At 63.7% G+C, this 48,787-nt stretch carries 44 protein-coding genes (1 of these 44 running past the window's edge); 23 read left to right on the top strand and 21 right to left on the bottom strand.

Annotation, left to right across the window (positions count from 1 at the left end):
* Positions 1 to 308: 308 nt before the first annotated feature.
* Both D7S86_RS17405 and D7S86_RS17400 read left to right on the top strand, forming a co-directional pair.
* Entirely contained in the window at positions 309 to 1,349 is a 1,041-nt protein-coding gene (locus tag D7S86_RS17405) for an NAD(P)-dependent alcohol dehydrogenase (protein WP_121088107.1), read from the top strand.
* Positions 1,350 to 1,402: 53 nt separating this feature from the next.
* Positions 1,403 to 2,425, top strand: coding sequence for an AraC family transcriptional regulator (locus D7S86_RS17400; RefSeq protein WP_121088106.1), 1,023 nt, complete (start codon positions 1,403 to 1,405; stop codon positions 2,423 to 2,425).
* Between the two features lie 29 nt (positions 2,426 to 2,454).
* Here the strand turns inward: D7S86_RS17400 and D7S86_RS17395 are convergent, their stop codons facing one another.
* Positions 2,455 to 2,748, bottom strand: a complete 294-nt coding sequence (locus D7S86_RS17395; protein WP_121088105.1) for a DUF1330 domain-containing protein — start codon at positions 2,746 to 2,748, stop codon at positions 2,455 to 2,457.
* Positions 2,749 to 3,002: 254 nt separating this feature from the next.
* On the opposite strand from D7S86_RS17395, the gene D7S86_RS17390 reads away from it, so the two are divergent.
* Positions 3,003 to 3,395, top strand: a complete 393-nt coding sequence (locus D7S86_RS17390) for a tautomerase family protein (protein ID WP_121088104.1) — start codon at positions 3,003 to 3,005, stop codon at positions 3,393 to 3,395.
* Positions 3,396 to 3,695: 300 nt separating this feature from the next.
* Complete coding sequence (hppD, locus tag D7S86_RS17385) at positions 3,696 to 4,769, top strand: 4-hydroxyphenylpyruvate dioxygenase (protein ID WP_121088103.1); 1,074 nt, start codon at positions 3,696 to 3,698, stop codon at positions 4,767 to 4,769.
* Between the two features lie 47 nt (positions 4,770 to 4,816).
* On the opposite strand, the gene D7S86_RS17380 is transcribed toward hppD, so the two are convergent.
* From D7S86_RS17380 to D7S86_RS17360, 5 genes are all read right to left on the bottom strand, one after another.
* Positions 4,817 to 5,455, bottom strand: a complete 639-nt coding sequence (locus D7S86_RS17380; protein WP_121088102.1) for a trimeric intracellular cation channel family protein — start codon at positions 5,453 to 5,455, stop codon at positions 4,817 to 4,819.
* Positions 5,456 to 5,458: 3 nt separating this feature from the next.
* Complete coding sequence (locus tag D7S86_RS17375) at positions 5,459 to 6,205, bottom strand: FadR/GntR family transcriptional regulator (RefSeq protein WP_121088101.1); 747 nt, start codon at positions 6,203 to 6,205, stop codon at positions 5,459 to 5,461.
* A 221-nt stretch (positions 6,206 to 6,426) separates the two neighbouring features.
* Positions 6,427 to 7,764, bottom strand: a complete 1,338-nt coding sequence (locus D7S86_RS17370) for an MFS transporter (RefSeq protein WP_121088100.1) — start codon at positions 7,762 to 7,764, stop codon at positions 6,427 to 6,429.
* A gap of 263 nt (positions 7,765 to 8,027) precedes the next feature.
* Entirely contained in the window at positions 8,028 to 8,387 is a 360-nt protein-coding gene (locus tag D7S86_RS17365) for a protocatechuate 3,4-dioxygenase (RefSeq protein ID WP_121088099.1), read from the bottom strand.
* A complete protein-coding gene (locus D7S86_RS17360) occupies positions 8,384 to 9,265 on the bottom strand; it encodes a gallate dioxygenase (protein WP_121088098.1) in 882 nt (293 codons plus the stop codon). The genes D7S86_RS17365 and D7S86_RS17360 overlap by 4 nt, the downstream gene beginning before the upstream one ends.
* Positions 9,266 to 9,929: 664 nt before the next feature.
* Here D7S86_RS17360 and D7S86_RS17355 point away from each other — a divergent pair.
* From D7S86_RS17355 to D7S86_RS17340, 4 genes are all read left to right on the top strand, one after another.
* Positions 9,930 to 11,210 (top strand): LysR family transcriptional regulator, encoded by a 1,281-nt coding sequence (locus D7S86_RS17355; RefSeq protein WP_121088097.1) that lies wholly within the window; start codon positions 9,930 to 9,932, stop codon positions 11,208 to 11,210.
* Between the two features lie 250 nt (positions 11,211 to 11,460).
* Complete coding sequence (locus D7S86_RS17350; protein ID WP_121088096.1) at positions 11,461 to 12,192, top strand: PIG-L deacetylase family protein; 732 nt, start codon at positions 11,461 to 11,463, stop codon at positions 12,190 to 12,192.
* Positions 12,189 to 12,884, top strand: a complete 696-nt coding sequence (locus D7S86_RS17345) for a 4-carboxy-4-hydroxy-2-oxoadipate aldolase/oxaloacetate decarboxylase (RefSeq protein ID WP_121088095.1) — start codon at positions 12,189 to 12,191, stop codon at positions 12,882 to 12,884. The genes D7S86_RS17350 and D7S86_RS17345 overlap by 4 nt, the downstream gene beginning before the upstream one ends.
* 14 nt (positions 12,885 to 12,898) lie before the next feature.
* Positions 12,899 to 14,068: a 4-oxalomesaconate tautomerase gene (locus D7S86_RS17340; RefSeq protein ID WP_121088094.1), complete on the top strand. Its 1,170-nt coding sequence runs from the start codon at positions 12,899 to 12,901 to the stop codon at positions 14,066 to 14,068.
* Between the two features lie 131 nt (positions 14,069 to 14,199).
* Here the strand turns inward: D7S86_RS17340 and D7S86_RS17335 are convergent, their stop codons facing one another.
* Positions 14,200 to 15,315 carry an NAD(P)/FAD-dependent oxidoreductase gene (locus tag D7S86_RS17335; protein WP_121088093.1) on the bottom strand — a complete coding sequence of 372 codons (1,116 nt, stop codon included), beginning with the start codon at positions 15,313 to 15,315 and terminating at the stop codon, positions 14,200 to 14,202.
* A gap of 329 nt (positions 15,316 to 15,644) precedes the next feature.
* Here D7S86_RS17335 and D7S86_RS17330 point away from each other — a divergent pair, with 329 nt between their 5' ends.
* Positions 15,645 to 17,204 carry a methyl-accepting chemotaxis protein gene (locus tag D7S86_RS17330; protein ID WP_121088092.1) on the top strand — a complete coding sequence of 520 codons (1,560 nt, stop codon included), beginning with the start codon at positions 15,645 to 15,647 and terminating at the stop codon, positions 17,202 to 17,204.
* 10 nt (positions 17,205 to 17,214) lie between these two features.
* Here D7S86_RS17330 and D7S86_RS17325 read toward each other — a convergent pair whose 3' ends face one another.
* From D7S86_RS17325 to D7S86_RS17315, 3 genes are all read right to left on the bottom strand, one after another.
* A complete protein-coding gene (locus tag D7S86_RS17325) occupies positions 17,215 to 18,423 on the bottom strand; it encodes an MFS transporter (protein ID WP_240648239.1) in 1,209 nt (402 codons plus the stop codon).
* 132 nt (positions 18,424 to 18,555) lie between these two features.
* On the bottom strand, positions 18,556 to 18,963 hold the full coding sequence (locus tag D7S86_RS17320; protein ID WP_121088090.1) for a GFA family protein: 408 nt from the start codon (positions 18,961 to 18,963) through the stop codon (positions 18,556 to 18,558).
* 30 nt (positions 18,964 to 18,993) lie between these two features.
* Entirely contained in the window at positions 18,994 to 19,614 is a 621-nt protein-coding gene (locus D7S86_RS17315; protein ID WP_121088089.1) for a hypothetical protein, read from the bottom strand.
* Positions 19,615 to 20,109: 495 nt separating this feature from the next.
* Between D7S86_RS17315 and D7S86_RS17310 the strand changes: the two genes are divergently transcribed.
* The gene (locus D7S86_RS17310) at positions 20,110 to 20,727 is read left to right on the top strand and encodes an O-methyltransferase (protein WP_121088088.1); all 618 of its coding nucleotides are present in this window, start codon (positions 20,110 to 20,112) and stop codon (positions 20,725 to 20,727) included.
* Here D7S86_RS17310 and D7S86_RS17305 read toward each other — a convergent pair.
* The gene (locus D7S86_RS17305) at positions 20,715 to 23,807 is read right to left on the bottom strand and encodes a transglycosylase domain-containing protein (protein WP_121088087.1); all 3,093 of its coding nucleotides are present in this window, start codon (positions 23,805 to 23,807) and stop codon (positions 20,715 to 20,717) included. The two genes, D7S86_RS17310 and D7S86_RS17305, sit on opposite strands and share 13 nt — an antisense overlap.
* 557 nt (positions 23,808 to 24,364) lie before the next feature.
* Between D7S86_RS17305 and D7S86_RS17300 the strand changes: the two genes are divergently transcribed.
* The gene (locus D7S86_RS17300; RefSeq protein WP_121088086.1) at positions 24,365 to 25,705 is read left to right on the top strand and encodes an SGNH/GDSL hydrolase family protein; all 1,341 of its coding nucleotides are present in this window, start codon (positions 24,365 to 24,367) and stop codon (positions 25,703 to 25,705) included.
* Between the two features lie 29 nt (positions 25,706 to 25,734).
* On the opposite strand, the gene D7S86_RS17295 is transcribed toward D7S86_RS17300, so the two are convergent.
* A complete protein-coding gene (locus D7S86_RS17295; RefSeq protein ID WP_121088085.1) occupies positions 25,735 to 26,376 on the bottom strand; it encodes a glutathione S-transferase C-terminal domain-containing protein in 642 nt (213 codons plus the stop codon).
* A gap of 78 nt (positions 26,377 to 26,454) precedes the next feature.
* Between D7S86_RS17295 and D7S86_RS17290 the strand changes: the two genes are divergently transcribed.
* Positions 26,455 to 27,234, top strand: a complete 780-nt coding sequence (locus D7S86_RS17290) for a TetR/AcrR family transcriptional regulator (RefSeq protein ID WP_240648238.1) — start codon at positions 26,455 to 26,457, stop codon at positions 27,232 to 27,234.
* A gap of 65 nt (positions 27,235 to 27,299) precedes the next feature.
* On the opposite strand, the gene D7S86_RS17285 is transcribed toward D7S86_RS17290, so the two are convergent.
* Complete coding sequence (locus D7S86_RS17285) at positions 27,300 to 27,611, bottom strand: hypothetical protein (protein ID WP_121088083.1); 312 nt, start codon at positions 27,609 to 27,611, stop codon at positions 27,300 to 27,302.
* An 847-nt stretch (positions 27,612 to 28,458) separates the two neighbouring features.
* Between D7S86_RS17285 and D7S86_RS17280 the strand changes: the two genes are divergently transcribed.
* Positions 28,459 to 29,607, top strand: a complete 1,149-nt coding sequence (locus tag D7S86_RS17280) for a porin (protein ID WP_121088082.1) — start codon at positions 28,459 to 28,461, stop codon at positions 29,605 to 29,607.
* A 315-nt stretch (positions 29,608 to 29,922) separates the two neighbouring features.
* On the opposite strand, the gene D7S86_RS17275 is transcribed toward D7S86_RS17280, so the two are convergent.
* Positions 29,923 to 31,239: a chloride channel protein gene (locus D7S86_RS17275; protein WP_121088144.1), complete on the bottom strand. Its 1,317-nt coding sequence runs from the start codon at positions 31,237 to 31,239 to the stop codon at positions 29,923 to 29,925.
* Between the two features lie 328 nt (positions 31,240 to 31,567).
* On the opposite strand from D7S86_RS17275, the gene D7S86_RS17270 reads away from it, so the two are divergent.
* The gene (locus D7S86_RS17270; RefSeq protein WP_158602007.1) at positions 31,568 to 32,158 is read left to right on the top strand and encodes a DUF3455 domain-containing protein; all 591 of its coding nucleotides are present in this window, start codon (positions 31,568 to 31,570) and stop codon (positions 32,156 to 32,158) included.
* Between the two features lie 217 nt (positions 32,159 to 32,375).
* On the opposite strand, the gene D7S86_RS17265 is transcribed toward D7S86_RS17270, so the two are convergent.
* Positions 32,376 to 32,729 carry a BON domain-containing protein gene (locus D7S86_RS17265; protein WP_121088080.1) on the bottom strand — a complete coding sequence of 118 codons (354 nt, stop codon included), beginning with the start codon at positions 32,727 to 32,729 and terminating at the stop codon, positions 32,376 to 32,378.
* A gap of 534 nt (positions 32,730 to 33,263) precedes the next feature.
* Here D7S86_RS17265 and D7S86_RS17260 point away from each other — a divergent pair.
* The 5 genes from D7S86_RS17260 (at position 33,264) to D7S86_RS17240 (ending at position 37,959) form a co-directional block, all read left to right on the top strand.
* On the top strand, positions 33,264 to 33,971 hold the full coding sequence (locus D7S86_RS17260) for a dienelactone hydrolase family protein (RefSeq protein WP_121088079.1): 708 nt from the start codon (positions 33,264 to 33,266) through the stop codon (positions 33,969 to 33,971).
* Between the two features lie 401 nt (positions 33,972 to 34,372).
* A complete protein-coding gene (locus D7S86_RS17255; protein WP_121088078.1) occupies positions 34,373 to 34,576 on the top strand; it encodes a cold-shock protein in 204 nt (67 codons plus the stop codon).
* Positions 34,577 to 34,715: 139 nt separating this feature from the next.
* Positions 34,716 to 35,114, top strand: a complete 399-nt coding sequence (locus tag D7S86_RS17250) for a DUF2471 family protein (protein ID WP_240648237.1) — start codon at positions 34,716 to 34,718, stop codon at positions 35,112 to 35,114.
* Positions 35,098 to 35,697 carry an alpha-ketoglutarate-dependent dioxygenase AlkB family protein gene (locus D7S86_RS17245; protein WP_121088076.1) on the top strand — a complete coding sequence of 200 codons (600 nt, stop codon included), beginning with the start codon at positions 35,098 to 35,100 and terminating at the stop codon, positions 35,695 to 35,697. Before D7S86_RS17250 ends, D7S86_RS17245 begins: the two co-directional genes overlap by 17 nt.
* Before the next feature lie 150 nt (positions 35,698 to 35,847).
* On the top strand, positions 35,848 to 37,959 hold the full coding sequence (locus D7S86_RS17240; RefSeq protein ID WP_158602006.1) for an FUSC family protein: 2,112 nt from the start codon (positions 35,848 to 35,850) through the stop codon (positions 37,957 to 37,959).
* A 116-nt stretch (positions 37,960 to 38,075) separates the two neighbouring features.
* Here the strand turns inward: D7S86_RS17240 and D7S86_RS17235 are convergent, their stop codons facing one another.
* Entirely contained in the window at positions 38,076 to 38,585 is a 510-nt protein-coding gene (locus tag D7S86_RS17235; protein WP_121088074.1) for a Dps family protein, read from the bottom strand.
* Between the two features lie 358 nt (positions 38,586 to 38,943).
* On the opposite strand from D7S86_RS17235, the gene D7S86_RS17230 reads away from it, so the two are divergent.
* The 3 genes from D7S86_RS17230 to D7S86_RS17220 all read left to right on the top strand — a co-directional run bounded on the left by D7S86_RS17230 (position 38,944) and on the right by D7S86_RS17220 (position 41,541).
* Positions 38,944 to 39,933 carry a zinc-dependent alcohol dehydrogenase family protein gene (locus D7S86_RS17230; RefSeq protein ID WP_121088073.1) on the top strand — a complete coding sequence of 330 codons (990 nt, stop codon included), beginning with the start codon at positions 38,944 to 38,946 and terminating at the stop codon, positions 39,931 to 39,933.
* Between the two features lie 125 nt (positions 39,934 to 40,058).
* Positions 40,059 to 41,036 carry a LysR family transcriptional regulator gene (locus tag D7S86_RS17225; RefSeq protein ID WP_121088072.1) on the top strand — a complete coding sequence of 326 codons (978 nt, stop codon included), beginning with the start codon at positions 40,059 to 40,061 and terminating at the stop codon, positions 41,034 to 41,036.
* Between the two features lie 307 nt (positions 41,037 to 41,343).
* Entirely contained in the window at positions 41,344 to 41,541 is a 198-nt protein-coding gene (locus D7S86_RS17220) for a DUF3562 domain-containing protein (RefSeq protein ID WP_121088071.1), read from the top strand.
* Between the two features lie 379 nt (positions 41,542 to 41,920).
* Here the strand turns inward: D7S86_RS17220 and D7S86_RS17215 are convergent, their stop codons facing one another.
* Positions 41,921 to 42,223, bottom strand: a complete 303-nt coding sequence (locus D7S86_RS17215; protein ID WP_121088070.1) for an addiction module antidote protein — start codon at positions 42,221 to 42,223, stop codon at positions 41,921 to 41,923.
* Positions 42,220 to 42,714 (bottom strand): type II toxin-antitoxin system RelE/ParE family toxin, encoded by a 495-nt coding sequence (locus D7S86_RS17210; protein WP_338069181.1) that lies wholly within the window; start codon positions 42,712 to 42,714, stop codon positions 42,220 to 42,222. The genes D7S86_RS17215 and D7S86_RS17210 overlap by 4 nt, the downstream gene beginning before the upstream one ends.
* Here D7S86_RS17210 and D7S86_RS17205 point away from each other — a divergent pair.
* On the top strand, positions 42,622 to 43,122 hold the full coding sequence (locus D7S86_RS17205) for a Dabb family protein (RefSeq protein ID WP_338069180.1): 501 nt from the start codon (positions 42,622 to 42,624) through the stop codon (positions 43,120 to 43,122). The genes D7S86_RS17210 and D7S86_RS17205 overlap by 93 nt on opposite strands.
* Before the next feature lie 136 nt (positions 43,123 to 43,258).
* Here D7S86_RS17205 and D7S86_RS17200 read toward each other — a convergent pair whose 3' ends face one another.
* The 3 genes in view from D7S86_RS17200 to D7S86_RS17190 are tightly spaced (at most 37 nt apart) and all read right to left on the bottom strand, a layout consistent with a single transcriptional unit that may run on beyond the window.
* On the bottom strand, positions 43,259 to 44,173 hold the full coding sequence (locus D7S86_RS17200) for a transglutaminase family protein (protein WP_240648235.1): 915 nt from the start codon (positions 44,171 to 44,173) through the stop codon (positions 43,259 to 43,261).
* A gap of 31 nt (positions 44,174 to 44,204) precedes the next feature.
* Complete coding sequence (locus D7S86_RS17195) at positions 44,205 to 46,778, bottom strand: circularly permuted type 2 ATP-grasp protein (protein ID WP_121088068.1); 2,574 nt, start codon at positions 46,776 to 46,778, stop codon at positions 44,205 to 44,207.
* A 37-nt stretch (positions 46,779 to 46,815) separates the two neighbouring features.
* Positions 46,816 to 48,787, bottom strand: partial view of a transglutaminase family protein gene (locus D7S86_RS17190; protein ID WP_121088067.1) — the 3' portion only. The gene runs 1,553 nt beyond the window's last position; the window shows 1,972 of its 3,525 coding nt (coding positions 1,554-3,525); its start codon lies off the right edge, out of view; its stop codon occupies positions 46,816 to 46,818.

Genomic DNA, 48,787 nt, shown 5'->3' with positions numbered 1-48,787 from the left:
CCCCGAGCCCCAAGCCCCAAGCCCCAAGCCCCAAGCCCCAAGCCCCAAGCCCCAAGCCCCAAGCCCCAAGCCCCAAGCCCCAAGCCCCAAGCCCCAAGCCCCAGGCCCCAGGCCCCAGGCCCCAGGCCCTTAAGCTTTCGCCGGAGTGGAATCGGTTCCATTTTGCGCATTTCGCACAGCGGCTCCATAAAAACGAGCAAAAAGTATCAGTCGATTCGCGGATTTTGACGTTGTGGGCCGCTCCGTCCGGGCGCTACATTGCCGTATCGTCGAGTAAAAGGCCGCGAAGGCCGAACAAGGAGACTCCGGTGAAAGCACTCGTCCTCGAAGAGGCCCATCGCCTCGCATTGCGCGATATCGAACTGCCGCTTGCGGTGGGGCCGCGCGAAGTCAAGATCAAGATCCATACCGTCGGCGTCTGCGGCAGCGACGTCCACTATTACCAGCACGGACGCATCGGGCCGTTCAAGGTCGAGGAGCCGATGGTGCTCGGCCACGAGGCATCGGGCACGGTCGTTGAAATCGGCAATGAAGTCACGCATCTGCGCGTGGGCGATCGCGTCTGCATGGAGCCCGGCATTCCGCAGTTCGACTCGCCCGCGACGATGCGCGGCCTTTACAATCTCGATCCGGCCGTGCGTTTCTGGGCGACGCCGCCGATCCACGGTTGCCTCACGCCGTATGTCGTGCATCCGGCCGCCTTCACGTTTCGCCTGCCCGACAATGTGTCGTTCGCCGAAGGCGCGATTGTCGAGCCCCTGTCGATCGGTTTGCAGGCCGCGAAAAAAGCGGCCATGAAACCCGGCGACGTGGCGGTCGTGATCGGAGCCGGCACGATCGGCGCCATGACGGCGCTTGCGGCGCTCGCCGGCGGTGCGTCGCGCGTGATTCTGGCGGACGTCGTCAAGGAGAAGCTCGCCTTGTTCGCGAACAACCCCGCGGTCACGACCGTGGCCGTGCGCGAGCAATCGCTTGTCGACGTCGTCAAGCAGGTGACGGACGGCTGGGGCGCGGACGTCGTGTTCGAAGCGTCGGGCAGCGCGAAAGCCTATGAGAATCTGCTCGATCTCGTGTGTCCGGGCGGCTGCGCGGTGCTCGTCGGCATGCCGCCCGAGCCCGTTGCGCTCGACGTCGTCTCGATGCAGGCGAAGGAAGTCCGCTTCGAATCGGTCTTCCGATATGCGAATATCTTCCCGCGCGCGCTCGCGCTGATCAGTTCGGGCATGATCGACGTCAAGCCGTTTATCTCGCGCAAGTTTTCGTTCGCCGACGGCATCAAGGCATTCGAGGAAGCGGCAGCCGCGCGGCCTCAGGACGTCAAGATCCAGATCGAAATGGAAGTTGACTGAGACTGAGCCGCGCATCGGACGGGTTCGCTGCCGGGTCATGCAGGAGACAGGGTATGAACCCGGACCTCGAACTCGTACAAACGCGCAAGGACGAGTCGTTTCGCGCATGGATGCACGACTATCCGCATACGGTCGCGAAATGGCATTTCCACCCCGAATACGAGGTGCACGTGATTCGCGCGTCGACGGGCAAGTGCTTCGTCGGCGACTACATTGGCGATTTCGCGCCAGGCAATCTCGTCATCACGGGACCGAATCTGCCGCATAACTGGATTTGCGACGGCGATGCCGACGCGAGCTCGGGGGTGGGCGTGGCGGCGGATGCAGATACGAAGCCGCGGATAGGCTCGATTGCAAGTGCAGATGCAAGTGCAGATGCAAGTGCGGGCAGTGCGGTCGTGGTCCCGTCCCGTGACTGCGTGCTGCAATTTACGCGCGAAACGGCCGAGCGGATGGTGTTCGCGTTTTCCGAACTCCAGCCCCTGCTCGGTCTGCTCGACGACGCTTCGCGCGGCGTTCAGTTTCCCGATGCGCTCGGTATCGAACTCATGCCGATGATGATCGAACTCGCGACCGCGCAAGGCCCGCGCCGCGTCGTTCTGCTGATGGCGCTGTTCGAGCGGCTCATCGCGTGCACGGAGCGCAGATTGCTCGCGGGCCCGGTCTACGACGTCTCGGCGCAGCCCCATACGACCTCGACGATCAATCAGGTGCTCACCTACATCCAGCAGCATGTGTCGGGCGCCGTGCGCGAGAGCGATGTCGCCGAACTCGCGGGCATGAGCGTCAGCACGTTCACGCGATTTTTCCGCAAGCAGACGGGCTGCACGTTCACGCAATTCCTGCAGCGGTTGCGGATCAACGAGGCGTGCGAGTCGCTCATGTGCTCGAATCTGAGCATCACCGATATCTGTTATCGCGTCGGTTTCAATAACCTGTCGAATTTCAATCGGCAATTCCTGGCGGCGAAGGGTATGCCGCCGTCGCGCTTTCGTTCATTGCATCAGCTCAATGAAGTCGGATTGCGGGAGCGCGGCGGCATCGCGAAGGTGACCGAAGACTCGGCGCAAGCCTGAGCGGTCGCATCCGTCTCGCGCGTCGGGACTCAGTCGGCTCCGCCGACGATCCGGAAGTCGCGGTCGGCCGCGCCGTCGAAGACCCGCAGCGCTTCCTTGTACGCGGGGCTTTCATAGGCGGCGACCGCGAGTTCGACGCTGTCGAATTCGGCGATGACGACGCGTTCGGTCACGCCGAATTCATACGTCGTCGACGGCAGCCCGCGCACGATGAACGTGCCGCCGGCCTCGCGGATCACGGGGCCCGCGAGCTTCGCGTACTCGGCGAGTTTGTCCGGCGCATTGATCTTGCGGTACGTCACCACCCAATAGCCCTTGGCCATCGTGAATCTCCTTATGTGTCACGGTCGATCGTCGATATTCGACGACGCGCCGGTCAAACGTCGCGGCGCGTCGATCAGGATGCGGTATCTGCAGCGATACGCGCCGCGAGCATAGCAAGAACGCGCAATGCGCGTGCGGTCTCGCGACATCGCATCAAAACGCGGCGTATCCTTGGCGGACTCGCGGGTTGGAATGACTTGGCGGATGCTTGGCCAGGGCGACTCGCCTCACCACGGAGCAAGGAGCATACGGCATGCCTTTAGTTCGAATCGACCTCAGCGACACGATCGCGCCGCAGACGGTGCAAACGATCAGCGACGTGATCTATGACGCGATGCGTGAAGTCGCGAACGTGCCCGAGAACGACCGATACCACATCATTACGCGCCATCGCCGCGACGAACTCGTCTACCCGGCGGCGGGCTATATGGGCGTGACCTACACGCCCGACATCATATTCATCCAAGTGACCTGGAGCCGAGGCCGCACGGTCGACGTCAAGAAGGCGTTTTATCGGCTCGTCGCCGAGAACATTCATCAGAAGACCGGCCTGCGAAAAGAGGATATCTGGATCAATCTCGTGAGCGTCGAGCGCGAGGACTGGTCGTTCGGCAACGGGATCATGCAATACGCCGACTCGCTGTAGACCGCTGTGGATTGCCGTGGGCCGGCACGTGAACGCTCGCGTGGCGTGCGGTGTTCCAACGGTGCGCGTGTCGCCTACGATGCGAACGACGACGGCGCTCGTGCACGCGCATCGACCCGGTCGCGAGCAAGGATCGGCGTCGGATCGTCGCATAGGAGAAAATTCGACGCGTTTGCCGGTGTTTTTCAGGCCTAGAACGAAATCATTTTTCCCGACATTGTCTCTAGACTTGCGCTCATACCCCGCGCCGCGCGGATACACATCCTTGCGGCGCTTCCCCCCTCGCGCGAGACACGCACCATGGCGGATCTGTTCGACAACCCGATGCAACTCTGCGGATTCGAATTCGTCGAATTCGCGTCGCCCGAGCCGAACGTGCTCGAACCGCTGTTCGAAAGCATGGGCTTTACGCTCGTCGCGCGACATCGTTCCAAAGACGTCCTGTTGTATCGCCAGGGCGAAGTCAATTTCGTCATCGACCGCGAACCCCATGGCCGCGCCGCCTATTTCGCGGCCGAGCACGGTCCGAGCGCGTGCGGCATGGCGTTCCGCGTCAAGGATTCGCATGCCGCCTATGGCCGCGCCCTGATGCTCGGCGCCGAGCCGATCGATATCCCGACAGGGCCGATGGAGCTCAAACTGCCCGCGATCAAGGGCATCGGCGGCGCGCCGATCTATCTGATCGATCGCTTCGAAGACGGCAAATCGATCTACGACATCGACTTCAATTATCTCGACGGCGTCGACCGTCATCCGGTCGGCCATGGACTGCGCGTCATCGATCATCTGACGCACAACGTCTATCGCGGCCGTATGACGCATTGGGCGAGGTTCTACGAGAAGCTCTTCAATTTCCGTGAAATCCGATACTTCGATATTTCAGGCGAGTACACGGGGCTGACCTCGCGCGCGATGACCGCACCCGACGGCCGCATCCGCATTCCGCTCAATGAGGAATCGACGCGCGGCGGCGGACAGATCGAAGAATTCCTGATGGCGTTCAACGGCGAGGGCATTCAGCACATCGCGCTGTTGTCCGATGACTTGATCGACGTCATCGATCGCTTGCGCGCGGCGGGCGTGCCGCTGATGGCCGCGCCGAACGCGTACTACTACGCGGCGCTCGATACGCGCGTGCCGGGCCACGGACAACGCGTCGCCGACCTCCAGGCGCGCGGCATCCTGCTCGACGGCACCGTCGAAAACGGTGCGCCGCGGCTGCTGCTGCAGATCTTTTCGAAAACCGTCCTCGGTCCCGTGTTCTTCGAATTCATTCAGCGCAAGGGCGACGAGGGCTTCGGCGAAGGCAATTTCCGCGCACTGTTCGAGTCGATCGAGCGCGACCAGGTCGAGCGCGGCGTGATCAAGGTCTGAGGCGCCTGTTCAGGAATCGGCCGCGCCGCGCGCGCGACGCGGCGATCCTAGTTGCCCGAGTTCGTCGGATGTTTGTTCACATAGACGGGCAGCTTCCATCCATGCCGCAACGAGAGCAGCCGCACGCCGACGCAGGCGATCGTCGCGACCCACGGCGTCCACGGGCCGTCGATCCCCGCGCGTTGCGCGCCGACGAGAATCGCCGCGCCGAGCAGCGCGGCCGACGCATAGATCTCGCGCTGGAGGATCGCGGGGATCCGCGAGAGCAACACGTCGCGCATGACCCCGCCGCCGACCGCGCTGACCATGCCGAGCAGGATCGCGAGTTCGGCGCTGTTCCCGTAGATCAACGATTTCTGCGCGCCCGCGACCGCGAAGAGACCCAGTCCGATCGCATCGAACACGAGCACGGGCGAGCGCATGCGGCGCACGCGCGGATATGCGCCGATCGTGATCAGCGACGCGACGACCGAAACGCCGAGATAGCGCCAGTCCGAGAGACCCACGGGCGGAACGGCGCCGATGCAGACGTCGCGGACGATGCCGCCGCCGCACGCGACCATGAAGGTGACCGACAGAATGCCGAACAGATCGAGCCGGCGCTGACGCGCGGCGACCGCGCCGCTGATCGCGAACACGAACGTGCCGACGAGATCGAGCACGCTATAGGCGAAATGCGCGTTCATGCGTCAGCGCTTGACCGTTTTTGCGCGATCGGCGGCCTTGCGCAGGCGCTCGCGGCTGTTCGACAGGTGCATGCGCATCGCCGCGCGCGCGGCATCGGCCTCGTTGCGCGCGATCGCGTCGAGAATGCTTTCATGCTCCTGATTGACGAGCGCGACATAGACTTTCGGATCCGACTTCGCGATGCCCGCCGAATCGATCCGGTTACGCGGAATCAGCGCGCTGCCCATCTGCGTGAGGATGTCGACGAAATACCGATTGCCCGTCGCGCGCGCGATCGACACATGAAACTCGAGATCGGCCGCGGCGCTGTCGCCGCCGTTGCGCGACGCGGTCTCGATTGCGTTGAGCGCCGCGCGGATCCGCGTGATGTCCTTCGGCTGGGCGCGCTGCGCGGCCAGCCCCGCGCTTTCGGTTTCCAGGCTGATCCGGAGTTCGAGAATCGCGAGCAGGTCCTCGACTGTCGTCGCGGGCACCATCTCGACATCGAGCCGCTCGCGGCGCGGTTCGAGCACGAAGCTGCCGATGCCATGCCGCGTTTCGATGACTTCGCCCGCCTGGAGCCGCGAGATGCCTTCGCGGACGACCGTGCGGCTCACGCCGAGCTCGCGCATGAGCTCGGACTCGGTCGGCAGCTTGTCGCCGGGCGCGAGCTTATTGGCCGCTACCTGTTCCTTCACGTAGGCGACGACGGTTTGCGCGAGATTGCGCGCGCGGCCCGTCGTGGGTCCGGAGGGCGGTGTCGCAGGCATCGGAAAGGCTCCTGTCAGAGGTCGTACCGGTCGTCGGTGCGATGGGCGTCATTATAGTGGTTGTCTGACGACTGACCGGTAGGGACGACCCGATGCGGCGCGCGCTCGACCGGTCAAGCGAAATCGGCCCGTCGCGCGCCGCGCGATGGGCCGATTTCAAGGGGCGCCGGCCGCCGCTCGGGACCGGTTCGCGATGCGCGTACGCGCATCGGCCCGCCGCCTCAGAAGTTCACTTCATACCGGATGAAACGCACGGCAAACCGGTTCAGCACGATTGCGGCCGCGGCGAGCACGGCCGGCACCGCGAGAATCGAGAACACGACGCTGAACGGAAAGCCCATCGACAGCAGCACGCCGCCGAACAGCGAACCGACGATGCCGCCGCAACGGCCGATGCCGAGCATCCAGCTCACGCCGGTCGCGCGCGCGCCCGTCGGGTAGTAGGTCGGCGCGAGCGCGTTGAGGCCTGTTTGCGCGCCGCTCATGAAGAAACCCGCGGTCGTCACGAGCAGAGGCAGCCAGTCCGAACTCAGCGTGCCCGCGCCGAGCGCGAAGATGAAGATGCCGCCGAGCAGATAGGCGATGCCGATGACGGCGTTGCGATCCATGCGGTCCATCGCGAAGCCGACGAGAATCGCGCCGACCGTGCCGCCGATCTGGAACATCGCCGTGATCGAGGCGGCCTTTTCGATCGGATAGCCCGCATCCTTGATCAGCGTCGGCAGCCAGCCCGTCAGCAGATAGATGATCAGCAGGCCCATGAAATACGTGACCCAGAGCATCAACGTACCGAATGCATACCCGTCGCTGAACAACACGCGCACGGGTGCTTTGCGGCCCGTGTCGGGTTCGGTCGTCGTGAACGTCGTGTCGCTGCCGAACGTGCTCGCGCAGACGCGGTTCAACAGCTTCGAGACCTGCTCGGCCGGGCGGCGGCGCGCGACGAGGAAGCGCGCCGACTCGGGCAGCAGCCAGATCAGCAGCGGCACGCCGATCAACGGCAGGATGCCGCCGACGAACAGCACGCCGCGCCAGCCGTGCGAGGTGATGATCATCGACGCGATAAAGCCCGAGAGACCCGAACCCAGATTGAAGCCCGTGAACATGATCGTCACGAGCAGCGAGCGCACGCGCGTCGGAATGTATTCCGAAAGCAGCGTCGTCGAGTTCGGCATTGCGGCGCCGAGGCCGAGGCCCGTCAGAAAGCGCAGCACCATGAGTTGCGTCGGGCTCTGCGCGAACGAGCAGCCGATGCTGAACACGCCGAACAGGAACACCGAGCCGATCAGCACGCGCTTGCGGCCGATCTTGTCCGCATACGGGCCCGCGACGAGCGCGCCGACCGCGAGGCCGAACATCGCCGCGCTCATGACGGGGCCGAACGCGGCGCGGCTGATCTGCCATTCATGCATGAGCGTCGGCGCGACGAAACCCATGATCGCCGTGTCGATGCCGTCGAGCATCACGATAAAGAAGCACAGCACGAGGACGAGCCATTGATAGCCCGAGACCGGGCGCTCGTCGATATACGACTTGATGTTGATGGACGGGGAAGTCATGGTTGTCTCCTGAAGCCTGTCTGCAGCCCGGATGCCGGGCGTCCTGCGTCGTGAAGCGTGTCGGACGCGGACACGGATGCATGGCGCTTCCGTGTCCGCGTCGTGTTCACTTCGTTTTTGCGATACGCGCACGCGCACGCACGCGCGGACACGTGCCGGTCTATGCCGGATTCGTGCCCGCGGGTGAGGCGGGTCGGGCGGATCGGTGGGCGGCGCCGCGTGACGGCGGGCCGCGTCGAAGCGGATCGGGTCCGGTTCGGCCGTCAGGCCGCGGCGGGAACCCGGCGCGTTTTCAGAAACGCTTCGAGCGTTTCGCCGCGCATCGAGGCATACATGCCCAGATTCGTGATGCCGACGATGCGCGCGTACTTTTCGAGCACGAAGAAGCACACGCCGTATTGAATCAATCCGAGCCAGTCCACGCGGTCGACGAGATCGCGCTCGACGTCGGTCAGCTTGGCTTCGTCGTAGGCGGCCTGACGGTTCGTCGTGAACAGGTCACGCCATGCCTTTTCGCGCATGCGCCAGAAAAAGCGATTGATCCGGATACATTTGATGCTTTGGGCCACGTCGAACGGGTAGGTGCCCGTCAGATCCTCGATGCCCTCAAGTTGCGGGTTCATGCTGCGTGCTCCGGTGTGGCGATGGCCGATTCCTGCGTCGAGTCGACCGTCTCGTAGATCGTGACACCCATCGCGGTGCTTGTCGCGAGGTAGTAATTCCGGTGCTTCTCTTGAATCTTGTCGCCGAGCGCGCCGCGCATCGCGAGCCACATGATGACTTCGACGCCTTCGGCGCCGCCGCGCCGGACGTAGTCGGCGTGCTTCATGTCGGCCAGCTTGTCGGGATCGTTGACGATGAGATCGAGGAACGTCATGTCCCAGTCCTCATCGTTGAAGCCCGAACGCTCGCCGTGCACCTGGTGCGAGAGGCCGCCCGTGCCGACGACGACGACGCTCAGATCCTCGGGGTAGCTTTCGATTGCGCGGCGAATCGCGTGGCCGAGCTTGAGGCAGCGGCGCGCGGTCGGCAGCGGGTACTGGAGCACGTTGATCTCGAACGGGACGAGCGCGCCGGGCCAGCCGCCTTCATGCGGCCACATGAGCCCGAGCGGCGAGTTGATGCCGTGATCGAGCGGACGCTCCTGAAACACCGTGAGGTCGAACTCCTCGTTGACGAGGCTATCGACGAGATGCGTCGCGAGTCCCGGGTGGCCCGCGATCGACGGCAGCGGGCGCGGGCCTGCGCCTTCGTCGGCGAATTCGTGCGTGGGGCTCACGCCGAGCGCGAAGGTCGGATAGCAGTCGAAGAAGAAGCTGTTCGCATGGTCGTTGTAGAACATCAGCAATACGTCGGGCTTTTTCTGAGCCAGCCACTCCGCGACCGGCTTGTACCCGTCGAACAGCGGCTTCCAGGCCGGATCCGTTTGCCTTCCCTTGTCGTACGCCAAGCCAATCGTCGGCACGTGCGAGGTGCCGATCCCACCGATGATTCTTGCCATTGCTGCGTTCCTTGATGCCCTTCAGATAACGACCATGCCGTCTTGCGCCGCCGGATCCGATCGAAATCGCGAATGCCGCTGATCCGGATGATCCCGACGGCGCGACGTATTGCGTCGCGTCGGTGCCGGCGACGCGGCATCGGCATGCGCCGTGGCGCCGCACGGGTCTCGATATACGGACTATAGAGCGCTTGACCGTCGCCCGGTAGGGGGTTGCCGACGCGTTGCGTCGGACCGATCAGCAAAACGGCTAGGCCAAGGCGAGGGTTAACGCCCTGTTGCGGTTTCCATTTCGGCGCGCATCATTACGCTATATTTCAAGCGAAACAGGCCTATAAACAAGGCGGTGGCAGGTTTTTCCTTGTCACGATCCTTTCGAATTTCTTTCTGATTCGACGGTCTGGCGAAGGAGCGGGCAGGGCTCTTGAGTGCGACAATCGATAAAAAAAACAGAAGGGCGTTGAACGAGTTGGCAAGGCGTGTTGCATGGCATCGATCGCATGATGCGGCGACGTTCGATGACGCATGTCATGACGCATGTAATGGCGCACATGTCGGCATGTGTGCTTGCCTCAAACAAAGCGGCCGTGGATGATGCGGCCGCACGGCGCGCGCGGCATGCCGCGCGATGCCGATTCATGAATTGACCTGGCGATCGAGTCCAATGAACGAACGAGACACGCAGCGTGCCGGTTTGCTGAGCCTCGCGCACCTCAAGGTGTTTCTGCACGTCGTCGAGACGGGCAGTGCCTCGCTTGCCGCGAAACAAGTCTTCAAGGCGCAATCGGCCGTGAGCCGCGCGCTCAACGAACTCGAGCAGACGCTCGGCGCGCCGCTGTTCGAGCGCACGCCGTCGGGCATGCTGCCGACCGCGAGCGGACGCTGCGTCGCACAACGCGCCGAGCGTGTATTCGGCGAACTCCAGACGCTGACGCGGCTGCTGATTCCGAAGGCGCATGCGAGCCCCGCGCAGGCCTCGCTGGGTGTCGCATCGTGTCTGCTCAACACGCGCCGGCTCGAGATTTTCGCCGGGCTCGCGCGCGACCGGCATATGCCGACGACCGCGCGGGCCTTCGCCGTGAGTCAGCCCGCGATCAGCATCGCGATCAAGGCGCTCGAATCGGGCTCGGGCTCCGCATTGTTCTATCGCAGCGGGCGCGGTCTGCTGCTGACGGCCGACGGCGAGACCTGCGCGCTCTACGTGCAGCGCGCGCTCAACGAACTGCGGCGCATTCCCGAGGATCTTGCTGCGCTGCAAGGCACCGTGCGCGGCGTCGTGCACGTCGGTGCGCTGCCGCTCGGGCGCTCGTATGCGCTGCCCGAAGCCATCGCGCGGCTCAGCGGCGCGCATCCGGGCATCACGGTCATCACTGACGAAAGCGCCTATGAACTGTTGTGCGCGAAGCTGCGCTCGGGCGACATCGACTTCATTCTCGGCGCGTTGCGCGAACCCGCGGCCGACAGCGGGTTCGTCGTCGAAACGTTGTGGGCCGAGGAAATGGTCGTGCTCGCGCGCAAAGGCCATCCGCTCGCGGACAAGACGTCGCTCAAGCTCGCGCAGATGACCGGCGAACAGTGGATTCTGCCGCGAAGCCATGCGCCCGCGCGGCAGATCCTCGAGCGGCTGTTCGCGGCCAAGGGCCTCGACATCCCGCCCGCGACGGTCGAATCGGCCGATCTCGCGATCATTCGCGGCGTGCTCACGCGCTCGAACATGATCGCGGCGCTGTCCGCGCACCAGCTCATGCATGAGATCGATTCGGGCGAGATCGTGCGTCTCGCGCTGCATCTGCCGAAGACGGAGCGCGATATCGGCTTTACCTTGCGCGCGGATTCCGTGCCCGCGCCCGCGGCGCGCCTGCTGCTCGAGACGATCCGCGCGGTGGCGGCCGATATGGCGGCCAACGAGATGACGCTCGAACGGTCCGTCGCGCATGCGCAGTGATGCGTTTTTCACATATCGGGATCGCTGTGCAGGGCGTCGCGCGCATGGGGGCTCATAAGAGCAATGCGTGGGCCCGCGCCGGCCGGTGCCGCGCACGGGCGAGCCTTGACGCGCGTCGGCGCATGAGGGTTTCCCTTAGTCCGATAAATAAAATGGAACCCAATCCGGCATAGATTGCGTATCCCGGTCGAACGGCGGCGCACCTAGAATCGCTTGTGTTTTCACGTCAATCGAACCGGACAGAATCGGAATGGCAACACCACAGTCAATGCTGGTCGTCAGCGCGCATAGCGCTGACTTTGTATGGCGCGCGGGCGGCGCGATTGCGCTGCACAGCAAGAACGGATATCGCTGCAAGGTCGTGTGCCTGTCGTTCGGCGAGCGCGGCGAATCCGCGAAGCTCTGGCGCAAGGGCGACATGACGATCGAGAAGGTCAAGAGCGCGCGCCGCGAGGAAGCGCAGCGCGCCGCCGATATTCTGGGCACCGAAGTCGAGTTCTTCGATTTGAGCGACTACCCGCTGCGCGTGTCGGATGAAGCATTGATGAAGCTCGTCGACGTCTATCGCGAGCTCCAGCCTGCGTTCGTGCTGAGCCATTCGCTCAAGGATCCGTACAACTTCGATCACCCGCTCGCCATGCACGTCGCGCAGGAAGCGCGGATCATCGCGCAGGCCGAAGGCCATCTGCCCGGACAGACCGTCGTCGGCGCGCCGCCCGTCTATGCGTTCGAACCGCATCAGACCGAGCAATGCGAATGGACGCCGAATACCTTCCTCGACATCACCGAAGTGTGGGACGTCAAGCGTCGCGCGATCGAGTGCATGGCCGGGCAAGAGCATCTCTGGGAGTACTACACGCGCGTTGCGCTGCAACGCGGTGTGCAGGCCAAGCGCAATATCGGCATCACGGCCAAGCGCAATATCGAATACGCCGAAGGCTATCAGCGCATCACGCCGTCGGTCGTCGGAGACCTGTCATGACCCGCGGCGTCGTCGTCACGAATATTCAGCGCGCCGATCCCGCGATCGTCGACGTGCTCCAGCAAGCCGGCACCGCGACCGTTCATGAAGCGCAGCAGCGACTCGGCCTGCTTGCCTCGTATATGCGCCCGATCTACGGCGGCGCCGCGATCGCGGGTTCGGCGGTGACCGTGCTCGTGCCGCCGTCGGACAATTGGATGCTGCATGTCGCGGTCGAACAATGCCAGGCCGGCGACGTGCTCGTCGTCGCGCCGACCTCGCCGAACGAAGACGGCTATTTCGGCGAATTGCTCGCGACCTCGCTCGCGGCGCGCGGCGTCAAGGGCTTGATCATCGACGCGGGTTGCCGCGATGTGCGCGCGCTCGAACAGATGCGTTTTCCGGTTTGGTCGAAGGCGGTCTCGGCGCAGGGCTGCGTCAAGGAGACGCTCGGCTCGGTCAATATCCCCGTGTCCTGCGCGCGGCAAATCGTGCATCCGGGCGATGTCGTCGTCGCCGACGATGACGGCGTGGTCATCGTGCCGCTCGCCAACGCGAGCGCCGTCGCCGATGCGGCGCGCCAGCGTCTCGCGAAAGAAGAGAAGACGCGTTCGGTGCTGTCGACCGGCGTGCTCGGTCTCGACTACTACGCGATGCGCGAGAAGCTCAAGGAAAAGGGCTTGCGCTACGTGAGCAGCGCGGACGAAATCTGAAGAGGTCTGTGACGATGTCCGATACGATTGCCCGGCGCCAGACGCGCATCCGCAGCATGATGATGCGCGGGGGCACCTCGAAGGGCGCGATGTTCCTCGCGTCCGACCTGCCCGACGATGCGTCGCTGCGCGACCGTGTGCTGCTGGCGGTCATGGGCTCGCCCGATCCGCGCCAGATCGACGGCCTCGGCGGCGCGGATCCGCTGACGAGCAAGGTCGCGATCGTATCGCCGTCGTCGCGCGCCGACGCCGACGTCGACTATCTGTTCGCACAGGTCGTGGTCAACGAGGCGCGCGTCGATTACGGCCAGAACTGCGGCAATATCCTCGCGGCCGTCGGTCCGTTCGCGATCGAGCGCGGGCTGGTTCAGGCCGCGGACGGGCATACGCGCGTGGCGATCCACATGGTCAACACCGGCCAGATCGCCGTCGCGACCGTCGCCACGCCCGAGGGTGTCGTCGATTACGAGGGCGATGCGCGCATCGACGGCGTGCCGGGTACGGCCGCCGCGATTCCGTTGAGCTTTCGCGATACGGCCGGTTCGACGTGCGGTGCGTTGCTGCCGACCGGCTCGCGCGTCGACGTGATCGACGGCGTACGTGTCACGTGCATCGACAACGGCATGCCGCTCGTGCTCATGCGCGCGGCGGATCTCGACCGGACCGGCTACGAAACGCGCGAACAGCTCGATGCGGACGATGCGCTCAAGGCACGGATCGAAGCGATCCGGCTCAAGGTCGGGCCGTTGATGAATCTCGGCGACGTCAGCGCGCGAACCGTGCCGAAGATGTGCCTTGTCGCGGAGCCTCGCGATATCGAGGCGGGTGGCACGATCCACACGCGCACGTTCATTCCGCATCGCTGTCATGCGTCGATCGGCGTGCTCGGCGCAGTGAGCGTCGCGACAGCCGCGGTGATGCCGGGGACCGTATGTGACGGCGTGGCGCGCGTGCCCGACGGCTTGACCAAGCGCGTCAGCGTCGAGCATCCGACCGGCGAATTCTCGGTCGAACTCACCTTGCGCAACGGCGCCGACGGCGAACTCGAAGTCGTCGACGCGGCGTTGCTCAGAACGGCGCGCTGGCTGTTCGACGGCGAAGTCGGCATTCCGGCGTCGCTCTGGTCGAATGCTTCGCGCACGTCGCATGTTGCGGCGGGCGTCGTGCACGACGCCCACGTTTAGTCGTCGAATCGGTCGTTTCTACCGTCTCATGCATCCCCGATGTGTGTCATCGGCGGATGCCTATTCGATCGCATGATGCGGGGCGACGCGGCATGACGTCGACGTTACGACATCACGCGGCACGGTCCGCATCAAAGCCTTTCGACCACGGCGTCGGCGATCGCGAGCGATGCCGTGAGGCCGGGCGATTCGATTCCGTATAGATTCACGAGCCCCGACACGCCGTGTTCGGCGGCGCTCTGGATCACGAAGTCGGCGGCGGTATCGCCCGCGACCCGGATCTTCGGACGGATGCCCGCATAGGCGGGCTGCAGCGCGCCGTCGGGCAGGGCGGGCCAGTACGCGCGGATCGCGTCGTAGAAGCGTTCCGCGCGCGCGGGATCGACGCGATAGTCGATCGTGTCGACCCATTCGACGTCGGGACCGAAGCGCGCCTGATGACCGAGATCGAGCGTCAGATGCACGCCGAGTCCGCCGCGCTCGGGCACCGGATAGATGAGCTTCGAAAACGGCGCGCGGCCTGCGAGGCTGTAGTAATTGCCCTTTGCATACGCGCCTTGCGGAATCGATGCGGGATCGAGTCCATGCAAGGATGCCGCGATCGCTTGCGCATGCAGGCCCGCGCTATTGACGACGCGCCGCGCGTGCAGTTCCATCGGCTCCGCGCCGCCGATATCGAGCCGGATCAGCGCGCCGTTCGTGCCATCGTGTTCGATCCGTCCGCCGACGACGGGCGACTGGAACGCGAGCATGCCCCCGGCCGATTCGATATCGCCTTGCAATGCGAGCATGAGGCCATGGCTGTCGACGATGCCCGTCGACGGCGATTCGAGCGCGGCGACACAGGCCAGCGCGGGTTCGAGCGCGCGGGCTTCGTCGGCGCTCAGCCAGCGCAGATCGTCGACGCCGTTCGCGTTGGCCGCGGCGCGGATCGTGTGCAGCGTGTCGATCTGATCGTCGCGTGTCGCGACGATGAGCTTGCCGCACCGCTCGTGCGCGATCTGTTTTTCCTCGCAGTACGCATAGAGCCGATGCTTGCCTTCGACGCACAGGCGCGCCTTGAGCGAGCCTTGCGGATAGTAGATGCCGGCGTGGATCACTTCGCTGTTGCGCGAGCTCGTGGCGGTGCCGATCGCGTGTTCGGCTTCGACGACGACCGTTTCCCAGCCGCGCTGGGCGCATGCACGTGCGATCGCGAGGCCGACCACGCCCGCGCCGATGACGACGCAATCGATGGTGTCCGTCATATGACGTCTCGTGTTTGAAACGCGCATGATAAACGACGCATGAGGCGCATGCGCGAGGTCGGGATCCGGCCGCTCCAAGCCGACGTCCGAATAGTGGGATCCGTGATGCGTCGCCGCACACCCTATTTTTAGGGCGTCACCCGCACGCGTAGGCATGAGACGGCTCGCGCGCATCGCTCGCCGCACGAGCCGGGCGGACCGCTCAATCGTGCATCTTCAGTGCACGTTTCATTGCGGGTTTACGCTGCTCAATATTCCGTGGACATGGACGAAATACTTCAGAGCTGTGCGATTTTCGCGCGCGGCCCGTGCTTCTTTGGAGATTGTCGATGAACCGTCTTGCTCGCCTGCGCATCGGCCAGCGATTGGCCGTGGGCTTTGGGCTCGTGCTGGTACTGCTGGTCTGTACCGCGCTGTTCGCCGTGTTCCAGGTGCGTCAGATGGGCGCGACCGCACGGCACATCGTCGACGCCGATTACAAACACATTGCGCTCGCGAACCAGATCGACCGTGATATCAATCTGCAGGCCAACAATCTGCGCAGCGCGGTGCTGTCCGCGGGCGACGATCAGGCGGCCAAGGCATACCTCGCGGACGTGAGTCGCGCGACACGAGATCTCGGCACGACGATGGAGAAGCTCTCCGGCCTGGCGTCCACGGACCAGGAACGCACGTTGATGGCGCAGTTGCACGACGCAAGCGAAAACTACGTGCGACTGCGCGGGCGTGTCGTGACGCTTGTGCAGGCCCACTTGCCCGATGTCGCGCGCAACTATCTGCTGAAGGATTTGAAGGCCCCGCAGGAGGCCTTTTTGGCCGCCTCGCGCAATCTCGTCGATCACTACGAAGACGCGATGCAAGCCACGACGGCGGAAACCTCCGACCTCACGCGCCGCGCGATCACCATTACGTTGGGCCTTGCCGGCGCCGCGCTCGCGACCGGCGTCGCCGTCAGCGTGTTCATCTCGCGGTCGATCACGGGCGGGCTGCAATCCGCGGTCAAGATCGCCGAAACCGTGGCGCAGGGCGATCTGACCTCGCGCATCGAAGCGTACGGCAAGGACGAGGTCGGTCAGCTTCTGCAGGCGCTCGGGGTCATGAACGACAATCTCGTCGCGCTTGTGGGGACCGTGCGCGAAACGTCGGAGAGCCTCGAAAACGGGTCGAGCGAGATCGCGAACGGGAATTTCGACTTGTCGCGTCGTACCGAGTCGCAGGCCACCAGCTTGCGGCAAACCGGCGCCTCGATGGATGAGCTCACGGCCACCGTGCGGCAGAGCGCCGAGCACGCGCAGCAGGCGAGCGGTCTCGCGGACACGGCGAGCGGCGTGGCGCAGCGCGGCGGCGAGGCTGTGCACCGTGTCGTCGAGACCATGGGCCATATCGCCGAAAGTTCGCGCAAGGTCGTCGACATCATCAGCGTGATCGACGGCATCGCGTTTCAGACCAATATCCTCGCGCTCAATGCCGCCGTCGAGGCCGCGCGGGCCGGCGAGCAGGGACGAGGCTTCGCGGTCGTGGCGAGCGAGGTGCGCAGCTTGGCCAACCGTTCCGCGCAAGCGGCGAAGGAGATCAAGAGCCTGATCGCGCAGAGCGTCGAAAGCGTCGAATCGGGCAGCCGGCTCGTGGCCGACGCGGGCGAAACGATGCAGACGCTGCTCGAGCGCATGCGCGGCGTGACGACGCTCGTCGATCAGATCAGCGTGGCGACGCGCGAACAATCGGCGGGTCTCGTCGTCATCAACGACTCGGTGAGCGAGATCGATCAGATGACGCAGCAGAATTCCGCGCTCGTCGAGCAGTCGGCCGCCGCGGCCGAGACCTTGCGCGAGCAAGCGTCGAAGCTCGTGCGTGCGGTCAGCGCGTTCAAGCTGCGCGAGGACGCCTGACAATCCGCGGTCACGTCGTTCTCGCCGCGAAGCCGTGGGTCTTCGCGCGCCACGCGACGACGAGGCCGATCAGCGCCATGCCCAAGATGACCCAGGGCATCACACCGATTCCGGCGGTGGCGAGCAGGATCCCGCCCAGCGCGCCGCTGCCCGCGTAGCTCAGATTGAACACGGTGACGAGCATGGCTTGCGCGACATCGGCCGAGTCTCCCGCGGCGTCCGCCAGCGCCGTCTGCATCAGCGTCGGCTGACCGCCGAAGCAAAGTCCCCAGGCTGCGATGGCAATGCCGATCGCGACGGTGGAATGGCCGCACAGACCCAATGTGAGCGCGACAGCGGCAAAGGTGCCGAGCCCGACGAGCACGAGCGCGCGCAGCCAGCGATCGACGAGCGCGCCCACCATCCCGATGCCGATCAAGGACGCGATGCCGAACACGAGCAGCATCGTATCCAGTCGCCCGGCGAGTTCGTGAGCGGCGAGGAACGGCGCGATATAGGTGAACAGGATGTAGTGGGCCAATATCCACGCCATCAGCACGAACAGCACGGGACGAACGCCGGGGAGGTTGAGCGTTCGGCGAAGCTGCAGAGGCCGTCGATCGTCCTGCCCCGGAAAGTCCGGCAACGTTCGGCGCGCCCATACGATCAGCAGCAGGCTCGCGGCTGCCATTGCGGCGAAGATCCAGCGCCAGCCGACGCGCGGCCCCAAGAATGCGCTCAGCGGCACACCCAGCGACAACGCGAGCGGAATCCCCATCATGGCGATCGCGAGCGCACGCCCTTGCTGGCTCGATGCGACCATGCGTCGCGCATAGCTTGCCAGCAGGCTCCAGACGAGACCGGTGGCAAGCCCGACGGCCAAGCGCGCGACTAACGTCAAGGAAAACGACGACGAGACGGTCGTGATTGCGTTGCAGACGAAGAACGCGGCCAGCACGAGCATCAACACGCGCCGGCGTGGCCAACCGCGCAAGGCGGCACTGAGCGGGATCGCGGCGAGGGCGGAGCCGAGCGCGCAGGCGGTCACGAGTTGCCCGGCCCAAGCCTCGGTAACGCCAAAACCGGTTGCAAGTTGAGGGAGCAGGCCGGCCGGCACACTTTCATTGGCGGTGGCGATCGCGCTGCATGCGGTGAGCGCGAGCAAGCCGGTCAGTGGCAGATTTCCGGTCGATGTGCGGCGCGCATCGGCCGCGGTCGTTCGTGCATTGAGAGAGGTCACGGGTCGCTCGAATGGAAACTTCAGAGGCATCGAGCATGCTGAATTCGGCTGGATCTGATAATTGGTTTTGTTTTTGAAACATATTCAAATCTAAATGAAATATGGCAAGTGATCGACTCGGTGACGTGCGAGTCAGGGCGACTGAGGATAGTGAGGAATGGCCTCACTCAGGCATACCCAGGGTTGCGCGCTCGATGTCCAGATATCGAGCATCGGCGCAAATGCCGATGGATCGTCGAGCGTGGGAAAACGGATGGACATGACTTCCGGTGCGGCTTCGCCCTGCGTGAACAGCGGCGAGCCGCAATCGCCGCAAAAGCTGCGCGTCGCGCGCTTGCCGCTGCCTGCGCGTACCGAATACGTCTTCGGCGTCCCTGTCATCGTTACGTCGGACACGCGGACGATGAAGCCCGAAGCGAAAGCCGCACCGCTTGCGCGCTGACAGTCGAGGCAGTGGCAGTTCAATGTCGCGAGGGGCGCATGTGCGCATTGATAGCGGATCGATCCGCATGCGCATCCGCCGGAAAATGGGCCTGTCATCGTGCTGTTTCCTCTTGCGTCTGAAAGCGCTTATTCGAACGGGTAGACGTCATCCTGCCTGATCCAACCGGACGTCGTCGCGTGCTCGCCGAGGAAGTCCACTTGCAGCCAGCCCGGCTTCACCGCGCGCACACCGACGCCGTCACCGGCCACGATGTACGCCTTGCGATGCTGCGCGCTCGCGGGTGTGTCGAAGAAGTACGCGCGTTCGCTCTTGATCACGGCAATCGATAACCACGGGTACTGCTTGACCAAGGTAAATTCGGCGGGGTATGCGTCGTCGGCAAAATGCATCACGTTCCAGCAACCGCCGTGTTCGCTCGACAAGCGGATCTTGAATTGACCGGGAGCTTCCAGGAACAACGTGCCCTTGATCTTTTCATCGGGCGTGTCCGGGAAATAGGTTGTAACGGGGATCGGAGCGGGGCCCGTCTTAGCGACCAGATAGAAAATGCAGCTGAACTGTCCGTTGATGTTGTTTTGCGAGAAATAGCCCGTGACGGCATGGGTCGCCGGATCCGCGGCAAGCAGCATCCCGTCGCCGTAGTCGCCGCTAACGACGGTCGATAGTGTGGCGGCCGCTTTGGCCGATCCCGAATTCTGCGCACTTGCCGTCATCGCGAGGCTCATGCCCACGATGCAAAGCGTCATCCGTAACGCACGTCGAATCATTTCCTGCCGACCTTTTTCTCAATAGGGATTCGCGACGCGGCTTAGATTTGCGTCGCCGCTCGCACTTTAGCTGAATTGTGCGCGGCTTAGAGGCATGGAGGCTCGGCACATGTGCGGCTTAGCGGGTATAGCACGAACACCATTTCGGACACGCGGTCGATCGTATCCGGAATCGGCTCCCGATCCTCGGCAATGTCGCGATTGTTCATCTCGTCAGCGTCCATAAGACGCATCCGTCAGTCGATACGGCGTAGCGTGAAGCGACGGCGATGCGCAATGGGCGTAGGGGCGCACTGCGCGAATTCGGGCGGCCTGAGCATCCAAGCTCGACGGCGCGCCCCACCGGACCCTGTAACACGCTGTGATGCATGAACTGCGTTTCTAATGCGAGGATAGCGGCCACGCGCGCGTCAAGCGATCCTGCGGATGATCCGCCGCGCGCGATTGGATGGCCTCACTTATTCGGAGCACGTCATGGACGATACCGTCGCCGCGGTTCTCGCGACCTATCACGAACGCATCGAGCACGAACGCGCGCTGCGCCGCGAAAACCCGATCAAAAGCCCGCTCCCGAATGGGCAGGATCCGTGGATGCGCGCCGTCGGACCCGCGACCGGGCAATTGCTCAACATCCTCGCCCGAAGTCTCGAACGTCCGCATATCCTCGAGATCGGCACGTCGTACGGATACTCGGGCATTTGGCTCGCCGAGGCCGCGCGTGCGCGCGAGGGGCGCGTCACGACGATGGAAATGTACGACTACAAGTCCGCCCACGCGAAGGATATGGCGACGCGCGCGGGACTCGCGGACTGGGTCGATTTCCAAGTCGGCGATGCGCTTGCCTTGATCGCCGCGCTGCCGCATGGCATCGACTTCGTGCTGCTCGATCTTTGGAAGGATCTCTACGAGCCGTGCCTCGAAGCGTTCTATCCGAAACTCAATCCGGGCGCGATCATCGTCGCCGACAATATGATTCGCCCGGGTGACGAAGGGATCGTGCGTTATAGCCGCGCGATCCGTTCGAAGCCCGGCGTGCGAAGTCTGCTGCTGCCCGTCGGTTCGGGTATCGAGGTCAGCCGCTACGAGCCGTGATGCTCGCCGTTGGTTTGCTCGACGCGGGCCGCCGGCGCGGCGTCGGTGGCCGGCGCGTTCAACAGCGGTTGCAAGTCGGGCGCCATCGACTTGAGCAACTGAACGGCCATCGCGCTCGTGAAGTCGTATCGCGCCGCATAGGGCTCGTGCGCGTTCGCGCTTAACGCGCCATAGAAGCGATCGCCGATCGCGAACACGAACGTGGCGCTCCGATTGACCTTGCGCGACTCGATCAGGCGCGCGCCCGGCGCGTAGACGTTGAAGCGCTGGTCGCCCGTGCCGGTCTTGCCGTAGACGGGGAGCACGGTGCCGTCGGGCAACACCATGCCCGATGCGAGCCGCTTGCCCGTGCCGTCGAGCACGACGTCGCGCAGCAACGTCCGTTCGACGTTGGCGATCTCGGGCGACAGCAAGGTCTTGGGCGCGACGCTCGCGTGCACGAAATGGGTTTCGTACGGCGTGTGCTCGGCGAAGTCGAGCTTCGAGAAGCTTTCGATGGGCGCGCGTTGACCGTCGTTCGCGATGATGCCGATCAGTTCGGCAAGCGCCGCGGGCCGATCGCCCGATGCGCCGATCGCAGCCGCATAGGACGGCGTGAGATCGCTGAACGGATAGCCGAGCGCCTGCCACGACTTGCCGATCGTCGTGTACGCCTGAAGCTCGATCATGCGCTTGATCCGACGGTCCTGCGTCGCGTGATAGCGTGTCTTGAAGAGCCACGAATACGTCGAGACGCGCACGTCGCGGCTCGCGTTCTTGAGCGCGTCATAGCCCATGCCCGGATGCGCGCGCAGCGTATTGAGCAGCCAGAGCGCGAGCGGATGCACGCCCGAGATATACGCGCGATCGTTGAGATTGAAGCGGTCGATGCCGTACTTGCCGTAGAGCCCGGCCAGATCCTCGTCGGACAGCGTCGTCTCGGCGGGCGTGCCCTTGAGTTGCGAACGCATCTGCGCGTTGAACCAGACCTGGGGTTCGCCGGGCGCGACGCTGCGCAGCACGGTCGCGATCTTCGGCGGCGACTTGCGTACCGTGTTCAGCATGAGTTCGAGCGCGTCGTCGGACGCAAGCCCCGCGTATTTCTCATAGAACCGCTTGAGGTAGACCTGGCTTTCGGCATCGACGAACTGCATCAGATACGTGTTGCGCACGATCGGATCGTCGAGCCAGGTCTGCGACGGTCCCGCGGCCTTGATCGTCTCGTAGTGGACGATGTCGCGCATCAGGCGCACGAACACGAGATTGACCGAGTTCTGGAACGCGACGTGAATCGTCAGCGTCTGTCCGTTGTCGCTCTTGTCGAAGTTCGTAAAAGTCTGCGCGCCGCCGCCCGTATAGAAGGTCTCGCCGGGGTTGGCCGAGTATTTGCGCTCGACCGCCGCGTCGAGCATCGGCTGAAGCGCGCGATCGGGCGTCTCGATCAGATAGTCGAGCGCCCAGCGCGTCAGGGCGTCGCTCGGGTCGGGATCGATGCGCTTGAGTTCCGCCGTACTGAGCGGCGCGTACCGGTCGTGCAGCTCGGACACGATCTGCAGATAGGTCGTCAGCGTGCGCAGCTTGGCCGTCGAACCGAGATTCAGGCGCGCGCCCTGATTGATGTCGAACGGCTCATTGACGCTATCGGTCTGGACTCTGAGCAGATTCGCGCCGCCGCGATGTTCGTAGAGCGTGAAGCTGAATGCGATGTGCGACGGATCGTCGTTCGGCTTGAGCATTTCAAAGCCGTACAGCCCGAATGCATGCGCGCCGTCCTTCGTCGAAGCGGCCGCGAGCTTCTCGCTGACCGCTTGCTGGACGCGGTTGTCGAGCGTCGACGTCGCCGACATGTCGAGCCGGTCGAGCGCATAGGCGTCGGGCACGGCGAGCACGTTCATCAGGCGCGCCCGCATCGAGGTGACGGCTTTGCGCGTCACGTACGACGACACGGTGTCCGCGTCGGGCGCGGGGGCCAGCGCGATATGCGCGGCCAGCGCGGCGTCGCGCAACGGCGCGGAAATCACGCCGGCCCCGGCCAGCAATCGCAAGTAGCTGTCCGTCATGCGCTGGAGCTCGCCATACCCCTTGAGCAGGAAGAACGACGGTGCGCGTTGCGCGATCAGCAGCGAAAGCGCCTGGCGGAACGCGATGCCTTGCATCGCCGCGTTGTCCGCGGTCGTGGGCGCCGCGAGCAGTGCGTTGATCTCGTCGAAATCGCGCCCGTACCAGGCGGCCATGCCGTCGCCGAGTCCCGTGACTTCGCCGACGTGCGCGCGCGCGGCCAGCGGCACCGAGTTCAGGTAATGCACGACGATCTGCCGCCGCGCGGGCATCGTTTGCGGTCCGTTCAGATAGGCGCGCACCGAGGCCGAGGCGATCTGGCGGATCTTCTCGGTCGGCTTCGCCGTGCGGCCGTCGGGCGAGTGCCGGAATTTCTCGATCTGCGTCGCGAGCGTGCTGCCGCCCGGTTGCGCCTGGTGCGCGTTGAACACGCGCAAGCCCTGGTCGACGAGCGCGTGGCTGAAACGTCCCCAATCGATCGCCGGATTGCGGTTCGGCTGATTCGGATCGAGCAGATAGCGATCTTCGATAAACAGCAAGGCGTTGACGACGACCGGCGGAATCGCGGCGAAGTTCGGATAGGCGCGTCGCGGATAGATCGATGCAAAGAGCGGCGTGCCCGTTGTGTCGAAGAGCTTGAGACCCGCGCGGTCTTTTTCGTCATACGGCAGGAACAGCCCCGCATCGGCGATCGACAGCATGCGTTCCGACCCGCGCGCCTGCGACTCGACGGCGTAGCCGCGCGCGAGCAGGCGTTGCTCGAAGCCCGGCAATTGTGCGTAGCCGAGCCGTGAGTCGTAGGGGGCGGGAGCCGGGAAGCGGATGCGCGGACTCGGCCCGTGATCGACCGTGAATCCGATGTCGCGCGTGAGTTCCGACAGGTAATGCGCTTGCAGACGCGAAGTTTCGATTTCGATCTGGCATAGCTTGGCCACGATCGCCAGGATGACCAGTATCCCGATACCCAATGGCCATTTGAGCCATTTCCAAACGGGTATTGCACTTACCGTACGCAGCGGTAAACGAACTAACGGCCGATTCATATCGAAAACTCCCCGCCGATCCCTGAAAATCGGGCACCTCTTTTCAATTCAGTGTAGTGCGGCCGGGTCCATTTGATACGCGCGATAAGCAGCCGCAAAACGCCGCCATTCCGGGCTTGCCTGGATTGAATATCTCTGCTAGCTGAAACGTCGCCATTTCGTCCTCTCGACGACGCCGCGAGACGCGCAAGATTTCACGCGAGGAAGCGCCGGCAAACGTTTGAAATCACCCGTGTTTCGGACGGTTTCCGATCGTTCCTACCGCTGTCATATCAGTGACTTCGAGCGTCATCCGCCCGTGAATGCGGATGGGCGTGAGGACCTCCCGTTTCACGCATCGGCGTGCATGCCGCGAGCGTTGTTTTATTGCCCGATACCGCCAGAAGCGGCGACCTTTCAAACACGCGCTCCGCCGCGTTGTCGATTCAATCGCGTCATGAGGCATCGGTCGGCGTATCGGTCATTCGTAAATATTCGGGGTGCGGACGTCAAATTCATAAATCCGATGAATCGGCCTTCGTTCGATACTCGCATTTCCATCAAATAAAGGAGGAGACATGAATCAATGGACGGAACGGCGTGCGCGTCCCGCGCGTCGGCATGTTTTGCGCGTGTCGGTGCGCGCAGGGCGTCTCGGGTCGGCCGCGCTGCTGATCGGCAGCCTGATCGGATCGGCCTGCGCCGCGACGGCGAGCGATGTCGGCGCGGCGCGCGGCAACTGGGTCAACGCATGGCAGGGCAGTCCGACGACGGGGGCGACGTTCGACACGAAGTCGTGTCCTTCGGATGTGGGGCTCGAGAATCAGACGATCCGCAACGTCGTCTATCTGAGCGCGGGCGGCCAGCGCGTGCGTATCAAGGTTTCCAATGCGGGCGGGACCGCACCGCTCAAGGTCGGCGAAGTGACGGTCGCGCCGACGCTCGCGTCCGATGCGTCGACGTCGGCCGCGCCGCGCACGGTGACATTCGGCGGCGCGAGCGCGATCGTCGTGCCCGCGGGCAGCGAGGCGATCAGCGATCCGGTCGCGTTGCCGGTGCGCGCGTTGACGTCGCTGGCCGTCAACGTATTCGTGCCCGAGAAGACCGGCCCGGCGACCCAGCACTTCCTCGCGACCGCGACGAACTACCTGGCCGACGGCAATCAGTCGCACGATGCGGCCGCGACGGCATATGCGGGCCACGCGAGCTGCTGGATGTTCGTGTCGGGCGTCGACGTCGACGCGCCGCGCAATGTCGACGGCACCGTCGTGTTCCTCGGCGATTCGATTACCGACGGCTATATGTCGACGGCGGACAAGAACCAGCGCTTCCCGGACTTTGTCGCGCGTGCGATGGCCAAGCGTCGCGGGCCGACGTTCTCGGTGTCGAACGCGGGGATCGCGGGCAACGAATTGCTGACGAACCGCGATCTGCTGATGTTCGGCGTGCCGGCCGCCACGCGCGCCGCGCGCGACGTCTGGACGCAGCCGCATCTGAAAGCGGTCGTGTTGCTTGAAGGGATCAACGATATCGGCGACAAGTCCGCCAAGGCGCCCGAGATCATCGGCGCGATGCAGCAGCTCATCGCGCAGGCGCATGCCGCCGGCGTGCCGATCTTCGGCGGGACGCTCGTGCCGTTCATGGGTTCGAACAGCACGTACAAGTCCGATTACGGCACGCCGGCCGGCGAGGCCGAGCGTCTGAAGGTCAACGAATGGATCCGTACGAGTCACGCGTTCGACGGCGTCATCGATTTCGACGAAGCGACGCGTGATCCGGCCGATCCGTCGCGCATGAAGGCGGCGTACGACAGCGGCGACCATTTGCATCCGAGCGATGCCGGATATGAAGCGATGGCGCGCGAGATCGATGTCGACGCGCTGATGCGCGCAAAGGCCGGCGCCGCGAAGACCGACTAATCCGTCGTCCGATGGACAGGCCCGCCGAACTACGCGCGGGCCTGCCGCCTTGCCTGGTCTTCCTTGAACAGCGTGATTTCTTCTTTCAAGGCGCGCGCGACCTGCGGACGCTGCACGATTCGCGCGTAGTACGCATCGACGCTCGGCCAGGGCGCGAGATCCACGCCCGCATAACGCGCCCAATTCAACACGGTGACGAGATACGCATCGGCGACCGTAAATTCGTCGAGCAGGAAGGCGCGGCCTTCGAGATGTCGGTCGAGCGCGGCGAGCCGCGGCTCGACATTTTCGCGCGTATAGGCATGGACGTCTGCGGGCGCGCGAGGATCGAGCAGGGGCACGAACAGGGCCTTGTGCAATTCGGTGCTGACGAAGCCGAGCCATTGGTGAAATTTGGCGCGCGCGTGCGTGCCGCTTTGGGGCGCGAGATTCGCGTCCGGGAACGCATCGGCGACATACGGCAGGATCGCCGTGTTTTCCGTCAACAGCCATCCCTCGTCCGTGCGCAGCACGGGAACCTGACCTAACGGATTGACCGGATAGAAATCGGAGCCGTCGCGCAGACGCTTCGATTTCGTGTCGACTTCGATATACCGCGCGTCGGCGCCCGCTTCATAAAACGCGATGCGCGTGGCGAGCGAACAGGCCAGCGGGGAGAAATACAGATCCATGCGTGTCTCCGGTTGTGGAAATGTTTTTGTACTATAGTGGACAAAATTAGTTCGAAGCAAATTTTTGTGCGAATCGGTATGAAAATGGAAAGAAAGCGTGGGAGCGGCAGCGGGACACGCATGGGCGTGAGGGATGGCGGCACGGGTGAGGTCGGCGATCGCGCGGGTATCGCCGACGCCGGTCGCGCCAAGGAAGAAGCGCACGTCGAGGGCGATGCGGAACCGCAGCAGATCAAACGCGCGCGTGGCCGGCCGCGTCAATTCGATGCGTCGCATGCGATCGAGCGCGCGCGCGATGCGTTCTGGGAGACAGGGTTTTCAGGAACGTCGCTCGATGCGCTGAGTGCGGCAACCGGGCTCAATCGGCCGAGCCTCTATGGCGCGTTCGGGGACAAACACGCGCTCTACGTCGACGTGCTCGATCGATATATCGAGTACGGCCACGATCTGATGCGTCGCGCGCTCGAGACGGATTGGCCGCTCGCGAAGGCATTGATGTGTGTCTACGACGGCGCGCTTTCGATTTACTTTCCCGACGCGGAGACGCCGCGCGGATGTTTTCTGATCGGCACGGCGCTCGTCGAAGCGAAGCACGACGGCGAGGTGCGTGCGCGGCTTGCGTCGGGTCTTGCGCGCTACGACGCGGCTTTCGAACGGCGTCTCGCGCGCGCTAAAGCAGACGGTGAACTCGATGCGGATGCGGATCCCGCGCAGCTTGCCCGGATCGCGTCCGCGCTGTTGCACAGTCTGGCGTTGCGCTCACGCGCGGGCGATACGCGTGCGATGCTGCATGAGACGGCAAAGGCGGGCGTGGCGCTGATCTGCGGGAAGCCGGCGGCGCGGGCGCGCCCGGCATAGACAGCATAGACAGCATCTTCAGGACGGACAGCGGGCGACGCGTCGTGACTCGACGCGCACGCCGCTCACACGTCGGAATCCGTCTCCGAGTCGGATGACGCGACGCCACGACCGTTCTGCGCACCGCGGCCCATCATCTGCGCGATCCGCTTTTCCGCGGCTTCTCGCGCCTTCGGCGTCATCGCTTTCAATTGACTTTCCGTATAGCCGAGCTGTGCGAGCGTCTGCGCGCGCAGCGAATCGGACGGACCGTACCCCTGGTATTTCGCGAGCGCCGCGGCAAACGACGCCTGACTCGACGCGCCGTTCGTGTTCGACGGCGCATTCGTTTGCGCCGGGGTCGTGTACTGGATCGGGGGCGGATTGTGTACGCGCATGAGGGGTTCCTTCTATCTCGATCGTTCGGGGGGAGATCTCGGCACGGTGGCGTGCGCTATTCGGACTTCACTATGCGCGCCGACGGGGGTGGTCCATCTAATAAATAAAAGGTGTCGGGCACGCGATCATTTTGAATTGATGGGAGGCGGCCGCTCGAAGCGCGCGCGAACGCGCCGGGATCGCACGGGCATTGAGCGCGCCGACGTCGATCGGAACGTCGTTGGCATCCGTGCGCGCGGCGGTATCAGATCGAACTCAGGCACGACGACGCGCGCCGAAATGTGCGCGAGCGCACATAAAAAGCGCGGAAATCGACGTCACGTCGAGCCGCGGTCATGCGGGTGCCATCTTGTGTCTGCATCATGTCGCGCGATTTCGTTAGGGGTTAACCCGCGCTTTCGCCGAAATCCGCCTGTTTTCCGCATAAACCCGCGTCGCGTCGGAGCAACGTCCGATCTGCCTAATAAAAAAGCTAACCTGTATATGATTGTCCAAGCAATCGCATTCTTAACTGGTTCATTATTTACAATCACCTGCTTATGGTTATAGCGCTTATTTTAAGCGCGTTCTAAGTCGTTGTTTTCTATGAGGAGATCGCCGAACTGGTCAGATGTGTCTGACCAGTTTTGAGCGGTACATCAACCATCTCAAATCTGCAATACACGTTTTTGTTCACGTTTTCCCTTAGCCGATTCGGCGCTTCCCCAACAAAAACAGGCTCTTAAAATTGCGCCGAACTGTGAAGCACGTATCGATGAAGCCTGTATTTCAAGCCCATCGATGGCGACGGATGGGGTGCTGGCTGTATCGGTGAAACCCCACGTTTTAACTGACCGAGGAGACGTAATGAAAAAGGTTGTTCTGACCACCTCGCTGCTGGCGATCGCTGCAGCGGCACAAGCACAAAGCAGCGTCACGCTGTACGGTCGTATCGACAACGGTATCCAGTACGAGAATGGCCTGCCGGGCGGCCACAAGGTCAGCGCAGAGAGCGGTGACTGGGGCTGCTCGTGGTTCGGTATGCAAGGCACGGAAGACCTCGGTGGCGGCACGGCCGCGATCTTCCAATTGGAAGGCCAGCTCAACACGATGAACGGCACGTCGTCGGGTGCGCTGTTCGGTCGTCACGCGATCGTGGGCTTCCAAAACGCGAACTACGGTACGTTCAAGCTCGGTAACCTCGGCGCCGGCGAAATCCAGCAAGATAGCTGGGCACTCGATCCGCAGCTGATGCAGCGTTACGCAATCTCGACGCTGACGCACGGCCGTAACTGGCCGTCGGCGGAAAACGGCTTCGAGTACACGACGCCGAACCTCGCTGGCTTCACCCTTAAGGGCCAATACGACCTGTCGAACAGCACGAGCTGGAACGCAGGCGCGACGTCGACGAGCCAAGGCCGTGGCGATGGTATCGAAGCAATCTACGATATCGGCGCCCTCGAACTGCGTTCGATCTATGACGAACTGCGCAGCGCGGAAGGTAACTTCAACGATCTGTACGCGGCATCGCGCTCGATCATGGCCGGCGGTACGTACACGCTCGGTCCGGTCAAGATCTGGGCGGGTTACCAGCACTTGAACGCACCGCAAGCGAATGATTCGACGGTCAATGGCGGCGCGTTCGCGGCGGCATCGGCAGCAGGCCTGATGCCTGTGCAAGCGCCGACGTCGGCTGATCACGAATGGCTGGGTGCAGCATGGCAAGCGACGCCGGCGGCAACGCTGACGGGCGCGGTCTACCACACGAACGTCAACAACGGCAACGGTAACGCCACGATGTACACGCTCGCAGCGACGTACAACCTGTCGAAGCGCACGTTCCTGTACACGGAAGCGGCTTACCTGCACAACAGCGCGACGTCGAACATCGACCTCGGCAACGACTCGTGGGGCCCGAACACGAACAGCGCAGTGGGCTCGGTCGGTTCGTCGACGAACCCCGGCTATGGTCACAGCCAGACGGGCGTGTTCACCGGCATCATGACCGCGTTCTAAGTCGTACTGAACTCCGCTGTACCCTGTGGTCTGACAAGCAGTTAAAGACGCAACAACGACGGCCGCTTCGGCGGCCGGTCACAACCGCTTCAACGCTACCCCAGCAGCGTTGCGGCGGTTTTTTTTCGTCGATTTGGAATGCGATCGACGCGATGTGCAAAGTGCCGCGGCGCTCGGCATCGAGAAGCGGGTCTCTGCGCTTGGAGGTCTAAGCATTCGAGGCCTTCAAGGCCTTGGCGCTCTGCGCCATTCATGGAAACGCGGCGCTTAAACGCAAAGCGCGTCACGCGCATGGGCGCTGCGCATCACACCGATTCAAGGACGAATCTGTTCGCGTCGCTGTTTCAGATTCGTGCAAAGCCGGTTGGCGGCGATCGATCCCGCCACGGCGAGCAGCATCGGGACGAGAAAATCGTGATCGATGCGCGTGAATTCGGCGAGCAGCACGATCGCGGTGATCGGCATATTCATCGACGACGCGAGAAACGCGGTTGCGCCGATGATCGCGAACGCGCCGAGCGACGTCCCGGGCCAAACGAGCGACCAGAGGCCCCCGAGCACGATCGCGAGCAGGGCGCCGTTGGACAGCCCCGGCGTCAGCAGACCGCCTTCCGCGCCTGCCCGCAAGGAACTCGCGGTGATGACGACCTTGAGCACGAGCAGCAGCGCGGCGAGTCCGATGCCGATCGCGCTGTCGAAACCGAGTTGCGCAGGCGTCTTGCCATTGCCGAGCAACTGCGGCCACGCGATCGCGAGCACGCCGATCGCCACGAAGTTGAGGATCGACAGCACGGGCAACGACATGCCGCGCGCCGCGTGCTTGCGCGCGCGCTGTGTGATTTCGCAGAAGCCGAAGGCGGCGATGCCGAAGATCGGGCCGGTGACGATCGACCATGTCACGAGGCTCGCGTTGAGCGCATAGTGCGGCACCGTGTATTGCGATTCGTCGCCGAGGCCGAGCCATGCGACAAGCGCCGCGATGACCGATGTCGCGAGCGCGGGGATCAGTACGGGCAGGCTGAACGTGCCGAGCAGGACTTCGAGCACGAACACCGCGCCGCCGAGCGGCACGTTGTAGACGGCGGCGAGTCCCGCGCCGGCGCCGCACGCAACCATGATGCGGCTTTCCTCGACCGTGAGTCCCGCGCGCCACGACACCCATCCGGCGAAGGTCGAACCGATCTCGCGCGGCGCGACTTCGCGCCCGAGCGGCGAGCCGAGCGCGACCGTCACGATTTGCAGCAGCGCATGGGCGGTCGTCGCGACGATCGGCATACGCGGGTCGTTTGCACCGACCGCTTTCTTGATGCTGACGAGCGGCGCGGCGAACCGATAGACCGCATACCACCCGAAGCCGGCGACGAGGCCGCAAAGCGCGAGCACGCCGACGCGCCGTAATGGCGACGCCGCGCTCACGCCCGCATAGAAACTCGGTCCGCCGACCAGATGATCGAGACTGTAGCCGTAGGCGAGATGTTGAATGCCATGCAGCAGCAACGCGAGCAGCATGCCGCCGAGGCCCGCGCCGATGCCCGTCAATATCGTCACGCAAGCGAGGCGCAGCGCCGAACTCGGCTGAACGCCGTAACCGCTTGCGATGCGCGGCGCGTCGGTCGCGGCGACCGCATGCATCGTCGGCGCGTATTGCGTGATGGTCGCGGCTGCGGTGGAATCCGTTGCTGGGTTCATGGGTTTTATCCGTTCAGAGATTCGGCAAGATCGCGATTCATCGGTGCATTCGACGCGCGAGTGCGCGCATTCGGGCGAGGCTTTTGCAAGAGACCGACGATCCGATGCCTTCGAGCTTGAGCGCGATTGTCGGCGCGTGACGTTATGCGGTCAAATTCATATATAAAATCAATTAATGATTGAATGGCATTTAAAGGGCCGCGATGGCCGGGGTCGAGCCGCGCTTCGCGCCGCCTTCTTGAAGATGGATCGAAAAACGAGGAAATACAACGTGTTCAATTCAGCTGGCTTCACCCGCGATGTGCGTGCCGTATTCGCGATATCGGCGTTTGCGTCGGCGCTCGTGTCGAGCCCGTGTTTCGCGGAAGCGGATGCGGGCCTTGTCGAGCCGACGGACATTCCGCCGGCGTTGGCATTGCCCGGGCATCCGGTTCTCGTGGAGCAGGCGCTCGGCGTCGGTGTTCAGGTATATACGTGCGCGGCGCTCAAGAACGACCCGACGCGCTACGGGTGGACCTTTTATGCGCCCGAGGCGGCCTTGTTCAATCGGGATCGTCGCCGGATCGGGATTCACTACGGCGGTCCGACATGGGAGGCGAGGGATGGCAGCAAGCTGATCGGCAGCGTCAAGGCGCAAGCCGGGAGTCCTTCGAATACCGCGATTCCGTGGCTACTGTTGCGCGCTCAGCCGATCGTCGACCAAGGCGTATTCGGAAAGGTTCGCTATGTGCTGCGCTTGCATACGGTCGGCGGCATCGCGCCATCGGCCGAATGCGATGTGTCGAGGGCGGGCCAAATCAAGCGCGTGCCCTATGCGGCCGACTACTATTTCTACGCACCGGAACCCGCAGGCGCGAAATGACGGGGTCATCGCGACGATCGCGCATGCGCGCCTCGTGACGAGGCATGCGTCTTACGGCGTGTGCCGGATCATCGTTTCGAAAGCGTTAAATTCATGCCAAACGGCCGGCATCGAGCCGGCCGCGTGACAAGGATGGATCTTTCGATGCATCCGACGGTGCAGCATCTGTGCGTCTCGCGCATACGCTCGTGTATGCGTACGCGCGAGGAGACACGATTTAGTTGCCGCCGCCGCTCGGTTGCTTGACGGTCAGCTTGTTGTCGACCGACGTCACGCCGCTCACGCCCTGGACCGTATCGGTCGCAGCCTGGATCTGCGCGTTTTCGGGTACGAAACCGGTCAGACGGATAACGCCGTCGCGGGCGCGAATATAGATATTCGTCGAGTCGATTTGCTTATTCTTCGTCAGTGCGCGCCGCACGCTCTTCGAGAGCGCACGATTGGCAGCCTTGCTCGACGCCGCCGGTGCGGCTGCGGCGTTCGCGTCGCTCGCCTGCGCATATGCGCCGACCGATGCGGCGCTCAAAACCAAAGCAGTCCCTGCAACCACGAAAAACCGGGTGACTTTCATCTCGACTCCTCAGTAGAAAACATTCCAGGATATTGACCACCCGCCGCTTGAATCTGCCGAGGCGGCATGACCTGGGTGGGTATCGCTGCATTTGCGCGAGTGCGTAGCGTCTCACGCGTCTGCAAACGTGCATCCGCATTCTAGCCCTCTATTCACGAATCTTCATGGCGGTTTTCTCCTAGTCGGCGGATCGCGTCGAACCGGGCACGCCGCGGTCCGAAGGATAGCGAGGGAAGCTTGGGTGCACGGACATGGATACGGAGACGTGAAAATCCTGTCCGGCGGATGAACACGGGCGGTTCATGTCACGGCACGGTGCGAGAATGGGCGCGCTCCGGAGCGCCTCGATCGCGGATCCGCGCAGGTCTTTCACATTCGGTAATCGCACTGCGCGCGCGATCCGGCAAATCGTTGCCAACGCAAGCTTGTCGCGCCGATCAGGTTGATGGCATGATCGCCGCGAGCGGAAAGCCGCCTTTTCTTCCCACCCCCAATGGCGATTGCATCCGCCTTTTTCGTTTAATAGAGACTCTCGTGAATACACAATCGAAGTGGATCGACGTTCAAACCGATGACGGTACGTTCGGCGCGTATCTCGCCCTGCCGCGCCAAGGCGAGGGATCGGGACCGGGTATCGTGCTGATCCAGGAAATCTTCGGCGTCAACGCGCACATTCGCTCGGTCGCCGATCAATACGCGGCGGACGGCTATGTCGTGCTCGCCCCCGATCTGTTCTGGCGCAGCGCGCCGCGCGTCGAGCTCGGCTACGACGGCGACGATTTCAAGCGTGCCATCGAACTCATGCAGGCATGCGATGCGGATCGCGCGGTCCAGGACATCGCGGCGACCGTCAAGGCGCTGCGCGGTCTCGCGAAGGCGGGCAGCCCGGTTGCGGCGATCGGCTATTGCATGGGCGGTCGTCTCGCATACAAGACGGCGGCGACCGGCGCGATCGACAAGGCCGTGGCCTACTACGGCGGCGGGATTCACGCGGACCTCGATCGCGCGGACAAGATCAACGTGCCGATTCAATTCCATTTCGGCGCGCTCGATTCGCATATTCCGCTGTCGGCCGTCGATTCGATCAAGGCGCGTTTCGAAGGTCGCAAGAACGCCGAATTCCACGTCTATGAAGGCGCCGATCACGGTTTCAACTGCTCGCACCGTGCGTCGTACAACCGGCATAGCGCGGCGCTCGCGCATGGTCATACGCTCGTGTTCCTCGAGTCGGATCCGGCGTAAGGTTGCGGGATCCGGCGTCGGCGTCGGCGTCGACGCATGACGCTTGACATGCGACGCCGGATTCGATTGCGCGATATGTAATTTCGTCGATGACATATCGTGCGCAGGCTTCCGCGGCGATGGTCGGCCCGATACATTGGGGGCATCCGACGCACGGCCGGCCGGATGCGGGTAATCCAGATGCGGGCACATGCATATGACGTACGCGTGTTAGCGGCGCCGGCACACGGGAATATCCTGATTTGACCCACCGAATCTGGTTTGCTATAAAGTTCGCCGGCCGATCCACTTCGAGCGAAGACGGAGTTGCGCGTTGCATGCATTCGCGTGCATGACGTTACGCTCGAAGCGTCACTGTCGTGACATCGGTCGTGCCAATCACCCTGTTATGGAAACAAGAGATGGAAACCGGTACTGTCAAGTGGTTCAACGATGCGAAGGGCTTTGGGTTCATTACGCCTGATGCAGGCGGTGAAGACCTGTTCGCCCACTTTTCCGAAGTCCGTGTCGACGGCTTCAAGTCGTTGCAGGAAAACCAGAAGGTCACCTTCGAAACGAAGGTCGGCCCCAAGGGCAAGCAAGCTGCGAACATCAAGCCGGTCTGACCAGCGATAGTTTGATCAGATTGCGCGAAACCCCGGCCTCGGCCGGGGTTTTGTTTTTGGGCATGGACTTTCGAGTGAAACGCATATACTGTACAAAAACACAGTATCGATTCGCTTCGATTTTTCCATGGAGTACACGATGTCCGATCACCTGGATTCAGATCTGGCCTTTGATCGTGCGGCATCCGACGTGCGCCGCGTCGTGCACGATATCGCGGGACGTTATGCACGCCGCGGTTTCGCGTTGACGTGGCGCTTGCTGCATGCCGTTGAAGACGAGGCGCTGGCCGACCTCGGACTCGCGAGCCGGCATGGTCCCGACATGCTCGCGCGCTTCGCTCGACCTTCCGATGCGATCTATCCGCATACCGATACCGATGTGCGGCTCGACGATGCGGCGACGACGCCGCTGATTTTCTGGTTCGCCCTCGAAGCTTTCGGCAGGCTGTCATATACGTCGACGTCGCCCGCGCGGGAATTTTTCGCGCGTCGGCGTCTCGCGTCGCCGCATGCCGCGCACCATGTTCGATCTGTTTGACGATATGCCTCGACCCGACATCGATTGGCAGCCAGCATGGCTTGCCGACGATGTCGCGCGCGCCTTGCAGACGCAAGTCGTGGCCGAAGTCGAATGGAAGCAGGATGTCATGCGGACGCCCGCGGGCATGGTCGCGTTTCCGCGTTTGACAGCGTGGCAAGGCGATCCCGAGGCCATCTATGTCTACTCGGGCATTCGAAACGTACCGGGCGCATGGACGCCTGCCGTGCTCGAACTGCGTCGTGCGGCCGAGCGCGCAAGCGGCGTCACGTTCAATAGCGTGTTGATCAACCGGTACCGGAACGGCGTCGACAGCATGGGCTGGCATGCGGACAAGGAGCGCGAGCTCGGACCCGAGCCCGTCATTGCCTCGGTGAGCCTTGGCGTCACGCGCGTGTTTCAGTTCCAGCATGTGAAGACGCGCGTCGTCCATACGCTCGAGCTGTCGCATGGCAGCCTGTTGATCATGCGCGGCCTCACGCAACGCGAATGGCGACATCGCGTCCCGAAGGCGCCCAAGGTGCTCGGCGAACGAATCAACCTGACGTTTCGCGTGATTACGCCGCGGGATTCCGTCGTGTGATGTCTGACATTTCGGCGCCGGCGCATTTGCCGTTAACATGCGCGCTGGACTGTCCGCGGAGTTCGAGATTCGATGTTTCGCTTGCCGCCTGCATGGCGATTTTCACAATGGTTTCGCAAACGCGAGACGCCTCTCGCGTCGTTGCGCGCGATGAGCCGCTGGCGTCGCGCGACGCGGTCGGCCGGCGACGCGCTCACGCGGCACCGGCCTGTCTGGATGCTGTCGTTCGCGCTCGGCGATACAAGCCTGTCCGAAGGCCTGCGCGCCGCATGCGCGTCGACGAGCATGCTGGTCGTCGGAGACGTGCTGCATCGTCCGGATTTCGCCTGGGCCGCGATCGGAGCGTTCTGGACGTGCCTCGCTGACGCGGCCGGTTCGAATCGTATGCGCTTGGCGTCGATGGCCGGTTTCGCCGTGCTCTCGACGCTTTGCGGCACATTCGCCGCATGGGCGTCGGGCCTCGGCATCGCGGCTGCGGCGCTTGCCGTGCTCGCGTTTTCCGCGGGTGGCGCGTTCGGCCGCATTTGGGGGCCGGCCGTCGCACAGGTCACGATCCTGACCGCGACAGCCTGCGTCGTCATGATCGATCGTCCCGTCAACACCGTCGGCAACGCGTTGAACCTTGCGGCCGTCTATGGCTTCGGTTGCGTCTGGGCGACCGTGTTGAGTCTGCTGTTCTGGCGCATCCATCCGTTCGAGCCCAGCCGGCAGGCGCTCGAACGCGCTTTTCATCGTCTTGCCGATGTGTGTCGGGATTGCGCACGCTTGGTCGAGCAGCCGCAAGCCGATTTCGGTGAATGGACGCATCACGTCGCGCACTTTCGCGGCGAAGCGCGGAGTGCGATCGAAGCCGCGCGCGCGGCGCTCGAACGCGTCGCGCCTTCTCGTACGGACCTGCGCGACAGGCATGCGAATCTTCTGATCGCGCTTGCCGATGCGGAGCACGTCTTCTCGTTCCTGATCGGCGTCAGCGACGCGTGCGAGCGGCAGCATCAAACGCTGCAATCACGGGGTCGTGTCGTACGGGCGCTGCGCGCGCTCGAATCGGTGCTGCGTTCGATCAGCGACGAGACCGTGGCCGCATATCGTGCGCAATCGGCGGCCCAGCATCGTCGTTTTGCGCGCCTCGCCGCCCGACTCGGGCGCGAACTTGGCGAGCCGTTCGAGACGATCGGCGCCATCTCGCCCGTCGATATCGCAACGACGCGCGAATCCGAAAAGCCGCTCGTCGATGCGATCCGCGATGCGCTGTCGCGCGGATGGAGCCTCTGGCGCGCGAATTTGAGCTGGCAGGCGATCGGCGTGCGCCATGCGGCGCGGTGCGGCGTCGCGACGACGCTCGGTTTTCTCGCCGCGCGCGCGTTTCACCTGCCGTTCGGGTATTGGGCGACGATGGCGATTCTGCTCATCATGCAGCCGTCGATCGCGACGACATGGCCGCGCAGTCTCGAACGCGCGGTCGGCAGCATCATGGGCGGATTGATCGCCGCCATCATCGGGTTCCTGATTCATTCGCCGATCATCGTGTCGATCGCCGTGTTTCCGCTGATCGTCGCGACGATGGCGCTGCGGCCCGTGAGTTACAGCCTGTTCGTGATGTTCCTGACGCCGGCGTTCGTGCTTGTCGCGGACTATGCGGCGCCGGGTACGCATGAACTCGGTTTTGCGCTCGCGCGGCTCACGAATAACGTGCTCGGCTGCTTGATCGCGTTCATCGCGACGTTCACCTTATGGCCCTCGCGCGAGCCCGACGACTTCAAAGCTCGGCTCAGCGCCGCGCTGGCCGCGAATCTCGAGTATTTGAAGCACACGCTCGGAGAGGCGGTGCGCGATACGCGCGCGCTCGAGCAGATTCGACGGGCCGCGGGGCTCGCGAGCAATATGGCTGAAGCGTCGCTGCAGCGCGCGCGGCTCGAATCGCTCAATCATTCGAGCGCGCACTGGATCGCATTGACTGCGCTTGCGCTGTGCCGGCGTGTCGCGGGCACGGCCGCGCGCGCGCAACTGCGGAGCACGGCGGGGCCGGTCGATGCGGCGGCTTCACACTGGGTCGGACAATGCCGCGACACGCTGGTCCATGCGATCGACGCGCGCGCGACGCCGATTGTCTTGCCCGCATTCGATGCGTCATCGCATGCGTCGATCGCGGACGACGCGGTGCATCAGGTCCAACTGCTCGCGACCGTCGTCGAGCAATACGTCGACGGCACGCGCGAAGGGTACGCGGAGCGCGTGGGCGGCGCGACCATGCCGATCCGCTGACGCGCTCGAGATTCACCGGGCACAGAGCACTCACTGAATCGATCGGCATCGTGTGACATGACACGCGATGCCGAATCGAGTCGTAACCTCAAATCGTATGCACGACTCGCGTGCGTTCAGCGGCTTGCCTCGAACAGGAACCATGCGCGTCGTTCGGCTTCGTCGACCCAGTTCTCGATGAGGCTCGCGGACGCGATGTCGCCGTGTTCGTCGCAGACGTCATGCGCTTCGCGCAGCCGCGTGACGAGCTGACGATTGTCGTCGGCGAGTTCGGCGAGCATGTCCTGCGGCGTGACGAAATCCGCATCGTTATCGAGTACGCGTTGCAGCTTGCCGATTTGGCCGATCGAACGCAGTGTGTTGCCGCCGATCTTGCGCACGCGTTCGGCGAGCGGATCGGTCGTCGCGAAGAGCTGATCGCCCTGTTCGTCGAGCAACAGGTGATAGTCGCGGAAATGCGGACCGGACATATGCCAATGGAAATTCTTCGTCTTCAGATAGAGCGCGAAGTAATCGGCAAGCAGGAGGTTGAGTGCCGCCGTGAGGTCCTTCGTGGCCTCGGCTTTGAGGTCGGTCGGCGTATGCAGGGCGGCGGCGCGATGTTCGGCGGCGGAAGACTTGTTCATCGGGGGAGCTCCTCTGGACGGGGGCGGTTCAAGGACGGGCGGCGCGCCGATCGAGTCGCGCGCGGCCATTGGGGCACGGTGCGGCGCCGTGACGGACAAGTCTAGCTCGGAAAGGCCCGTTCGCGCTCGGCGCCTGGGGCGCATGCGCGCCGTGATGCAGAGCGGTCCGTGCGACTGTGCGCCCTGTCTGTGTCGATTATTCGGTTTAGATTATTTGTGTTGAAGCGCGGGCGCGATTTATCGCGGTGCGGGCCGCGCGGACAATGCGTGTCAATCCGATGCCGATCGGTGCAAGGCGCCGAGCCCGGCGCGACGGATCGGCCGATTCGGCCTTAACCGATTCATTCGAGGTGATCCGATGCCACGCATTGTCCGTTTTACTCAATATGGCGAGCCCGAGGTGCTTGAATTCGTCGAGATCGACGCGCCGGAGCCGGGCCCTGACGAAGTCCGCATCCGCGTCAAGGCGATCGGCTTGAATCGCGCCGAATCGATGTGGCGTCGCGGCGATTATGTCGAACCCGTGAAGCTGCCCGCGCGCCTCGGTTACGAATCTGCCGGGATCGTCGAGGCGATCGGTCAAAACGTCCGTCACGTCGCGCCCGGCGATGCCGTGAGCACGGTGCCCGCGTTTTCGATGAACGACTACGGCATGTATGGCGAAGTGGTCATCGCGCCTCAGCACGCGGTTGTGCGGATTGCCGACGGCGTGACGTTCGAGCAAGCGACCGCGATCTGGAATCCCTTCATCACGTCGTATGGCGCGTTTGTCGAAAGCGGGGCGGTCAAGCCCGGCGATTTCGTGCTGATTCCTGCGTCATCGAGTTCGGTCGGCCTCGGTGCGATTCAGATGGCCAATCTTGTCGGCGCGGTCTCCATTGCCTTGACGCGCACACGCGCGAAGGCCGACGCACTCCGCGCGCTCGGCGCGGCGCATGTGATCGCGACCGACGAACAGGACCTCGTCGCGGAGGTCGCGCGCATCACGGGCGGCAAGGGGGCACAGATCGCGTTCGATCCGGTCGGCGGCCCCGCGTTCGAGCAACTCGTCGCGGCGATGGCGCCGGGCGGCCGGATTTTCGTCTATGGCGCGTTGAGCGAGGCCGTGACGCCGTTGCCGATGCTCGCGGTCCTTTACAAGCGTCTGTCGATCGAGGGCTATAACCTCTTTGCGACGACGACCGATCCCGTGCGTCAAAAGGCGGCGACCGATTTCATTTTCGATGCGGTCAAGAAGGGCGCCTTGACGCCCGTCATCACGAAGCGCTTCAAATTCGACGATCTTGTCGAAGCGCATCGCGAGCTTGAGAAAAATCAGCACGTCGGCCGTATCGTCGTCGAAGTCTGAGTCGCGTTGCCGGTCGGCGCCTTAAGCGCATACTCTGTGCTTCGCGTGCGAGGGTCGCGAGGCGGGCGACCCTCGCGACGCCGATGCGGGGAATATCAACGCGGCACAGCCAAAAGGAACGTCGCATGGATCGGCTTCAGGCAATGCAGGTGTTCACGCGTGTTGTCGAAACGAACAGTTTTTCACGTGCCGCGGATACGCTCAATCTGCCGCGCCCGACGGTATCGACCGTCATTCAGAGTCTCGAGGCGCACTTGGGCGTGCGCCTGCTTCAGCGCACGACGCGACGTCTGAATTTGACGCCCGACGGTGCGGCTTACTACGAACGCTGCGTGCGCATCCTGTCCGACATCGAGGAAACCGAAGCCGCGTTTTCGCATGCCACGACGGGGCCGCGCGGCAAATTGCGCGTCGATATGCCGGGCGCGCTGGGCCGCATGATCGTGATGCCGCGCATTCATGAATTTCATGCGCGCTTTCCGCAGGTTGACGTCATGATCGGGATCGGCGATCGCAATGTCGATCTCGTGCAGGATGGGATCGATCTCGCGATCCGGATCGGCACGCTGAGCGATTCAAGCCTGGTCGCGCGGCGGCTCGGGCTCTATCAGCGGCTCACGGTCGCCAGTCCGATGTATCTCGAACGTCATGGCCGGCCCGAGACGATCGACGATCTGCATGACCATGTCGCGGTCAATTATTTTTTCAGCCGGACCGGGCGCTTGATGGACTTCGCGTTCTGGATCGATGGGCATCGGGTTGAACTGAAGATGCGTAGCGCGCTTGCCGTCAACGATGCGGAAGCGCATATCGCGGCCGTGCTCAACGGCATTGGGATTGCGCAGTCCGGGCACTTCATGTCGTATGGGCATGTCGAGGCGGGCCGGCTCGTCGAGCTGTTTCCCGAGCATCGGCATCGACCGGTCCCGATCTCGGCGGTCTATCCGCATAACCGTCATCTGTCGCCGACGGTGCGCGTCTTCGTCGATTGGATGGCGGAGATTTTCGAGCAAAGTCCCTTGATCAACTACGGCTTGTCGGATGTGCCGACGGCGCCCGCGCGAGACGCGGCCGGCGATACGGTCGCGCAAGAGGACGTATAAGGATTTGCGCGCTCGAGGCGCATATTCGGCGAGGCATGGCGCATGCGCGGCGCGGTCGTGCCCAAGCGGATGCATGCGGGGTCTGGGTTCAGGCGAATCATGAGAGACGGGATGACGAATCGCATCGGGATCGCTAGAATCTGACGGCCGCGGTCTACCTATCGCGGCACATGGCTTTCGTGGACCCTACACAAACGACAGCGAAAGGCGGGCCGTAGCGGCATGAATCTTGAATCGCGCTATGGCCGTGCATTTCATTTCACGTGAGCGTGTCGCCTGGATTTTTTCTCTTCTTACGAGGAAGGAAATGAACGCCGATACCCATTCCCAGGGCGAGATCATTGCGCAACTCGCTGCCGAAACCAAGACGCCGCGTGACGTCGTCGAACGCGAATACCTCAATACCTTGCACGATCTCAGTGACGGTGCACGCGTGCGCGATTATTTAAGCTTGTTCGCATCGAAGCGCGTCAGAGACAAGATCCTGCACCGCCGGAAGACCTGATCGATCGCTTGACGGTCTAGAGGGTGCATATAGGGCGCTTTCGCGGTGCTTGCGTGCACCCGATGATGCACGGATCGAACGCATCGACGCCCGTATACGAAGGGGTTCGTCAATGCATGCGATGCGATTTCGTCAGCGCTTGAATACATGGTGTGACGCAAGCCGATGCGCGGCACAAAAGCGCTTATGCGTCAGCGGCTTGGTCGAATACTCCGCGGGATATCCACAGCTTTGATCACAGTTTTTGTGGATAAATCGCCGAGGTGGAGTGGTCCCCAACGGACGTAGAGGCGCGCCGACGCATGTACACACGCCGCATTGCAACGTCATGCCCAAATGCTGAGACAGCTCGGCGATGTCCGTGTCGAAGCGCGAACCGTCATGCATTTTTCCCACCGAGCGGCATGGCGATCAGACGAAGATTGAGCGCGCCGAGCAGTTTGAAGACCGTATCGAGGCGCGGCTTCGATCCTGCCGACAGCGTCTTGTAGAGGCTTTCTCTTCCGAGACCCGCGGCCTGAGCGACCTGGGCGACGCCGCGCGCCTTGGCGACATCCGCGATCGCCGCCATCAACAGGTCGGGATCGCCTTCGTCGAGCGCGGCATTGATATAGGCAGCGATGGTCGCTTCATCGCGGAGATGTTCCGATGCGTCGAAACGCGACACCTTGATCTTGCTCATGCGTCATCCTTCAACTCGTTCCAGAGCGCCTTCGCGCGTCTGATGTCGGCTGTCTGCGTCGACTTGTCGCCGCCGCAGATCAGCAAATAGATCTTGCGTCCCCGTTGCGCGTAGTAGATCCGGTATCCAGGACCGAAGTCGACGCGCATCTCTGAAATTCCCTCTCCGACCGGTTCAGAATCGCCGAAGTTACCCGCCTCGGCGCGTTTGATCCGGATCAGGATCTTGGCCTTCCCGATCGGATCCCTGAGCGCGTCGAGCCATCGTGCAAATGCGTCCGTCTGATGGAACGCGATGGGGGGAAAGTCGGTTGAATCGTTGCGCATTGTATCTTTGTGGATACTTTGTTGCAAAGGTTGTTTTGTCGTTTTCGATGTCGTTCGCCGTTCGCCGAGCGGATGTGGATCGAGATATGCAAGGTGTGCGGACGTTTCGACATCGATGCGCGATCGATTCGACGAGCTTCGCGGAACGCCGTCGTGCCCCAGCAAGCCACGGCGACGCCCTGTCACGATCGGATTCGCGACGAGCGATTAGACTGGGGGCTCCATCCACGACATCCGCCGACGATCATGCCGATTCGCCATATCGTGCTTTGCCAATTTCGCCCCGATGTTCCCGTGTCCGCGCAGCAGGACTTGATCGACAAGATCGAAGCGCTGGGCAAGATCGACGGCATCCGCTTCGAGCATTTCTCGAGCGGTCGCAATGTGTCGGAAGAGGGGAGGTCGAACGGGTTCGAGTCCGGTTTCTCGATGGACTTCGCGGACGCGGGCGCGCTCACGGCGTATCTCGTCCACCCCGAACATCAAAAGCTCGGCGCCGCGCTCGTCGCACTGCTCGAAAGCGGCATCGACAGCCTGTGCGTATTCGATATGGATATCGGCGTGCACGGCTGAGCGGATGACGAACGCAACCGGGAATCGGTGCGTTTATGTCCGATCACGCAACTAACGGCCAATGTTCCCGAACCTTCCGCCTTCGCGCTGCGCGCCGAAGGCGTGTCTGCAAGGGGACTCGATCGTGTGCGATTAGTCAGAGTTCCATCACGCTGACCGACACATCCACGGCATGCGCGCCGCCGCCGAGAATCATGCCGCGCAAGAGCGAGACGTCGCTGTAATCGCGGCCGTACGCGAGCGTCACGTGATCGCGGTCCGCGAGCACGTCGTTCGTCGGATCGAGGTCAATCCAGCCTGTGCCGGGGCACCACGCCGACACCCACGCATGCGACGCGTCCGCGCCGAGCAGGCGTGCATGGCCCGGCAGCGGGATCGTACGCAGATAGCCGGAAACGTAACGCGCGGGAATACCGATCGAACGCAGGCAACCGATCATGACCTGCGCGAAATCCTGACAGACACCGCTGCGCAGCGTGAAGGCATGCAGCGCTTGTGTGTCGAAGTCCGTCGTCGTCTGCAGATATTCGAACTCGTCGTGAATCCGATGCATGAGATCGATCGCGCCCTGCGCGACCGGCATGCCCGGCGGAAAGCTTTCAAGCGCATAGGCGCGAAACAACGGATGCAGCGCGATATACGGCGAGGCGAAACAGAACTCCGTTTCAGGCACGAACGTCGCGCCCGCGCGATATTGCGTCATGTTCGCGACGTTCTCCCAAGGCTCGGTCACCTCGGGATCGAAGTGCGTCCAGCGCGCGCGCAATCTCACGGTCGTTTCGCTTGTCACTTGCAGCGATTCGTGCGGCGTATTGAGCGCGAAATACACGACTTCGTTGCCGAACGTGTCGACGCGGCTGTGCAGATACGACGGCTCGGGCTCGATACGCTCCGCGTGCTGAAGCACTTCCTGCGCAGCCGTCGAGATGGGACGGATGGTCGCGAGATGCTGCGCGGTATCGACGAGCGTCGAGTAGCGATAGGTCGTGCGATGCAGGACGGTCAACACCGTCGGCCGCATCGACGGCAAGGTCGGATAGCGTGTGCTCATACCGGGACTCGTGACGTAGGCGTGGATCGGATCATGCGGCAGTCCAGGCCTGCGACGCGCCGGCGTGGCTGAAATACCGCGCGCTGATCTCGTTCGAGAGCGCCGCCATCGACGCGGTAAGACGATCGCACATCTGTATCAAGGCCGTGTACTCATCGTTCACGTCGCGCTCGCACAAGGTTTCGAGCGTAGGAAGATCGGCGAGCGTCGGCAAGAGCGAGGACAGGAGCGGACGCTGCGCGTGGGCCGCCGGCGTCGGCAGATCGTCGAGCTTGTCGACGAGGCGCTCGTAGACCCCATAGAGACTGCGCGGATTCGTCGGTTCGACGACCAGCAGATCGAGCAGCGGCAGTAATTGAAATCGACCCGGATACAGCGAGCGATAGGTCAATGTCGAATCGAAGAGTTCGAGCAGCAGATCGAATCCCGCGTGCGTGCCGATCGCGTGCTGGGCCGCGGCCGTTCGCAGGAACGTCGACAAGCTCGACACACGCTCGATATGACGGCCGACAAACAGCAGCCGCCATGCTTCATCGCGCGTCATCCGGTCGCCCTGCGCGCCGCTGATCGCGGTCAGATGCACGGCGAGCCGTTCAAGCGCCGTCATGACTTCGAGCCGGTTGTACTGACCCGCCTCGATACGCGGCGCGAGGCGCCGCAACGCGTCGCGAAAATCGTTGCGCGCGGCGATGATCGTGCGCCAGTGATCGTTTGACAAGCGGCCGCGCACTTCACCCGAGGCGCGCGCCTGTCCCGCGAGATTGTGTCCGACGCTCGGCCAGGGACTGCTCTCGTCGAGCGACGCAATCAGCGTCTGCTCGAACTCACGCAAGGTCGCGCGCGTTCCGGGCAACGGGGGCGGCACGAGGTTCGAGCGTCGCGCGAGTTCGACGAGCGTCGCAAAGAGCGCGCTGCTGTCGTCGCTTTCGAGCGAGCCGAGGATGATCCGGCACAGGCGCACGCTGTTCTCCGCGCGCTCGCCGTAACGGCCCGACCAGAACAGATTCTCGGCCGCGCGGCTCGAAATCGTCCGATGCTTGCGGCTCAGATCGGCGGGCGTCAGCGGCGCCGGCATCAACGAAAACGTCGACGGCGGCTCGCTCGACAGGATCCACGTGTCGACGCTGCTGCCGCCGAGTTGCATCGACACGGCGGCCTGGCGTTCGGCCGCGAAGCGCGTGAAGCCGCCCGGCATCACATGCCAGTCGCCGTTCGCGTCGCCGATCGCATAGCAGCGCACGACGGCCGCGCGCATATCGAGCAGCCCTTCATCGAAACGCGGCGCGTGCGACAGCGCCAACGGCGCCTGGATCGTATAGCCATCGGGGGCGTGCGCGATCTCGTCGCGCCAGTCCTTGAGATGCTGGACGCCTTGCTCCATGCCGACAGGGCGCGTGCCGTGCCGGCCGGGCCAGGTCGGCATGACGAAGGCATGGTCGAGTTCCCGGCATGCTTCGTCGCGCGCGGCGGCTTCGCCGCACCACCAGGTCGGCACGCTGGGCAGCACAAGCGACTGACCGAGCACGCGCTGCGCGATCGCGGGCAGAAACGCATGGAGCCCCGGCGATTCGACGAAACCCGCACCCGGCACGTTCGAGACGACGACATTGCCCGCGCGCATGACCTGCAGCAAGCCCGGCACGCCGATCGTCGAATCGGGCCGCAGTTCGACCGGATCGCAGAACGCATCGTCGAGCCGCCGCAGCAGCACGTGCACGCGTTCGAGACCGCCGAGCGTCTTCAGATACAGCACGTCGTCGCGGACCGTCAGGTCCTTGCCCTCGGCGAGCGTGATGCCGAGATAGCGCGCGAGGAACACATGCTCGAAATACGTTTCGCTATAGGGACCCGGCGTGAGCAACGCGATATGCGGATGCCCGTTCGCGTTCGAGCCGCGCATCGTATGCGTGGCCAACTGCGCGAGCGTGCTGCCGAGCCGCGAGAACGACGCCGCGAGACGCGGCACGCGCATCTCGCGGAACGCTTCCGCGAAGATGTCGGATACGATGAGCCGATTTTCGAGCGAGTACCCGAGTCCCGACGGCGCTTCCGTGCGCTGAGACAAGACGGTCCACTCGCCGTCGTTGTTGCGTGCGAGGTCGATCGCGACGAGTTGCAGATAGTGCCCGTTCGGCGGCACATATCCCTTGACCGGCCGCAGATAGCCCGGATGTCCGAACACGAGCGCGGGCGGAAGATATCCGTCGCGCAACAGTGTCTGCGATCCATACACATCGGCGATGATCGCGTTGAGCAGTCGCGCGCGTTGCGCGACGCCGCGTTCGATACGCTGCCATTCCTGTTCGTCGATGAGGAACGGCAGCAGATCGAGTGCCCACGCGCGCGAGCCGCCCTGATCCGCATAGACGTTGTACGTGATGTCGTTGTCGCGTACGCGCCGGCTTACCGCATCCGAGAGTGCGCCGAGATTCGCGTAACCATGCTCGCCGAGCAGCTCGAAAAACCGCCGCCACGGTTCGCGCAACGTGGCGGGATCTTCGCGAAGTTCATCCCAATGGCCGTCGCGTACCGGCAGCGCGCGCAGCAGCAGGGCATCCGCATGCGGGACGCCCGGCTCGAACGGGAGTGAAGATTGAAAAGCCAAAGGGACGACCCCGTTATTCGTATGATGTTTTCCGGCCTCACGGATTGCGCAGATCCAGCGTGAACGGGAACTCGAGGCTCCGCTTCGCCGGCACGACGCGCATGGGTCCGCCGCTATGCCCGATCGTCAGGAACCGCGCGCGTCTGCGGCTTTCCGCTTCATAGGCATTGACCGGGAAGGTCTCGTAGTTGCGCCCGCCCGGATGGGCGACATGATACTGCCCGCCGCCGATCGACCGTCCGTTCCACGTGTCGATGATGTCGATGACGAGCGGCGCGTGCACGCGAATCGTCGGGTGCAGCGCGGATGCCGGCGACCATGCCTTATAGCGCACGCCCGCGACGAACTCGGTCGCGCGTCCGGTCGGCTGCAGCGGCAACGCCTGTCCGTTCACGCAGATCAGATGCCGGTCGCCGTTGAGGCCCAGCGCATGAATCTCGAGCCGTTCGAGCGACGAATCGACATAGCGGGCCGTGCCGCCGCTCACGCCTTCCTCGCCCATGACATGCCAGGGTTCGAGCGCCGCGCGGACCGTCAGCGTGATCGCATCGACCGCGAGTTCGCCGACGACGGGGAAGCGGAACTCGAAGTGCGGCGCGAACCACGCGGGATCGAAGTCATAGCCCGCTTCGGCGAGCTCGGTGAGCACGTCGTCGAAATCGAGCTTGACGAAGGTGCCGAGCATAAAGCGGTCGTGCAATTCGGTGCCCCAGCGCGTGAGCCGGGTCGTATACGGCTTGGCCCAGAACCGCGCGACGAGCGCGCGCAGCAGCAGTTGCTGCACAAGACTCATGCGCGCATGCGGCGGCATTTCGAACGCGCGGAGTTCGAGCAGGCCGAGTCGTCCGGTCGGTCCGTCGGGCGAATAGAGCTTGTCGATGCAGAACTCCGCGCGGTGCGTGTTGCCCGCGACGTCGATCAGGATATTGCGCAAGGTGCGATCGATGAGCCAGGGCGGAATCGGGCCCTCGCGGCTGCCGAGGAGATCGAGTTGCCGCTGGAGCTCGCGGAACGCGATCTCGAGTTCGTAGAGCTGATCGTTGCGCGCCTCGTCGACGCGCGGCGCCTGGCTCGTCGGGCCGATGAAGAGGCCCGAGAACAGATACGACATCGACGGATGGTTGTGCCAGAACGCAATCAGGCTCGCGAGCACATCGGGCCGGCGCAGGAACGGACTGTCGGCGGGCGTCTTGCCGCCGAGCACGAAGTGATTGCCGCCTCCGGTGCCCGTGTGCCGGCCGTCGAGCATGAACTTCTCGGAACTCAAATACGTCAGGTGAGCGCCTTCATAGAGAAATTCGGTGTGCTCGACGAGCTGCCGCCAACTCGACGCCGGATGGATGTTGACCTCGATGACGCCGGGGTCGGGCGTGACCTGCAGCAGCGTCATGCGCGCATCGCGCGGCGGCGGATAGCCTTCGAGCACGATGCGCACGCCGACTTCTTCCGCCGTGAGTTCGATCGCGCTCAAGAGATCGAGGTAGTCGTCGAGCGTCGCGAGCGGCGGCATGAACACGTAGATCACACCCTTGCCGCTGCCGAATTCGCGCGCCTCGACCTTCGGGCCCGCGGCGCGCGACGGATCGCGGACCTCGACGCAAAGCGCCGTGCGCGTCACGTAGCCGGCCGATTCGAAGCGAGCCGGATAGCGATCGGTCGAGACGTCCATGCGCGAAGCGGGCCGCGCGCGCGCGGCCGCGCCCGGTCCGCCGACGCGGCGGCGCCCGCCGTACATGTCGACGCCGTCGCCCGCATCGCCGACGATCGCATCATCGAAGACCTCTTCGTTCGCGTCGTCGAACGTCGCGCCGGCGGCGTCCGCGTCACCGGTCCGATATTGCGCGCGCAACTGGGCGGCCGTTCGCAAGGGCGCGGGCGCGGCGAACGGATCGTGCTCGTGCATATAGGGGTAGTCGGTTTCGCTGACCCACGGCAGGCTGTCGAGCGGAAGCCGGAATCCCATCGACGAATCGCCGGGGTACAGATAGATCCGCTCATCGCGCATATGC

This window comes from Pararobbsia silviterrae (assembly GCF_003628125.1).
Taxonomy (GTDB): Bacteria; Pseudomonadota; Gammaproteobacteria; order Burkholderiales; family Burkholderiaceae; genus Pararobbsia; species Pararobbsia silviterrae.
The sequence above is the reverse complement of the archived record's forward strand: the minus strand, read 5'-3'. Positions and strand labels throughout refer to the sequence as shown.

Bases quoted from the DNA above. Each gene is read 5' to 3' on its own strand.
- D7S86_RS17400 (WP_121088106.1), top strand. From the start codon at position 1,403: ATGAACCCGGACCTCGAACTCGTACAAACGCGCAAGGACGAGTCGTTT.
- D7S86_RS17395 (WP_121088105.1), bottom strand. From the start codon at position 2,748: ATGGCCAAGGGCTATTGGGTGGTGACGTACCGCAAGATCAATGCGCCG.
- D7S86_RS17390 (WP_121088104.1), top strand. From the start codon at position 3,003: ATGCCTTTAGTTCGAATCGACCTCAGCGACACGATCGCGCCGCAGACG.
- hppD (WP_121088103.1), top strand. From the start codon at position 3,696: ATGGCGGATCTGTTCGACAACCCGATGCAACTCTGCGGATTCGAATTC.
- D7S86_RS17380 (WP_121088102.1), bottom strand. From the start codon at position 5,455: ATGAACGCGCATTTCGCCTATAGCGTGCTCGATCTCGTCGGCACGTTC.
- D7S86_RS17375 (WP_121088101.1), bottom strand. From the start codon at position 6,205: ATGCCTGCGACACCGCCCTCCGGACCCACGACGGGCCGCGCGCGCAAT.
- D7S86_RS17370 (WP_121088100.1), bottom strand. From the start codon at position 7,764: ATGACTTCCCCGTCCATCAACATCAAGTCGTATATCGACGAGCGCCCG.
- D7S86_RS17365 (WP_121088099.1), bottom strand. From the start codon at position 8,387: ATGAACCCGCAACTTGAGGGCATCGAGGATCTGACGGGCACCTACCCG.
- D7S86_RS17360 (WP_121088098.1), bottom strand. From the start codon at position 9,265: ATGGCAAGAATCATCGGTGGGATCGGCACCTCGCACGTGCCGACGATT.
- D7S86_RS17355 (WP_121088097.1), top strand. From the start codon at position 9,930: ATGAACGAACGAGACACGCAGCGTGCCGGTTTGCTGAGCCTCGCGCAC.
- D7S86_RS17350 (WP_121088096.1), top strand. From the start codon at position 11,461: ATGGCAACACCACAGTCAATGCTGGTCGTCAGCGCGCATAGCGCTGAC.
- D7S86_RS17345 (WP_121088095.1), top strand. From the start codon at position 12,189: ATGACCCGCGGCGTCGTCGTCACGAATATTCAGCGCGCCGATCCCGCG.
- D7S86_RS17340 (WP_121088094.1), top strand. From the start codon at position 12,899: ATGTCCGATACGATTGCCCGGCGCCAGACGCGCATCCGCAGCATGATG.
- D7S86_RS17335 (WP_121088093.1), bottom strand. From the start codon at position 15,315: ATGACGGACACCATCGATTGCGTCGTCATCGGCGCGGGCGTGGTCGGC.
- D7S86_RS17330 (WP_121088092.1), top strand. From the start codon at position 15,645: ATGAACCGTCTTGCTCGCCTGCGCATCGGCCAGCGATTGGCCGTGGGC.
- D7S86_RS17320 (WP_121088090.1), bottom strand. From the start codon at position 18,963: ATGACAGGCCCATTTTCCGGCGGATGCGCATGCGGATCGATCCGCTAT.
- D7S86_RS17315 (WP_121088089.1), bottom strand. From the start codon at position 19,614: ATGACGCTTTGCATCGTGGGCATGAGCCTCGCGATGACGGCAAGTGCG.
- D7S86_RS17310 (WP_121088088.1), top strand. From the start codon at position 20,110: ATGGACGATACCGTCGCCGCGGTTCTCGCGACCTATCACGAACGCATC.
- D7S86_RS17305 (WP_121088087.1), bottom strand. From the start codon at position 23,807: ATGAATCGGCCGTTAGTTCGTTTACCGCTGCGTACGGTAAGTGCAATA.
- D7S86_RS17300 (WP_121088086.1), top strand. From the start codon at position 24,365: ATGAATCAATGGACGGAACGGCGTGCGCGTCCCGCGCGTCGGCATGTT.
- D7S86_RS17295 (WP_121088085.1), bottom strand. From the start codon at position 26,376: ATGGATCTGTATTTCTCCCCGCTGGCCTGTTCGCTCGCCACGCGCATC.
- D7S86_RS17290 (WP_240648238.1), top strand. From the start codon at position 26,455: ATGAAAATGGAAAGAAAGCGTGGGAGCGGCAGCGGGACACGCATGGGC.
- D7S86_RS17285 (WP_121088083.1), bottom strand. From the start codon at position 27,611: ATGCGCGTACACAATCCGCCCCCGATCCAGTACACGACCCCGGCGCAA.
- D7S86_RS17280 (WP_121088082.1), top strand. From the start codon at position 28,459: ATGAAAAAGGTTGTTCTGACCACCTCGCTGCTGGCGATCGCTGCAGCG.
- D7S86_RS17275 (WP_121088144.1), bottom strand. From the start codon at position 31,239: ATGCATGCGGTCGCCGCGACCGACGCGCCGCGCATCGCAAGCGGTTAC.
- D7S86_RS17265 (WP_121088080.1), bottom strand. From the start codon at position 32,729: ATGAAAGTCACCCGGTTTTTCGTGGTTGCAGGGACTGCTTTGGTTTTG.
- D7S86_RS17255 (WP_121088078.1), top strand. From the start codon at position 34,373: ATGGAAACCGGTACTGTCAAGTGGTTCAACGATGCGAAGGGCTTTGGG.
- D7S86_RS17250 (WP_240648237.1), top strand. From the start codon at position 34,716: ATGTCCGATCACCTGGATTCAGATCTGGCCTTTGATCGTGCGGCATCC.
- D7S86_RS17245 (WP_121088076.1), top strand. From the start codon at position 35,098: ATGTTCGATCTGTTTGACGATATGCCTCGACCCGACATCGATTGGCAG.
- D7S86_RS17240 (WP_158602006.1), top strand. From the start codon at position 35,848: ATGAGCCGCTGGCGTCGCGCGACGCGGTCGGCCGGCGACGCGCTCACG.
- D7S86_RS17235 (WP_121088074.1), bottom strand. From the start codon at position 38,585: ATGAACAAGTCTTCCGCCGCCGAACATCGCGCCGCCGCCCTGCATACG.
- D7S86_RS17230 (WP_121088073.1), top strand. From the start codon at position 38,944: ATGCCACGCATTGTCCGTTTTACTCAATATGGCGAGCCCGAGGTGCTT.
- D7S86_RS17225 (WP_121088072.1), top strand. From the start codon at position 40,059: ATGGATCGGCTTCAGGCAATGCAGGTGTTCACGCGTGTTGTCGAAACG.
- D7S86_RS17220 (WP_121088071.1), top strand. From the start codon at position 41,344: ATGAACGCCGATACCCATTCCCAGGGCGAGATCATTGCGCAACTCGCT.
- D7S86_RS17215 (WP_121088070.1), bottom strand. From the start codon at position 42,223: ATGAGCAAGATCAAGGTGTCGCGTTTCGACGCATCGGAACATCTCCGC.
- D7S86_RS17205 (WP_338069180.1), top strand. From the start codon at position 42,622: ATGTGGATCGAGATATGCAAGGTGTGCGGACGTTTCGACATCGATGCG.
- D7S86_RS17200 (WP_240648235.1), bottom strand. From the start codon at position 44,173: ATGAGCACACGCTATCCGACCTTGCCGTCGATGCGGCCGACGGTGTTG.